Origin of the sequence: Zoogloea sp. (assembly GCF_044344315.1) — a bacterium.
Taxonomy (GTDB): domain Bacteria; phylum Pseudomonadota; class Gammaproteobacteria; order Burkholderiales; family Rhodocyclaceae; genus Zoogloea.
In genome coordinates this window covers 1-52,384 of record NZ_JBIJDC010000022.1, presented here as the reverse complement: position 1 = coordinate 52,384, position 52,384 = coordinate 1, and the positions used below count along the sequence as shown (strand labels likewise).

The window sequence follows — 52,384 nt, the reverse complement described above, 5'->3', positions numbered from 1 at the left end:
ACGCACTGTCATGGCATGTTCGCTGCCGTCCATGTGGGTGGGCAGACCCACTACCAGGGCGGTCGGCTTCCATTCGGCGAGAAGTGCCTCGATGGCGGCGAAGCGCGCTGCGTTGGCTTCTACGGCAATGACCGCGAGGGGGTGGGCGTGGCCCGTTTCCATTTCACCCACTGCCACGCCGATGCGGGCCAGGCCAAAGTCGAAGCCGAGGACGGTTCCCACTCAGGCGTGTCCGGCGACGTCCGAGAGCTTGGCGAAATCGATGCCAAGGAGCTGCATGGCGGCGGCCAGGCGTTCTTCGGACGGCAGGTCGAAGACGATGGACAGATCGGCCGGCACGGTAAGCCAGGCGTTCTGGGCCAGTTCGTGTTCGAGCTGACCGGCAGACCAACCGGCGTAGCCGAGGGCCACCAGCACCTCTCCGGGCTCCCCTTCGCTGGCCAGGGACTGGAGCACATCGCGGGAGCTGGTCAAGCCGATGGTGTCACTGACCTTGAGGGTCGAGTGCCAGGCGCCCGCCGGGCGATGCAGCACGAAGCCCCGGTCAGACTGGACGGGACCACCGAAGTACACTGGCAGGTCAGCGAACTCGTGATGCTCGAGGGGGATGTCGATGCGCTCGAACAAGGTAGCCAGGCGCATGTCGGTGGGGCGATTGACGATCACCCCCATGGCGCCGTTCTCGTTGTGCTCGGCAATGTAGGTGAGGGTGCGCGAAAAGTTCTGATCGGCCATGGCAGGCATGGCAATCAGAAAATGATCGGTGAGGTTGATGGTCGTCGTAATCACGGGCGCTATTTTAAGCCGAGGTGACCGATTGTAGTGGCAACTTTTGGGGCATGCTTGCGTCCATTGCTTCCCTGCCACCTGTCCTGTCGTCCATGACCTCTGCCCTAGTCTGGTTTCGTCGCGACTTGCGCGACTTCGATCATGCTGCGCTTTATCACGCCCTCAAAAATTACCATCGCGTATTTTGCGCCTTCGTTTTCGATGAGGAGATTCTTGATGCCCTCCCGAGTCGTTGCGACCGGCGGGTGGAGTTCATCCTCGGCTGCGTGGCCGAGCTGGACTCGGCCCTGCGCGCCCGGGGCGGCGGCCTGATTGTGCGTCACGCCCGGGTGCGGGATGCGATTCCGGCCCTGGCCGAGCGCCTGGGCGTGGACGCGGCGCTGGCCAATCGAGACTACGAGCCCGCAGCCATTGCCCGGGACAGGGATGTGGCCGAGCGTCTCCGCCTACTCGGGATCGGCTTTGCCGACTTCAAGGACCAGGTGATCTTCGAGAAGAGCGAAGTGCTGACCCAGGGCGGCTCGCCGTTCTCGGTGTTCACCCCTTACAAGCGGACCTGGCTGAAGACGCTCACCGACTTTCATCTCAAGCCTTATCCGGTGGACAAGTACGCCGCCCGTCTGGCGCCACCCCCCGAGGGCGAGCAGGTGCCGGATCTGGCCGCGCTGGGTTTTGACGCCACCAATCTGGCTGAGCTGGGCATCACGCCGGGCATGGTGGCCGGGCGCCGGCTCTTTGACGATTTTCTCAAGCGCATCGGGCGATACAAGGCCCGGCGGGACTTCCCCGCGGTGAAGGGGGTGTCCTACCTGTCGGTGCACCTGCGTTTCGGTACCGTGTCTATCCGCGAACTGGCCCGGGCGGCCCGGGATGCGGGCGGGGAGGGGGCAGACACCTGGTTGTCGGAGCTGGTGTGGCGGGACTTCTACTTTCAGATCCTGTGGCATCACCCGCGGGTGGTGGGGGCGAGCTTCCGCCCCGAGTACGACCGGGTGGCCTGGGATCGGGATCCGGCCCTGTTTGCCGCGTGGTGTGAGGGACGCACGGGCTATCCCATCGTTGACGCGGCCATGCGCCAGATCAACCACAGTGGCTACATGCACAACCGCCTGCGCATGATCGTGGCGTCCTTCCTGACCAAGGACCTGGGTATCGACTGGCGTGAGGGCGAGGCCTATTTCGCCGAGCATCTGAACGACTTTGACCTGGCGGCCAACAATGGCGGCTGGCAGTGGGCCGCATCCACCGGCTGCGACGCCCAGCCTTACTTTCGCATCTTCAACCCGGTGACCCAGTCGGAGCGCTTCGATCCGGACGGCACCTTCATCCGGCGTTATCTGCCGGAACTGGCGCGGGTGCCCGACAAGTACATCCACGCCCCATGGACCCTGCCGCCCATCGACCAGAAACTGGCCGGCTGTGTCATCGGCTCCGACTACCCGGCACCGGTTGTAGACCATGCCAAGGCCCGGGAGCGTACCCTGGCCCGGTTTGCGGTGGTCAAGGGGGCGGCGGTGGAGTCGGCCGAGGAGGCCTGATTCAGGCGCGCTGCGCGATGGCGATCAGCACGCTTCCAGCCACCGCATAGCCATCTCCGTCCCGGTGGGGCGCGAGTTCCGTGGTCACCTCCTCGCGCAGTCGGGCCTGGGTGGCCTCGGGGAGGCGCGACAGGGCTTCCGCTGCCCCCCCGGCCAAGTCCAGGAAGGCCTGCCAGTAGTCGTCGGCACAAGCAAACCGGCAGGTGAAGGCGTGGGGTTCCAGCTGGATCCGGCTAAAGCCCGCCGCCTGCAGCAGTGGGCCCAGCGCCTCTGCCGTGCCCAGGCGGAATACCGAAGGGCGGGGCACCTTGGGGGCCGGCAGCAGCCGGGCGATGCAGTCCTGGGCGCGAGCGATCAGGGGCACTTCCTCCCGCGGGCTCCATACTGACAGGGCAATGCGTCCGCCTGGGCGGAGCACCCGGTGCAGCTCGGCCAGGGCCTTGCCCGGGTCGGGAAAGATGAACAGGCCCAGCCCGAGCAGGCCGGCATCGAAGCTGCCGTCGGCAAAGGCCAGGTGTTCCGCGTCGCAGGCGGCGGCGAGGAGATCGGGCAAGCCCTCCTGCTCGGCGCGGCGCTGCCCCTCGGCGAGCATTCCCTCGGCGATGTCGCTGGCCAGCACCCAGCCATCGGGCAGCACCCGGCGGGCGGCATCGCGGGCCAGCAGGCCGGGGCCGGCGGCCAGATCAAGGATGTGTTCGCCGGGTGCCGGTGCCGCCGCATCCAGGAGGGCAGCCTGCAGGCTGGTCCGCAGCGGTGCGCCATCGGCATAACGGGCCGCGATGCGGTTGAAGCCCGTGCGTTCCAGGGCCTTGAAACGGCGGGCATCGAAGCCCATGGAGGTCTTGTCTGTCATCGCGGAAGGAGTCCGGCAAACTGGAGAATCGGGTCCAGGTAGTCATCCCAGCGGGTGAAGCTGTGGTCGCCACCTTCCAGCACGCTCTGCCGACAGCCGGCATAGCGTGCCACTGCGTGGCGGTAGTCGAGCACCTCGTCACCGGTTTCGACCAGTAGCCAGTAGCGTTCGGGCCGGGTGATGGCCGCGGCCTCGATGGCTTGCAGTTCGGCGATGTGGGTTGGGGTGAAATCGAAGGCCTCGCCCGTGTACATATGGGTCTGGGTGCCCAGGTAGGCCGACAGGGACAGGGGGGCGATGACCGCCGGATTGATCAGCACCGCCCGGAGCCCGTGTTTTTCGGCCAGGTGGGTGGCGTAGTAGCCGCCCAGGGAGCTGCCGACCACGGTGGGCGGGGTGGTGCAGCGGGCAATCTGCGCTTCGGCGAGGGCCACGGCGTCGCGGGCGGAGACGGGGAGTTGCTCACACCAGAAGGCATCGGCGAGGCCGTGGGCGGCCATGCGGGCGCGCAGGCTGCGGGCCTTCCAGGATTCGGGGCCGGAGCGGAAGCCGTGAAGGTAGATGATCATTTGGTCTCGAAGCGGTCTTCGGGCCGCAGGCGGCCGGGCAGGGTGGTGGTCAGCCAGCGGCGGGCATCCGCGTCGTCGGCCAGGTGGGCCCGCCAGAAGGCGCTGCTGGCGGCAAGCAGATTGTCTTGGAAAACCGCGGGTTCGCGGCGGATGTGGAATACCTTTCCTTCAGCCTGGCTGGCCTGTCCGGCAAAGTCCAGGTGGGTGCCGCCGGCAAATACCAGCAAATATTTGTCGCCCGCCGGCATGTGGCGGTAGGGCAGTTCGCGATTCGCTGCGGTGATGTCGGACAGGCCCATCCCGTCGTCGCGGCTGCCGGTGATGCTCATGAAGGGGAGGCGGACCAGTCCGAAGCGATGGGCCAGTCCCGGGCCCTTGTCCGCATGGCGGGCGGAGGGGCTCAAGCCCAGGACGGCAGCCACGCGGGGGTCAGCCGGCTCCGATTGCTGGTCAGGGCGACGTTCTCCGGCCAGCAACTGCACGGTGACGGCGCCAAAGGAGTGCCCGCACAGACCGATTTTCTGCACCGCATTGATGGCTTCCGGGAAGCACCCGTCCTGGCCGATGCGACTGAGCACGAAGCGCAGGTCGTCGGCCCGGCGGGTGAGTTCTTCTGGATTCATGGCCATGCGGAAGGCTTGCCGCAGGGCGAGGGGGGAGTTGTTGTGGAGCAGGCTGGTGTCGCTGCCCGGGTGCTGTACCGCGATGGCTGCGAAGCCGAATCCTGCCCAATGGGACAACCACTCGGTTCCGCCTTCGCGGGATCCACCGAGCCCATGGGAGAAGAGGATCAGGCCGGCCGGCGAGGCGCAGTCGGGCAGGTAGAGCTTGAGGGGCAGGCTGCGCGCCCGCCGGCTGTCATGGATGTCGGTGAGGTGGACGGCGTGGGGTGCAACTGCCGACGGCCCGGAGGGTGTCCGGGCCGGGTCAGTTCCGGCACTCAGTGGGCCGTCCATTCCACCAGGCCGAAGTGCCAAGTGGCGAGCACCACGATGCCGAAGGCAATGCGGTACCAGGCGAAAGGCACGAAGTCATGGTTGGAAATGTAGCGTAGCAGCCAGCGCACGCACAGGAATGCCGAGGCGAAGGCGGAGATGAAGCCGACTACCCACATGCCCAGGTCGTCCATGCTGAGCAGGGCACGCTCCTTGTAAAGCTGATAGATGGTGGCCACGCCGAGGGTGGGGATGGCCAGGAAGAAGGAGAACTCGGTGGCAGCGTGACGCGAGAAGCCGAACAGCATGCCACCAATGATGGTCGAGCCCGAGCGCGAGGTGCCGGGGATCAGGGCCACGGCCTGGGCGAAACCCATCTTGAGTGCGTCCAGCGGGGTCATTTCGTCCACGCTGTGGATGCGGACGCTGTGCTGCCGGCGCTCGGCCCACAGGATAACGAAGGCGCCCAGAATGAAGGCAGTGGCCACTGGGATGGGGGCAAACAGGGAAGCCTTGATGGCCTTGCCGAAGATCAGCCCGAGGATGGCCAGGGGCAGGAAGGCGATGAAGAGGTTGAGCACCAGGCGGTTGGCCTCGGGCTGCCGGCCCAGGCCGGAGAAGGTGCGGATTACCCGTTCCCGGTATTCCCAGACCACGGCAAGAATGGCTCCGGACTGGATGACGATCTCGAACAGCTTGCCCCGGTCATCGTTGAAGTTGAGCAGGTCGCCGGCCAGGATCAGGTGTCCAGTGCTGGAGATCGGCAGAAATTCGGTCAAACCCTCGACCACGCCGAGGATCAGCGCCTTCAGAAGCAGGATGATGTCCATGAACTATTGAATGTGCAGTGCGGAAAGAGTTCGCATTATAGCGGCTGCGTATCGTGTACCTTTGCGTGGCTATGACACACTGTGACACCGAAATCTGCTCAAGCCTGCGGTCTGAGAGTCGTTACCGCTTCGTTACGGAAAATAAATGTCATTGATCCGTCCCGCTTTCCAACGACTTCCCGTTTCATGCTGAAGAAAATCCCAGTGACCCGGCTCAGGCCGGGCATGTTCATCCAGGAACTCTGTGGTGACTGGATGTCCCATCCATTCTGGCGTGCCCAGTTTGTGCTGAAGGGCGACGGCGATCTACGCCGCATCGTCGAGGCGGGCATCCAGCATGTCTATATCGACACGGCCCGCGGTCTCGATGACGTGGACGCGGTGGCGGCAGACCAGGTCCAGGCGGCAGTCGAGCAGGAAATCGTCAACGCCATGTCGGCACCCCAGGAGCAGATCGTCCGTGTCTCGGTGCGGGAGGAGCTGGCCCGGGCGAAGCGCGTCCATGACCAGGCCCACAAAGTGGTGCGCACCATGATGAGTGACGTGCGCCTGGGCAAAGCCGTGTCCCTTGATGACGCAGAGCCGGTGGTCGAAGCCATCACGGGTTCGGTGCTGCGCAATGGCGGGGCGCTGATGGGGCTGATCGGCATCAAGAACAAGGACGACTACACCTTCCTGCACTCCGTCAGCGTGTGCACCCTGATGATTGCTTTCGGACGTTCTCTCGGGCTCGACGGGGACGAGTTGCGCCAGGGCGGTATTGGCGGCCTGCTCCACGACATCGGCAAGATGAAGGTGCCGGACGAGGTGCTCAACAAGCCAGGGCGACTCACCGACGCCGAGTTCGACCTGATCAAGCATCATCCGGGTGATGGCCACGCGGTGCTGCTTGAAACGCCGGGCATCGGTCCGATCCCGCTGGACATCACCCGCCATCATCACGAAAGGCTTGATGGCAAAGGCTATCCCGACCGCTTGGCCGGTGACGCCATTTCCACCATGGCGCGCATGGCGGCCATCGTGGATGTCTACGATGCGATCACTGCGGATCGTTGCTATCACAAGGGTATGCCGGCCGCCGAGGCCCTGCGCAAGATGTGGGAGTGGAGTACCGATCACTTCGACCAGAAGCTGCTCCAAGCCTTCATGCGCTGCGTGGGCATCTATCCGGTAGGCAGCCTGGTACGCCTGGAGTCAGGTCGGCTGGGCGTGGTGATCGAACAGAACGAGGGCAGCCTGCTGACCCCGAAGCTGCGGGTGTTCTTCAGCACCAAGTCCAATGGCTATATCAAGCCCGAGGTGCTCGACCTGGGGCGCAAGCTCGGCAGTGGCGGGGGCGATCGCATCGTCTCGGCCGAAGCGCCGGGCAAGTGGGGTATCGACCCCCGGCGCTTCCTGCTCGCCGACTGAAACCCCGACCGTAGCGCACGTCGGCGCCCGGATTCAGAGCCGATGGCGCAGGCGGGCGTCCAGCGTGTCGATGACGGCACTCCAGTCAGCATCCTCGTCGAGTTCCGTTTTAAGAAACAGCGCCTGGGCAGGCGTCCAGAACGGGGCTGCGGTCAGCGGGATGTCATGAGGGAGCGGCGCGTGAGTGTCGATGAAGCTGTCGATGGCTGCCGTATCGCTGGGCAGACCGAGTTGGGCGAACAGGTTGGCGATGCTGTGGGTCTGGGATTCCATGGTGCGCTCCTCGGGGTGGGTACTCTGGTTGGTCCGCCCGTGGTGTATTTGGTTGCACGCCCGCCGGAAAACGGGCTGGCCGCGGATAGGGCGTATCCTGTATATTAGATAAATCTAATTAAAGGATGACTCCCATGCTGCGCACTGCCCTTGTTTTTGCTGCTCTTGTTGCCGGTGTAACCGGTTCGGCCCAGGCCCAGGACGTCGAGGCCCTGAAGCTGGACACCCGCAAGAATGCCCTGCCGGTATTGCCCAAGGTGGTTGCCATGATGCAGGAGACCGTGGCGACCAAGGGCGTGGTCGAAGCCATTCCGGTGTGCAAGGAGAAAGCGCCCCAGTTGCTCAAGGAGCAGTCCGAGAAGACCGGCTGGAAGATGTCCCGGGTCAGTCTGAAGACCCGCAACCCGGAACGGGGCACGCCGGATACCTGGGAGGCGCGCCAGCTCGCCGATTTCAACATCCGTGCCGCCGCCGGCGAGAAGGTCGAGAGCCTGGAGACGGGTGAGATCGTCACCGAGAATGGCAAGCCGGTTTTCCGCTACATGCGCGCCATCCCCGTCGGTGACGTGTGCCTGAAGTGTCACGGGCAGGCAGACAAGATCGAGGCCGGCTTGAAGAGCGAGCTGGCCCGTAACTATCCTCTCGACCGGGCCTTTGGTTACGAGAAGGGCCAGATCCGCGGCGCCCTGACCGTCCGGCGCCCGCTCTGATCTTCGCCGTTTGTCAGAAGGTCCAGCCGTAACCCACGTAGGCGAGCGGCTGGATGCGTGTTTCGACAATCGGGCTGTCCGCCTGGGCGCTGCCCAGGCGAGTGGCCATCAGACCGAACAGCACCGAACCGCGCTCGCCTGCCGGCCACGCACCATTGATCCCGGCCTGCAGCTGGGTGCCGGCACCTGCGGTGTAGGCCGGGCGCCCCGGAGCGGTCTCGGATGCCGCCACGCCATAGTAGTAATTGTTCATCTTGCGGTCATTCCAGGTAATGCCGACCAGGCCGTTGAGGCGTAGCCCCGGACCACGGATCAGGGCCCGCACGAACTGGATCTGTGCGCTCTGGCCCTTGCTGCCGGAGCCCGCGTCGAAACCCCACTGGGCGTTGAGGGTGCCGTAGTCGGTTTGCCAGCGCAGCGCCGGGCCCACATCCACCGCGAAATCCCGGTCGTGCATGCCTTTGGTACGCCTTCCGTCTTCAGCCTCCCAGCCGAAACGGGCATCGGCGGCAAGGCCTACGCGCAGCCGGCGGTCATCTGAATCCACCAGCCACACCCCGGCGCGCAGGGCGTTGATGTAGAAGCGGTCGGCATAGCTGGCCTGAATCACCGGCAGGACCATGGTGCGTAACTCATCAGAGCCGGATGTGGCGGGCAGTACGCCTATCCCCAGGCCGTAAAGGTTGCCGGTGCGGGGAATGGCGGTTTCGGTCTGACGGTCGATCCGGTCGCTGGCGATGGCAGGCAGGGTGGCCAGGGCAGGAGCAAGAAGCAGGGCGAGGCTTATCGGGGTGGGGCGCATGGGCGGCTCCGGTTGGCTTGGGGATGCGGTCAGAGCTTGCCTCGCGCCGGTTTGTTCCCCTGGGCGTGCAGGCCAAATCCATCAGCATGCCGGTGGAAGGGTTTTTCCCAGTGTTGTGGAATAATCCGCCAGACGGTTGCGCCCCAATTTGCCGCATGGTCGATCCGGCCGTTCTCCGATCTCAATCACACAGGGAGTCTGTTCATGAAAATCAAACAAGCACTTTTTGCCGCCTTGGTCCTCGGCATTGCCACGGGAGCCAGTGCTCAGGTGAAGCCCGAGGATCAGATCAAGTTCCGCAAGGCCGGCTACGCCTTCATGTCCTGGAACATGGGCAAGATCAAGGCACAGACCATCGACAACCCCTCGAGCTTCAACAAGGACCAGGTGCTGGCCGCGGCCAACCTGATCGCCGCCACGGCCAATTCCGGCATGGGCGCCCTTTACGGTGCAGGTACCGACAAGGACGTCGGCAGTCAGAAGACCCGTGTGAAGCCCGAGTTCTTCCAGCAGCAGGATGAAGTCCGCAAGCTGGCGGTGGCCTTCGTCAAGGAAGCCAACGAGCTGCAGAAGGTCGCTGCCACCGGCGATGCGGCAGCGATCAAGGTACAGTTCGGCAAGACCGGCGAATCCTGCAAGGCCTGTCACGACAAGTTCCGCAAGGACGAATAAGACACGTCGGGCGGGGGTGACCGCCTCCGCGACAAGAATCGCGCAAGACACACCGCAGCCTGCTCGCAGGCCTGCGGTGGCTTGGGTTTTACCAGGCCGGTGCGGCCGCCGGCTCGGGCGGAGGGGGAGGCTGCCACGCACCGCTAGCCCCATAGGCGGTGGCAACCCCAACGCTGATGGCAAGGATCAATGCCAGGCCGCCTCCGCCTTGAGCCGGCTGCATTGCATCAGGATCGGTGACCGGTTTGCGGCCGGTGATCATGGGGCGCACGAGATTGTCCTGGTGCACCCGCAGATAGAACGCGATGGCGGCCAGATGGGCGGCCACCAGTAGCAGGATCAGCCAGAAGCCCTTGCGGTGCAGGCCGGTCAGCCAGTCGCTGGTGTCCTTGGAGACGAGGGCATACAGGGGCCCCTGGAAGGCGATGTCGTCATTGCCGAAGAGCCCGCCCGCGGTCTGCAGCCCCAGCGCGATCAGCATGCCGAGCACCGACAGGGCGCCCAGCGGGTTGTGTCCCAAGCCGTGCCACTGTCCGCGCAGGTAGGCCATGATGGTCGCAGGCCCACGCACGAAGCTGGCGAAGCGGGCATAGGTGGAGCCCACCAGACCCCACGCCAGCCGAAAACCGAGCAGGCCAGCAATCACTATGCCCAGCCGGCCGTGCCAGATCATCAGATTGCCGCCGATCTGCCCGGTGACCATGGCGCCGATCACGGCGAGGGCGAGCATCCAGTGGAACAGTCGCAGGGGCAGGTCCCATATCCGAATCTCATGCATGAACACGCTCCTTGATCAATATTGAGCCGGATTCTGACATGCGTGACGGGCAAACGCATTCGCGATGCTGCGCTCTTCCGTATGATGCGGGCGACACACTTTTTGATAACGAGGTGATTTCTTGAGAACCCTGGCAACCCTGATTTCGACCGTTGCGCTGCTGGCGACCCTGAGCGGCTCCGCTGTGGCCTGCGGGCCCTACAACGACGATTGGGCCGGCAGCGACAAGGCCGCCCATTTTGGCGTCTCCCTGGCCCTTGGTGTCGGGACATCGCGCCTGTCCGATGACACCTGGACCGCTTTCGGGCTGGCTCTGGTGCCCGGCGTGGCCAAGGAGCTCTACGATGGCACGCGGGACTGCAACCGGTTCTCGTGGAAGGACATGGTCTGGAACGCGGCGGGGGCCTACGTGGGCGTACGCACGGGCAACTGGCTCCTCGGCCCGTCCGGGGTGAGTTACCGCATGGCCTTCTGAGCCTTGCCGGAGTTCGGGGGCTGGCTGCCCCAGGCGGCCTGCACCCGACCCAGGGTGGCCTGCAGAATGCGTGCGTCGTTGCTGGCCCGGTGCCGGGGCAGACAAAGGTCTGCCTGTACCTGCAGGCGGGTGGTGTACCAGTGTTCGGCCTGGGCCTCGTTGAGCAGGGTGCGGATATCTTCCAGGCGGAAAGCCTGAGCACATTCGGCTGCATCGAAGAGGCGACTCAGCCACGTGAAGTCGTGGTACCAGGAGTCGCAGTAGACGGTCATGCCCAGCAGACGCGCATTGACTTCACGGGCGGCCTCTGCGGCCGTCCGGCCGTTCTTCAGCAGGGTTTCCCGGCTTACCTGATGCACCTGCTCGGCGCTTTCGTCCCAGTGGGTCCAGCGGGCCTCGGGGCGGATCAGCGTGCAGTAGCTCGACCCGTCCGGAAGCACAAGACCAACCTCGATCGGATAGCTGGCGGCACCAAAGCCCGAGGCCTCGACGTCGATGATGGGGGGCAGGGAAGCGGGCACGGGGCGTTCTGTGACTATGACGAACGTCATTCTACCGTGTCCATGTTGCGCTGCCGCATTCCCTTTCCGCTTCAGGGTTCGCGATGCCCAGGGTGCTCGTCTTCGTCCAGTGCCCACAGCTGGTGGGCATCGAGCAGGAGCCGGTAGCGGGCTTCGCTTGCCTCGAGTCGCGCCAACTGGGCGGCCAGGCGGGCTTCGTGGGCCAGACGGCGGGCGGCCAGGGTGTCCGCCAGGCTGCCTTCACCCAGTTGCCAGGCCCGTTCCATCAGGTCTGCGCTGCCGGCCAGGGCTTCGGCAGCGGACTGCTGGCTGTGCCAGCCGGCCCGGGCCGACACGGCGCGCTGATACTGGGCGGCGGCTTCGGCTTCCACACGGCGGCGCACGCCGGCTTCCCGGTGGGCGCTGGCGCGGGCGTCGGCCAGGGCCGCGTCACTGTCGGCGCGGCGCCCTTCGCCGGGCAGGGGAATGCTGAGACTCACACCCAACAGGCGCTCTTCGCCGCTCCGCTCGCGGGCCACGCGCACCCCGATGCTGGGGTCGGGGCGGCGTTCGGCGTCGCTGCGGCTGGCGCTGATGCGGGCCCGGGCACTTTCCGCCCGGGCCAGGCCAAGTTCATGGTTGTGCTGGAGAACGGCCTCGATCCAGCCGTCCGCGCTTCCTTCCAGCGCGTCCGGAGCGATCTCGGGCACCGAGCCCGGCAGGGCCAGGGCGGGATAGTGGCGGCGCAGGCGCTCTGCAGCCACCCGGGCCCGGCCCTCTGCCTGGGCCAGCTGGGCTGAAGCCTGGGCAAGGGCGGCGTCGGCCTGAAGGCGCTCCAGCCGGGGGGCATCGCCGAGTTCGACCCGCCGTCCGACCACCCGGGCCTGGCGCGCCAGGCTGTCCCGTTGCTGTTGCCACTGGGCGGCCGCGGCCTGCTCACGCAGCCATTCGAACCAGCCGGCCAGCAGGCCGCGCCCGGCTTCATGGAGCGCGTCGCCGCGACCGATCTGCGCCGCGGTGATCCCTGCGGTGCCGAGCTGGATGTCCAGATCACGCTTGCCGGGCAGGCGCAGGGCCCGTTCCAGCCCCACATCCCATTCCGTGTAAGTTCCTCCAGGGGTACTCCGGACGCGACGGGTCTGTTCGCCGACGCTCAGCGTCCATTCGTGGAAACCCGCTGCCAGGCGTCGGGCGCGGGCCTCCTGGGCTTCGATGTGCTCCCCGGCCGCATCCACCAGTGGGCTGCTGCGCAGGGCAGCCAGGGCCTGGGTTTCGGGGGGCAGATCGGGGGCCGATGCTGCGCCGGCCTGCGTGAGGGCCGGCAGGCTGAGGACAAGCAGGGCAAGGAGGCGAAGCATCACGAGAGTCTCCCACTGGCGAGGGCTGGCACCATCCAGAAAAATACCCGGCTGGAGGCAAATTCGCGGCGCAGGATGTCCAGTAACTGTTCGGCACTGGCATGGGGGATGACCAGCTGTACCCGGCAGCAGGCGGCACGGCCGCGGACATGCTCGGCCGTGCCGATGAACGTGACCCGTTGGCCCTGGCCTTCGACCCGCTGGGAGGTGAAGCCGGGGGCCAGCTCCGGATGTTCGAGCAAGGTTTCGAGCAGGGCGTCTTCCACTTCAATGGGGAGCACCAGGGTCAGCACGACGCCGGCATCGGTAGCGGGGCTCATGACGCATGCACCTCGGGGGCGGTGGGTGTGACGCCGAAGCGCCGGTAGAGAAGGGGCAGCAACAACAGGGTCAGGGCCGTTGCGCTGACTAGGCCACCGATGACCACGATGGCCAGGGGGCGCTGGACTTCGGAGCCGGGGCCGGTGGCGAAGAGCAGCGGCACCAGGCCGAGGGCGGCGATGCTGGCGGTCATCATTACTGGGCGCAGGCGCCGTCGGGCACCCTCCACCACCACCTCGCCGATGGGCATGCCGCGGGCCAGGAGCTGGTTGAAATAGGTCACCATCACCACGCCATTCAGCACGGCGATGCCCAGCAGGGCGATGAAGCCCACCGAGGCCGGCACCGACAGGTATTCGCCGGACAGGGCCAGGGCAAAGATGCCGCCGACCATGGCAAAGGGCACCATGGCCAGGACCAGCAGGGCCTGGCGCACCGAGCCGAAGGTGGAGAAGAGCAGCACGAAGATCAGGCCCAGGGCAATCGGCACCACCACGCCGAGGCGGGCAGCCGCGCGCTGCTGGTTCTCGAACTGGCCGCCCCAGGCCAGCCGATAGCCGGGCGGAAGAGGCACCTGAGCAGCCACGGCAGCCCGGGCTTCATCGACAAAGCCGACCAGATCGCGTCCGCGCACGTTGGACTGGATCACCGAATAGCGCTGGGCGTTTTCCCGGTCCACCTTTACCGGGCCATCCACCCGTTCGATTGTGGCCACGCTGGCCAGGGGCAGGCTCTGACCGTCGGGCGCGGTGATGCGCAGTGCGGCAAAGGCTTCCGGGTCCCGGTGCAGGCTGGCGGGGCCGCGGATCAGCAGGGGCACCCGGCGGGTGGTTTCGATCACCGTGCCGGCCACCCGGCCCTCGAGCAGGCTGCGCAGGGTGTTCTGGATGTCTTCCACGTTGAGTCCGAATCGGCCTGCGGCCAGACGATCCACACGGATCTTGAGGTACTGCACCCCTTCGTTGCGGATGGTGAGGGTGTCTTCGGCCCCGGGGACGCCTTTAACCACGCTCTCGATCTCGCTGGCCAGGCGATTCAGGGTGGGCAGGTCCGGCCCGTAGAGCTTTATCGCGAGGTCACCGCGCACCCCGGTGAGCATCTCCGAGACGCGCATGTCGATGGGCTGGGTGAAGGTCAGGGCGATGCCGGGGAAGTCCTCCATCACGGCGCGGAGCTGGTCGGTCAGCCAGGCCTTGTCGGGTTGGCGCCATTCGTCCCGGGGTTTGAGGACCATGAACGTGTCGGTCTGGTTGAGGCCCATGGGGTCGAGGCCGAGCTCGTCGGAGCCTGAGCGGGCCACGATGGCCTTCACTTCCGGCACGGCCTTCAGGATCGCCTGCTGCACCCGCAAGTCAGTGGCGATGGTCTGGGCCAGGCTGATGGAGGGCAGCTTTTCCAGCTGCATGATGATGTCGCCTTCGTCCATGGTGGGCATGAAGGTCTTGCCGAGGGCCAGGTAGGCGATGGCGGCGGCGACCAGCGAGGCGAAGGCGAGGGCGCTGACCAGGCGTCCGCGGGCCAGGGCCATGCCGAGCAGGGGCATGTAGCCGGCCTGCAGCTTGCGCACCAGCCAGGGCTCGTGGGCTTCACCGCGCTTCAGCAGGAAGGAGGCCAGCACCGGTACCACGGTAAGGGACAGGATCAGTGACGCGGACAGGGCAAACACGATGGTCAGGGCCACCGGGCTGAAAAGTTTGCCCTCCAGCCCTTCGAGGGTCAGAAGGGGCAGGAAGACGATGATGATGATGAGGATGCCCGAGGCCACCGGCGCGGCTACCTCGCGGGTGGCCCGGAAGATCAGGTGGAGCAGGGGCTGGCGGGCTGCCGCGCCGTCAGCAGAGAGCTGGGTCTCGACGTTCTCGACCACCACCACGGCGGCATCCACCAACATGCCGATGGCGATGGCGAGACCACCCAGGCTCATCAGGTTGGCCGACAGCCCGACGCCGCGCATTGCAATGAAGGTGGCCAGGGCCGCCAGGGGCAGCATCAGGGCCACCACCACGGCAGCCCGCAGGTTGCCGAGGAAGGCCAGGAGCAGCACCAGCACCAGAACGATGGCCTCGATCAGCGCTTTCGATACTGTGTGGATGGCCCGTCCGACCAGCTCACTACGATCGTAGAAGACCTGGACCTCGACGCCGGGGGGCAAGGACGGGCCCAGCTCGGCGAGGCGCGCCTTCACGCCTTCCACCACCTCGCCGGCATTGGCGCCCCGCAGGCCGAGGACCAGGCCCTGCACCGCCTCACCGCTGCCGTTGCGGGTGACCGCGCCGTAGCGAGTGAGACCGCCGGTCTTGACCTCGGCCACGTCGCCGATGCGGACCACCCCGCCCGGGCTGCGGCCGAGCACGATGGTGCGCACGTCGTTGAGGGTCAGGATGGCGCCTTCGGCGCGGACCAGGAGGGTCTCCTCGCCTTCACTGAGGCGCCCTGCGCCGTCGTTGCGGTTGTTGCTCTCCAGGGCGGTTTGCAGCTGGGCCAGGCTCAGACCGCGGGCCGCCAGGGCAGCCGGGTCGGGGACGATCTCGAAGCTGCGGACCTCTCCTCCCAGGCTATTCACGTCAGCCACGCCGGCCACGGTCCGCAGGGCAGGCCGGATCGTCCAGTCGAGAAGGCTGCGTTTTTCCTCGAGGGACAGAGGCCCTTCGATGGTGAACATGAACATCTCGCCCAGCGGTGTGGTGATGGGGGCGAGCCCGCCAGTGGCGCCGGGTGGCAGGTTGCCCATGACCCCGGCGAGGCGCTCGCCCACTTGCTGGCGGGCCCAGTAGATGTCGGTGCCGTCCTCGAAGTCGAGGGTCACGTCGGCCAGGGCATACTTGGAGGTGGAGCGCAGCAGCCGCTGGTGCGGAATCCCCAGCATCTCCTGCTCGATGGGCACGGTGATGCGCGCTTCCACCTCCTCCGGTGTCATGCCGGGGGCCTTGATGATGAGCTTGACCTGGGTGGTGGAGACGTCCGGGAAGGCGTCTACCGGCAGGCCCTTCCAGGCCACGGCGCCGGCACCGATCAGCAGCAGTGTGGCGACGAGGACCAGCAGGCGCTGGGTGAGGGAGAACTCGATGAGGCGGGACAGCATGGGTTTACTCTTTTCCGATGCCCAGCCAGTTGGCCTTTAGCGCAGCCACTCCACCGGTCACGATGACGGCACTGCCGGGGAGACCGGTGACGATGGCGGCATCGCCAACCCGTCCACTGACGAGGACCGGCATGGCCCGATAGCCGGTGGTATTGCCGTCCCTGCTGACGATAAAGACCCACTGCCGGTCCAGATGGCGCAGTACCGAAGCGGCGGGGACCCGGGCACTGCTGGCGGTGGGGCCCGAGCTTGGTAACTCCAGGTCCACTGCAGCAGCCTGCCCAGGGCGCAGGTTCTGGGCACCCCGGGTAATCAGACCACGCAACAGCACGCTCTGGTTGCCTGGGTCTACAGCCCGGCCGATGGCGACCAGCTCGCCGCTGGCACCGGCAGCGGGGATGCGCAGGTTTGTGCCAACTCGCGCCTGGCTGGCTACTGCCAGAGGGGCCTGGATATCCACGGAGAGCGGGTCGAGCCGGGCGATGCGGTAGAGCGGCGCTGCTTGCTCTACCCGCTGGCCGACACTGACGTGCTGCTCGAGCACGTTGCCGGCGATGGGGGCCACCAGGCTCAGGGTGTGCCCTCCGCTGTGCTGGGCGAGAGCCAGCTCCTGACGGCGCTCGGCGGCCTGGGCAGCGGCGTGGGTGGCATTGGCCCGGCTGGCCTGGAGGCGTGATTCGGCAATCAGGCCCTCCCGATGGAGTTGTTCGTCCCGTTGCAGACTCTGGCGGGCGAGGGTCGCCTGGGCGTCGGCCTGGACCCGGTCGCGCTGCAGCTCAAGGGCTTGAGGGCTGGTCATGCGCACCAGCACCTGGCCCTTGGCCACATTGAGCCCGGGGGCGGTCTCCAGGCTCTCGATGACACCGGCCAGGGGCGCAGCAATGACCCGCTGTTGCGCGTTGGGAATGCCGATGATGGCGGGAAGCCCGATAGCAGCGGCGTTGCCTGGCGCATCCAGGGGACGGGTGACGACGCCCAGTGCGGCGCTTTGTGCCGGGGTAAGGGGAATGAAGTCTGCTCCGGGTGCAGCAACTGCGGGAAGGAAACCAGGGGCAATCAGGACTGAGAGGAGGGCGGTGCTACGTAGGCCGGCGAACATAGGGTGAGCACGACGGTTATGAGTGAGGTCATTCTGGTGGAGCCGGCTTAAGGCAGTCTTAAGCCCTTAGGGGCGGATTCCAGGAAGTCTTAAGCTTGGATTAAGCCGCCGGGAGGATCATGCTTTGCCTCGCCTGTCGGGGGAACAGGCTGGAGGAAGGATAAAAATGCGGATATTGCTGGTCGAGGATGACCGAATGTTGGGAGACGGCGTGCAGGCGGGGCTTGGCGCCGCCGGTTTCACTGTTGACTGGGTGCGGGATGGCGAGGCGGCGCTGGCGGCGCTGGCGGGCGAGGGCTTCGCCGCCGTCCTCCTTGACCTGGGGCTGCCCCGGCGGGATGGCCTTTCGGTGCTGGCCAGCCTGCGCAGTGCAGGCAATGCGGTGCCGGTGATGATCCTCACGGCCCGGGACCAGATCTCTGACAAGGTCCGCGGCCTCGATCTGGGGGCGGACGACTACATGGTCAAGCCCTTCGATCTGGACGAGCTGGCTGCGCGCTTGCGGGCCCTGGTTCGGCGTTCCAGCGGGCGAGCCGACGCCTGTCTGCGCCACGGCGAACTGGTCATCGATCCGGCGGCCCGTACCGTGACCCTGCGTGGTGAGGCGGTAAGCCTGACCGGGCGGGAGTTTGATCTGTTGAGCGTACTGCTCGATGCGGCAGGTCGGGTATTGACCCGGCGGGTGCTGGAGGAGCAGCTCTACACCTGGGGCGAAGCCGTGGAGAGCAATGCGCTGGAGGTACACATCCACCACCTGCGCCGCAAGCTGGGAAGCGAGCTGATCCGTACCGTGCGAGGGGTCGGTTACCTGATTGACGAGGCGCCGCGGTGATTGAGGCGCGGCAGGTCTACTCCCTGCGCCGAAGGCTGGTGGCATTGCTGATTGCGGTGGTGGCGGTGCTGTGGAGCCTGTCGGCCGTGGTGGCTTTTCGCACGGCCCACGGGGAGGCCGACGAGCTCTTCGATGCTCAGCTTGTTCAGGTGGCCGAGACCCTGCTGGCCATCGTGGCGGCGGGGGAGCCCGGACACGTGGCCCACGAGATGGCCGAGCATCAGCATGATTACCAGTTGCCGGTGGCTTTTCAGGCCTGGCAGCGCGAGGAGACGGGTGAGGGCTGGCGCCTGCTGGTGCGCTCGGCCGAGATGATGGACGTTCCGGCCACCCGGGCGCCGGGCTTCGATGAGCACGAATACCAGGGGGAGCTGTGGCGTTTTTACACCGTGGATCATGATCACAGCCGTTACCGCGTGATCGTCGGTCAGAACCACGGGGCCCGCTACCGCCTGGCGGGCGAGATCGCCCTGCACTTGCTTGCACCCATCCTGATCGGCCTGCCCCTCATCGCTATTGGGATCTGGATCGTGGTGGGGCGGGCCTTGCGCCCGGTGGATGCAGTGGCGGCCGCCGTGGGCGGTCTGAGTGCCAGTCACCTGACGCCCGTCCAGATCAATGGCCCCGTGCCGGCCGAGGTTGCGCCGTTGGTGCGTTCCCTGGATGCGTTGGTGCTGCGCCTGGGTGAGGCCCTGGACAACGAACGACGCTTTACCGCCGATGCCGCCCACGAACTGCGCACTCCCCTGGCCGCACTCAAGATCCAGGCCCAGGTCGCGCGTCGGGCTGTTGAGGGTGATGTGCGTGAGCATGCCCTGGAGCAGGTGCTTTCAGGGGTCGACCGGATGACGCATCTGGTCGAACAGCTCCTCACCCTTGCGCGGCTTGATCCCGATGCATCCCTGCCGGAGGGCGCGACGGTGGATTTGGTCGATCTCTCACGGAGTGTCTGTTCCACCCTCGTGCCTCATGCGCTGCGTCGGGAGCAGAGTCTGTCCCTGGATGCCCAGGGGGCCTTGCTGGTGCTTGGTAACCGGTGGTGGCTTGAGGTTCTGTTGCGAAACCTGGTGGATAACGCCCTGCGCTACACCCCTGAAGGGGGGGCGGTACATGTCACGGTGGACGTTGAGGGGCGCCGCCTGAAGGTGTCGGATGATGGACCGGGCATCGAGCCCGCTCTGCGGGACAAGATGCTGACGCGCTTTGCCCGGGGGAGCGACGAGGACGCGGAGGGCTGCGGCCTGGGTCTGTCGATTGTCGCCCGCATTGTGCGCATTCTCGGCGCGCGCCTGCATTTCGAGCCGGGGTTGGTGCGTCAGGACGGTAGGGAAGGGCTGGCAATGGTGGTGGACTTCCCCGCGACAGGTGAAGTGTCCGGCAAGCACGGTGGCTGAGCCGGGAACTTGCGAGATCCGGCGGGCCGGAATGCGCCTATCTGCGACCATCCGCTGAAATGCGGCAGCGAATGTGGAGGCGCGGCGCGAGGATGCGCTGCGCCATCCGGCGTTGTCAGGTGCTCATGCCACCGGCGATATAGCCGGATAGCTGGTCGATGGTGGCTTGCTGTTGTTCCATGACTGATTTTACCGCGTCGCCAATGCTGACGATGCCGGCCAGCTTGCCCTGAGCAACAACCGGCAGGTGGCGAATGTGGTTATTTGTCATGATGGCCATACAGTCATCAATGGTGTGGCTGGGGGACACGGTGAGGACATTCTGGGTCATCAAGTCACCGACGAGGGTGTCCTTGGAAGCCAGCCCCTTGAGGACGACCTTGCGGGCGTAATCCCGCTCGGTGAAGATGCCGACGAGGCGCTCGCCCTCCGTGACCAGCACGGCGCTCACGTTACGCTCGGCCATCAGCTTGAGTGCTTCGAGAACCGTCGTGGCGGGGTTGACCGAATGGGTGGAGCCGCCCTTGCTCTGAAGAATCTGCTGAACCGTTGCTGCCATTGTCTACCCTCCTTATTGTTGGTGTCGATGGGCCGGAGGGCCTGCTGGCTCCGGCTGCTCAGGGCATATAGCTTGGAGGCAAGTCGGCAGGAGCGCAAGGGGCGACAGGCCTTTTTTGGCCTGCAGACGGGCCTTTCAAGCCTGTCTTCACTGCGTCTCCCGCCGCCTCCTCGTCTGCCTTTGTCATTGCAGCTGGAATTCCCGCTGCAGCACCTCGTGCCGCCTAAGATCGGGGCTGCCTTTCCCTAGTCAATTGCAATCATTTGTCAGTGCCCGTTTTAGGCACTGCGCTTCCCCTACCATCTCATTTCGCGTTGGTGCCTTTCGTTCGTCGGTATTCCCGGCAGGGCCTGGTTGAAGCATTTTTTTGGAGAGGGCATCCATCCGTACGGCCATGGCATGAACGGGGGCCTCAGGTGGGAGGCGGAGCGATGGATCTTTCCGTAATTCTGGTGAAGCACGATCCGGCAGTCTGCGAGGGGCTGGCCGGACGTCTGGGGCAGTCCGGCTTTCGGGTGTATTGGGCCACATCCATTGCTCGGGCCGAGATGTTGGTGCTCGACGTGGCGGATCTGGTGGTGGTGGATGCACACCTGCCGGATGGGGACGGACTGGCTTTCGGGCGGCGCCTGCGCAGCTACCTCGGGTGTGGCGTGATCCTGTGTCTCGCCGAGGCCGACAAGGCTCTGCGCATCGCCTGCCTGAGGGAGGGGGCCGACGCCTGTCTGGTTCATCCCGTTGATCCCGAGGAGTTGGAGGCGACCTTGATCAGCGTGCATCGCTGCCTTCATTCGCCGGTGCCAAAGCTCCTTCCCGCGCTGGTACCCAGCCCCTGGGTGCTTGAGCGGGCGTCACATCTGCTGCGGGCGCCCAACAGTAGGAGCATGACCATCAATCCCATGGAGCATTGCCTGCTGCTGACCCTCTTTGGCGATACGGAGCGCCTGGCGAGCCGGGCAGCCCTGTTGGCCGTACTGGCATCCTTGACCCCCGGTTATACCGAGGCACGCCTCGAGGCTTTGGTCAGCCGTCTGCGGGCCAAGGCGGTGATGAAGTGCGGCATGAAGTTGCCGCTCGTGTCGAGCTATGGTCACGGCTACCGCTTCAACGGCTACGTCCGCGTCCTCTAGCCGGTCAGGATTGGTCAGCATTATCCTTTATGGCGGCGGGTGATTAGCATACGCGTTCGACATTTTCCAGAACTGCTCCACTTGGAGGTAAGACTGAATGCGCCTGGCGTTGTTGTATGCGGAGTCCGCGCGGATTGAAACTCTCGCGAGTGCGCTTGAAGTCGCGGGACACCATGTTCACCGTTACATCGATCCCCGGGTCCTGTTTCGCGAGGCCCAGCGTGAGAGCTTCGATCTCTTCCTGCTCGAGTGGGACGCCCGCGATGCACGAAGTACATTGCGGGTGTTACACAGTGGTCCGGGGATGGACTGTTCCGTGGTCTTCTTCAATTGTCGCAATGATGAAGGAGCACTTGCCGAGGTGCTGGGCAGCGGTGCCGATGATTTCATCGTTGGCCCGGTCGGTGTCCGGGAAGTGGTGGCACGGGTGGGGGCCATCCTGCGCCGGCGCAATCCCCGGCTTTTCGGCAGCACGAATTTTCTCGACATGCCGCCTTACCGTTTCGACATGACTAGCAAGGCCATCCTCGTCGGAGGCACTCCGGTGGCTTTGACCGACAAGGAGTTCGAACTGGCTCTGTTCCTGTTCCGCAACCTGGGGCGCACGCTGTCCCGCGGGCACCTTCTTGAAGCAGTTTGGGGGAGCGCCCTGTTGGCTGTCTCCCGGACGGTGGACACCCACGTCAGCCGTATCCGCAGGAAGCTGGGTTTGCGTCCAGAGACCGGATTTCGTCTGAGTGCGGCATATGGCAACGGCTATCGTCTTGAGCGCATCGTCGACGACTGGAGTATCGAGACGCCGGGCATCCGTCGCCAGGACTGCGGCATAGCGGGCGCCGCAGGACGTGTAAGCCCCGGTGCGTGACTGATTTCTCATTGCAGTCCGTTCTTGTAGCCTACCGCTCCGGGATCTGCGTGTCAGCGTGAATTAGTCGCCGTGTGAGGTCGGTCGGGAGATCTACCCTACGGGCATCAGTACTCGTTGCACGGAGCCCAATCATGGATGCCCACCTATTTGCTGCCCTTGGCCTCCTGGCCGTCGGGATGATTGTCTGGCAGGCCTGGCGGGAGCGTGCCGTGGAGCGGCGGAGGATTCCTCCTGACTGGCAGACTTCCATCGGCCGCATCGCTCGGGAGCAGGTGCAGGGGCACCATCGGCAGGTTCGCGAAAATGTGCTGCAGGCCTGCTTGCGACTGCAGCGTTATCCGAAGAAATCCCGCATGGTGCCGCATGTGCGCGTACGCCTGGCGGCACTGCTACAGTCTGATCCGGTCTATCCCGAGGTGGTGCGGGCGATCCGCGCGGCCTGCGCGTCCGGGGCCGAGATCAGCGAGGCGAAGTTGTGCGTGGGCAGTGAGCTCCTGCTTGAGGATGTCCGCCAGTGCATGGCGCTGGCCGAGCATTTCGGCCAAATCGAACGCCACGAGCACGGTGGCGATCTCATGGTTGCTGCGAGTCTTCACCCGACTGCCTGATCTGCCCGGCAGATCAGGGACAGCGTTCAGATTTCCAGATTGTCGATGAGACGGGTGTTGCCCAGCTTGGCGGCGCCGAGTACGACCAGCGGGGCGTCGCCCTGCGGTGCCTGCAGGTCACTGCGCTGGCGGATGGCAATGTAGTCCGGCAGCCAGCCATGGGCGGCCAGTTCGGCCACGGCCTCGGTCTCGAGACGCAGGAAGTCACGTTCGCCGGCGGCGATCCTTTCTCGAATCCTTACCAGTTGCCGGCTCAGGCGCGGCGCCTCGGCGCGCTCGGCTACACTCAGATAGCCGTTGCGTGAGGACAGAGCGAGCCCGTCGTCGGCGCGGATCGTTTCGCCCGGCACGACATCGATGGGCAGGGCCAGCTCCCGCACCATGTTCTTCAACACCATCAGCTGCTGGTAGTCCTTCTTGCCGAACAGGGCCACGTCCGGCTGAACAATATTGAAGAGCTTAAGCACGACGGTGGCCACGCCGCCGAAGTGGCCGGGGCGGACCGCGCCTTCGAGGATGTTCACGTGGGCCTGATCGGGTTCCACGTGGTAGCGCTGGGGGCTGGGGTACATCTCCTTCTCATCCGGGGCAAACAGGATGTCGACCCCGGCGTCCCTCAGCTGCGCACAGTCGTTTTCGAAGGTGCGTGGATATTTGTCGAAATCTTCTTTCGGGCCGAACTGCAACCGATTGACGAAGATGCTTGCCACCACCACATCGGCATGCGCGCGTGCTTGGCGCATCAGGGCGATATGACCGTCATGGAGATTGCCCATGGTGGGTACGAAGGCGATGCGGCCGGCTCCGGAGAGGGCGGCGCGCAGCTCGGCAATGCGGGGATGGATCTGCATGGTCCGGATCTCAGTAGCTATGTTCGGGGCCAGGGAAATGGCCTTCCCTGACGTCGGTGACGTAGCGCGTGACAGCGTCGTCGATGCTGGTGGCGCCTTCCATGAAGTTCTTGGCGAAGCGCGGGCGTTTGCCGGGGAAAACGCCGATCAGGTCATGCAGCACCAGCACCTGGCCATGGCAGTCCACTCCGGCACCGATGCCGATGGTGGCCATGGACGAAAGGCTGGCGGTGACGTCGGCGGCCAGGCTGGCCGGCACCATTTCCATGACGATCAGTGCTGCACCCGCCTGTTCAAGGGCCAGCGCATCGGTCTTGAGGATGGCGGCCCCTGCATCGCTGCGGCCCTGGACGCGGTAGCCGCCCAACTGGTGCACCGATTGGGGGGTCAGCCCGATGTGGGCGCATACGGGCACGCCACGCTCGACCAGAAAGCGAACGGTTTCAGCCATGAAAGCGCCCCCCTCGAGCTTGACCATCTGGGCGCCGGCGGCCATCAGGCGGGCGGCGTTGCGCATGGCCTGGGTCGGGCTCTCGGCATAGCTGCCAAAGGGCATGTCGGTGACGATCAGCGGGCGACTGCAGCCCCGGGCGACGCACTCGGTGTGATACACCATGTGCTCCATGCTGACCGGCAGGGTGGTTTTCTGGCCCTGCAGCACGTTGCCCAGGGAGTCACCCACCAGGATCACGTCTACACCGCAGCGCTCCAGCAGCGCGGCAAAGCTGGCGTCGTAGCCGGTGAGCATGACGATCTTGCGGCCCTCGGCGCGCATCTTGCCCAGTTCGAACAGGGTGACGGGTTTGCTGTTTTCTTGCAGGTAGCTCATTGCTGTTCCTCCTCGCGGCGGCAGTTAACCCCATTCTTGTGCGCGGCACAAGGGGACTTCAAAGGCGGAAGTAGAAAGAGAGGGGCTTGTGCAGGTCAGGTCGGCGTATTGGGTGGGGCAAGGCCCGGGCTGGCATCACGCGTGCGGAGCGTTTGAAAAAATCGTAGCGAGCGCTTCGAATTCGCGGCGCGCAGTAGATTTATTCACTTGCTCTCAGCCGGCGTAGCCGAAAAACTCGCGGTAGCTGCGCATGGCCAGCAGCCGGGAGAAGAGCAGTTCGAAGTCTTCTTCCTTGTCCACCGGGTTGAGGGACTCGGCATTGACGATGAAGAGCGGCGCGGCATCGTAATGATGGAAGAAGGTGGCGTAGCTCTCGGCCACCCGCTGCAGGTAAGGCTCGCTGATCTTGCGTTCCGATTCGACGCCGCGCTTGCGCACGCGGTCGATCAGGATGTCGGGCTGGGCCTGCAGGTAGATCACCAGATCGGGCTTGCGCACACTGGGCTTTAGGCGCTCGTAGAGCTGACGGTAGAGCTTGAGCTCGTCTTCGGCCAGGTTGAGCTCGGCAAACAGTGGATCCTTGTCGATCAGAAAGTCGGATACCAGGCGCCGGTGCGGATCGTGGGGGCTGGCGGCCAGTTGCTCGCTGCGCTGGAACAGGAAGGCGATCTGGGTGGGTAGTCCCCAGCGCTCCATGTTCTGGTAGAAGCGCCCAAGGAAGGGGTTGGCTGCCGGGTTCTCGAGCTGAGTATCCGCATTGAGCCGTTCGGCGAGGCGCCGGGCGAGGGTGGTCTTGCCGGCGCCGATGGGGCCTTCCACGACGATGTAGCGCGCTTTCTCGAGCATGGGGTGACTTCGCCTTTCAGGCGCGGAAGATGAAGTAAACGGCGCCTAGGATACACAGGGCCGCCCACAGATAGTCAAGCTTGAGGGGCTGCTGCATGTAGAAAATGGCAAAGGGCACGAACACCACCAGGGTGATGGCCTCCTGCATGATCTTGAGCTGGGCGAGATTGAGCTCCTGCGCGCCGATGCGGTTGGCCGGCACCTGCAGCAGGTATTCAAAAAGGGCGATGCCCCAGCTGATGAAGGCCGCGATGTACCAGGGCGAGGTGGACAGGTTTTTGAGATGCCCGTACCAGGCGAAGGTCATGAACACGTTGGATGCCGCGAGCAACAGGGCGGTCTGGACCCAGATCGGCATTACAGGGGCTCGAAGAGGCTGATGTCCTGGTTGGCGACGGCGGGTAGGTAGTCCCGGGCCGGGCCCAGCCCAGGCAGGGTCAGGTCGGCGGCGATCTCCAGCAGGGGGCGCAGCACGAAGGCACGCTGGTGCATGCGCGGGTGCGGCAGGGTCAGCTCGCTCCCCTGCAGTAAGGCTTCACCGTGGAGCAGCAGGTCGAGGTCGAGGGTGCGCGGTGCGTTGGGGATACTGCGCACGCGGCCATGGCGCGCCTCGATGGCGAGCAGCTGGCGCAGCAGGTCGATGGGCGGCAGATCGGTATCCACGGACACCACGGCATTGATGAAATCAGGCTGGTTGAGAAGCCCGACCGGCGCGCTGCGATAGAGGGATGAGCGCGCCACCACCCGGGTACCGGGTAGTGCCGCGAGGTCGTCGACAGCCGCCCGCAGGTGCTTTACGGGCTCGCCGATGTTAGCGCCCAGCGCCACGAAGGCGCGAACGCCGGAGGACGCGGGGGTCATTCGCCTGCAGGGGCCGTGGCAGCTCCGGCGGGCTTGCGGCGACGACGGCGCTTCTTGGCGGTACCGCTCTTGTCAGGCACCAGCATGCCTTCACGGGCCTCCGGGTGGGCGTCGGCGAAGGCTTCCCACCAGTCGGGCAACTCCATCGGAAGCTCGCCGGACTGGGCGCGCAGGCGCAGGAAATCCCAGCCGGCGCGGTAGCGCGGCTGTTCCAGCAAACGGTAGGGGGTCTTGCCCGCACGCTTCTCGAAGCGCGGTTGCAGAGCCCAGATTTCCTTGATGTCGCCAGCGATGCGGCGAGTGATGGCGAGCTTGCCGGATTGCCGGTCGAGCACCGAGTCCATGGCCTCGAACAGGGCGGGTTGGGAGTGCTCACCGTTGGCCTTGCGTGCCTCCCAGTCGGCCAGCACCTCGTGCCACAGCAGGGTGGCAAACAGGAAGCCGGGGGATATGGGCTTGCCCTGGCGCACGCGTTCGTCGGTGTTCTCGAGGGACAGCCACACGAAGCGTTCGCCCATCGGTTGTTCGAGGATCACGTCGAGCAGGGGTAGCAGGCCATGGTGCAGGCCTTCCTCGCGCAGCTGGCGCAGGCACTTCACGGCGTGGCCTGACATCAGCAGCTTGAGCATCTCGTCGAAGAGCCGGGCCGGCGGCACGTTCTCGAGCAGGTCGGCCATCTCGCGGATCGGGCCACGGGCGGCCGGGTCGATGGCCAGGCCGAGCTTGGCGCCGAGGCGGGCAGCACGCAGCATGCGCACCGGATCTTCGCGGTAGCGCACCCGCGGGTCGCCGATCATGCGCAGGGTCTTCTGCTGCAGGTCGGCCACGCCGTGGTGGTAGTCGATGATGGTTTCGTCGGTGGGGTTGTAGTACAGGGCATTGACCGTGAAGTCGCGGCGGGTGGCGTCCTCGGCCATGGAGCCAAAAACGTTGTCGCGCAGCACACGGCCGTGCTCGTCCGTCTCGGTCCCCTCGGCGTCCTGCATGGCGCGGAAGGTAGAGACCTCAATGGTCTCGGGGCCGCTCATCACATGCACGATTTTGAAGCGCCGGCCGATGATGCGCGAGCGGCGAAAGAGGGCGCGAACTTCTTCGGGCGTGGCGCTGGTGGCCACGTCGAAATCCTTCGGGGTCTGTCCGACGATGATGTCGCGAACCGCGCCGCCGACCACGTAGGCCTTGTGACCGGCTTCCTGGAGCGTGGTGCAGACCTTGTTGGCAGCCGGAGAGATCTGGTCCCGGCGTACGCCGTGGCGGGCCACCGGAATCACTGCGGGTTCGGGAGGGGTGTTGGCGGGTGCGGCGCGGCGGAACACACGGCGCAGCAGTTTGCGGATCATTGGTGGGGTGTTCTTTGTTTTTTGGTCAAGTCGCGCATGATAACCCATCGAACGGCAGGGTTTGGGCCCTGACGCTGCCCTTCAGGGGGGGCGGACGGTAAGATTGGGCGCAATACTCACCTGTTTTAAGGATTCCATCGATGCCTCGCTTTTCCGCAAACCTGTCTTTCCTGTTTCTTGACCGGCCGTTCCTTGATCGATTTGCCGCAGCGGCTGCCTGCGGCTTCAAGGGTGTGGAGTTCCATTTTCCGTACGCTTTCCCTATGGACGAGGTTGCTGATGCGGCTCGCCGTGCCGGCGTTGAGGTGGTGCTATTCAACTTTCCTGCGGGTGACTGGGCGGCCGGCGAGCGGGGCATCGCCTGTCTGCCCACCCGGGTGGAGGAGTTCCGTCGTGGGGTGGATCAGGCCATGGTGTGGGCCGAGGCGCTGGGCTGTGTGCGGGTGAACTGTCTGGCCGGGCTGCGTCCGGACGGCATTTCCGAAGCGGTCCTGCGTGACACCCTGATCGGCAATCTGCGCTTTGCGGCCGACAGCTTCGGGCTGGCGGGGCGGCAGGTGCTGCTCGAACCCCTCAACAGCCGCGACACCCCTCGCTTCCTGGTGGATCGAAGCGCCCAGGCCCTTTCCGTCCTGGCGGATGCCGCGCGCCCCAATCTCTTCCTGCAGTACGACGTCTTTCACGCCCAGGTGATGGAGGGCGAACTGGCCCTGACCCTGATGACGCACCTGCCACAGATCGGTCATGTGCAATTTGCCGACAACCCGGGGCGTCATGAGCCAGGTACAGGGGAAATCAACTTTTCCTTCCTGTTCCGGCATCTAGATGCCATTGGCTATCAGGGCTGGGTGGGGGCGGAATATGTGCCGTCGGGTGTGACGGAGGCGTCTTTGGGCTGGATGCAGGGCTGACGCCGCTGGGGAAGGGCCCGGCGCAGGTCGTGTTGTACATACCTACCAGTTGGTTGGTATTCTCCAGAACCAATCCTGGTTCGATGACCCGCTTCAGACGGGAACACGGAGACCTGTAATGACACGACCGTTCCGCCACATTCTCTTGACCCTGGGCCTCGCCGCAGGTGTTTTTGCCTTTCTGCCAACCGCATATGCCACCACTCCTGAACCGGATGATGCGATGGCATTGCGGGGGGTGACGGAAGGCAAGGGCATCTTTCTGCTCGATTTCAGCAACCCACGCAAGACGGCTTTCTACCTGAGCATCATCAAGCAGACGCACCAAGGTCTCCGCAGACAGGGGGTTAAGCCCGATCTGATACTGGTGTACATCGGTGAGACGGTGCGCTACCTGTCCTCTCGACCCGATCCAAAACTGCTGGTCGAGCACGAGGATGCCCTTGAGGCGGTGGCTATCCTGGTCAAGGAGTTAGCCGGCATGGGGGTTCGCCAGGAGGTGTGTGCGATCGCGACGCAGGTGATGGGCGTGGATAACGCCTCCCTGCATGAGGGTCTGACCGTCGTGGCCGACGGCTTCATCTCCCTGATCGGCTATCAGACGCAGGGCTACAGGCTCGTGCCCATCTTCTGACCGGGGGCTTCCGCCAGCGCAAGTACCTGCTCGAAACCTTGCAGGACCTCTTCCCGGGCGCCCAGCGCCCTGCCGATCAGGCTGCCACCTTCAAGTGTGGACAGGAGCAGTCTGGCCAGCGCCGCGCTGCCGTTCGTCCAGTGGAGCTCGCCGGCGGTGATGCCCTTTTCCAGCACGCGTGTAAGCCAGTCCAGGTGTAGCCGGAAGTAGGCGGCAGTCCGTTCATGCAGACTGGGCGGCAGGGCCGCGAGCTCGGCAGAGAGCGCGCCGCACAGGGGGCGCAGGCTGGCCTCGAAACCATCCAGGAAGAGCATCGCGTACTGCCGCAGCTGATCGGTCACGAGCGTGTGTTCGGCCTCGATGCCCTTCAGAGCCTCGGCAAACCGGGCCTGGGCCAGATCCACGACCGCTTCGGCGAGGCGCTGCTTGGTGGGAAAGTGGTAGTGGATGCTCGCCTTGGTGATCCCGATCTTCTCGGTCAGATGGGCGTACGAGAACGCCGAGTAGCCGCCCCGGCGGATCAGGTTTTCGGCTTCAACCAGCAATTGGTCGCGGGTAGGGGTAGTCATGAGGGCAAGGCTATCACCTCTGCCCGCGCCGGAGAACCTGTGGAGCCGCTCGCCGGGCGGGGCTGGCTCAGTGGCTGTGCTGGAGTGAGCTGGCTTCTGCGGCCGGAAACAGATGCCCGACAGAACGTCTGTACTCGGAACCGGACACAGGGATGTCCCGATAGGCATCCGGCAGCGGCCGGGTCAGGGTTTCGTTCATGTCGAGGCCTTCGGCTGCGGACTCACGCAGGCTCTTGTCGAGCCAGGTCAACCAGTCCCGGGTCCATGCGATGGGTAGGGCATCCCGGGCGATCGGTCCGTGACCGGGGACAAGCACCCGGACCCGGTGGTCTTTCATGAACCTGTCGAGGTCTCGGAGGGCGTCCTTCCATTGAGCAATGTTGGCGTGGGGGGTAGTGGGCGCACGCAGGTTGAAGACCAGGTCACCAGCGAAGAGGGTCGCGCTGTCCTCGTCGAAAACGGCCAGATCGGCGTCCGTATGCCCTTTCAGGGCGAGGAGGATCAGCGACCGACCGCCTGCCTTCAAGGGGCCGGCCAGAAGCACTTGGTCCGGCGCCTTGACCTCTGTGCCGGACATCCAGTCACCGGTCATGCGAAACAGGTTCTCGGCAAATGCATCTCCCTCGCTGGCGATGCCCTTGCCGGTTTCTGCCAGAGCGCCGATGGGCGCATCGGCGAAGGCCTGATTGCCCAGGAAGTGATCCGGATGATGGTGGGTATTGATGACCAGCGCGATCGGCTTGGGCGTGATTCGGGCGATGGCTGTGCGCATCTGCTCGCCGTATCGTCGGGATGGCCCGGTGTCGATGACGACGACCCCCTCTGTTCCGACAATGAAGCCCGTGTTGACGATGTTTCCGCCATTGGAGGGATTGAAGTCGGCGAGCTCTCCGATGAAGGAATACACGCCTTCGGCGATGGCCACGGGGGTGAGCTGGTAGTCGGAACCGGCGGCCCAGGCCTGGCAGGACAGGCAGGCGATGAGTGTGGCGAGGAGGCGTCTCATTGGGGAATCCTCACGTTGAAAGTGTTGCCGTTGTTGTCACGTCCGCGTGCGTGCAGGGCACCTGCGTTGCTGCCCCGGCTGAGGGTGAACACCGGATTCTCGCTGACAGGCTGCGAGACCTCCAGCCGGGCCAGGGGCCGTCCGGCCTCGTCGCTGAGGACGACAGATTCAAGGTGAAAGGGGGGAATGCCGGCGATCAGCCCTGTGTCCATGGGGTGGATGATGCGCATGCGCAGTCGCCCCGACATGGGCCCTTCATTCCAGGTTCGGGTGGTGACTTCGTTGAGACGCTTCTGCCATTCGGACGACGTGGAGCCCATGGAGGGCGCCGTGCAGCCGCCACCTACCGTATTCACCAGGGTGCCGCCCACGTGCCAGACCCCATCACCGGTGCGTACTGCGGCCCTGACGGGGGTCGATTGCTGCAACTTGACGCGGAAACCGATGTAGGCCGGGGCCGCATCGGGGTAGAAGCGCAGGATCTCCAGGATGGGGTTGAAGTCGGCAAAGACCAGGATCTCCTTTACGTCGGCAAGGGCTGTGGCATCGATGGTGATGGGGACGTTGAGCGGGTTTTCAGCCGTCGCCGGGGCCTCCACCCGGACACGGGCATCAAAGACATATGGAGCGCCGGAGAGGATGCCCTTCTCCATGTCGCTCCAGCGGGGTGAGTCCAGGGGGTCGGTGGCCCGCTCAGCGGCGAGGACGGGTGTCGTCGCTGCCGTTATCAGCAGGATGGCGCAGGCCAGCGTGCTTGCCAGTTTGATCACGTGATTCCTCCTTTGGGTACGGGTGTCTCTATGTATATATATGGAAGTGCCTTTGAATGTTATCTACTAGTTGGTAGATTAACAAGCCAGGCTCCGGGTGGCCTGTTGGTTGCCTCAGGGATCCCTCCGCCTCATAACCAGGGAGGTGGGTAGTCGAATGCCATTTTGAGCAGGTTGCTTTTGCCTATTGCCGGCTTGTCTTCTAGACTGCGAAGAAAGTTGTCTGACAAGTAGACAAATGACGCCAGATCGCCTGCCCCGCATCGTCCGTCCCCATCGCCTCTCCGAGGAGGTGGGTGCCGTACTGGACAGGCGCATCCGCAGTGGAGCCTTTGCGCCGGGCGAGCGTCTGCCGACGGAGGCCCGGTTGTCCGAGGAGTTTGAAGTCAGCCGCGCCGTCGTGCGGGAGGCGATTGCCCGCCTCAAGGCCGAGGGGCTGGTGGAGAGCCGCCAGGGGGCGGGGGCCTTCGTGGCCCGGCGCCTGGGCGCTGGGGTGTTCCGCATGGGCCCCGGGCTGGCCGAGGCTGACGGTGCGCTCGAGATATTCGAGTTGCGCCTGATCGTCGAGGTGGCGGCGGCCGAGCGGGCGGCGCTGCGCCGGACACCCCAGCAGTTGGAGGCCATTGGAGCGGCCCTGGCGCGCATGGATGTGGCCTTGACCTGCGGTGAGGACGGGGCCATGGCCGATGATGATTTTCACTGTGCCATCGCTGCGGCAAGCGGCAACCCCCTGATTGGTCGTTTCGTAGCTTTTGTGAGCCAGGAGTATTCTGCCTCCCGGGTGCCAACCTGGAGCGCCGAGGGGGTTTCCCGGGGCCTTGCAGGGGCCGCGCAGGACGAGCATCGGGCCGTATTTGATGCGATTGCCGCTGGAGACGTCGAAGCCGCAGGGCAGGCGGCGCAGCGCCATCTGCTCAGCGCCGCCGGGCGGCTCGGGATTGTGGTGCCTACCCTGCAGGTCGGGGACTTGCAGCATGTGGACGAGGAGGGGCGTGATGGGTGAGAAGTTGGAGATCCCCGGTTTTGGCCGGGTCGAGCGGGATTTCTCCCGGGTGGATGTGCGCCGCCTGGTGCAGGCCCTGTTGGGCGTTCTGCCCGCGGCCAGTGTGCTCCATGATCCGGAGGATCTGCGCCCCTATGAGTGCGACGGCATGGCGGCCCTGCGCCAGTTGCCGCTGGTGGTGGTGTTGCCCGAGACCGAGGCCCAGGTGGTGGACATCCTGCGCATCTGTGCTGCCCAGGAGGTTCCGGTGGTGGCGCGGGGGGCGGGTACCGGTCTGTCTGGCGGTGCCCAGCCGCACCGCTTCGGGGTGGTGCTGTCCGTCGCGCGCTTGCGCCGGATCATTGCTATTGACGCCCACGCACGGAGAGCGGTGGTGCAGCCCGGGGTGCGCAACCTGGCTATCTCGGAGGCTGCTGCGCCCCACGGGCTGTATTACGCCCCCGATCCTTCATCCCAGATCGCCTGCACCATCGGCGGCAATGTGGCCGAGAACTCCGGCGGCGTGCATTGCCTCAAGTACGGCCTGACCATCCACAACCTGCTCAAGGTCCGGGGTGTGACCATCAACGGTGACATCGTCGAGTTTGGCAGCCTGGGGCTGGATGCACCGGGTTACGACCTGTTGCCTTTGGTCACGGGGTCCGAAGGCATGCTGGCGGTGGTGACCGAGGTCACGGTCAAGCTTACCCCCAAGCCCCAGCTTGCCCAGTGCGTGCTGGCGGCCTTCGACGATGTGGTCAAGGCCGGTGATGCCGTGGCCCGGATCATCGCCGCCGGCATCATTCCCGCGGGGCTGGAGATGATGGATCAGCCTGCCACGGTAGCGGTCGAGGAGTTCGTGCATGCGGGCTATCCCCTCGACGCCCAGGCCATCCTGCTGTGCGAATCCGACGGCACCCCCGAGGAGGTCGCCGAGGAGATCGGGCGGGTGCGCGCGCTGCTGGAGCACAGCGGTGCCACCGAAGTCCGAGTCTCCCGGGATGAGGCCGAGCGCCTGCGCTTCTGGGCCGGACGCAAGGCGGCTTTTCCGGCGGCTGGGCGGATCTCGCCGGATTACTACTGTATGGACGGGACCATCCCGAGAAAGCGCCTCGGTGAAATGCTGCAGGCCATTCAGGCGATGGAGAAGAAGTACGCCATGCGCTGCATCAACGTTTTTCATGCCGGCGACGGCAACCTCCATCCGCTGATTCTCTTCGATGCCAACAAGGCCGGCGACCAGCATACGGCCGAGGCTTTCGGTGCCGAGATCCTGGAGCTGTCGGTGGCCCTGGGCGGCACCATCACCGGCGAGCATGGGGTGGGCATCGAGAAGATCAACCAGATGTGCAGCCAGTTTGCTACGCCGGAGATCGCCGCCTTTCATCGGGTCAAGGCGGCGTTTGATCCGGCCGGCCTGCTCAACCCGGGCAAGGCCATCCCGACCCTCAATCGCTGTGCGGAATATGGCCGTGAGCGGATGGGCGCCAGCCAGCCGGTGGCGCACCCGGATCTGCCGCGTTTCTGATGGGCATGATTTCCGAGGGATGGCTTCAGTTCCTCTTCGTCGCCGTGCCGGTGGTGTCGCTGGTCGGAACCTGGATGGGGCTACGCACGGCGGGCAGGCTGGCGCAGCGCCGGGATGGTGATAGACCTGCCACGGAACAAGAGGTGGATGAGCGTGGATGATCTGATTCAGCAATGGCGTGAGCGCGTCCGGGACGCCGCGGCCCATGGTCGGGCCCTGTGCATCCGGGGTGGAGGCACGAAGCGCTTTTATGGACGGCCGGAACTGGGCGAGCCCCTCGACACCCGTGCCTGCACCGGCATCATCAACTACGAACCGAGCGAGCTGGTGGTGACGGTGCGCGCCGGCACACCTCTGGCCGAGCTGGAGGCAGAGCTGGCGGCCCGGGGGCAGATGCTGGCCTTCGAACCGCCGCACTTCGGGCCAGGTGCCACCGTGGGCGGCTGCGTCGCCGCTGGTCTGGCCGGGCCCCGGCGGGCTGCGGTGGGTGGTGTGCGCGACTTCATCCTCGGCGCCCGTCTGATCGACGGGCGGGGTGAGGTGCTGCGCTTTGGCGGCGAGGTGATGAAGAACGTCGCCGGTTACGATGTGTCCCGTGTGCTGGCCGGTAGCCTTGGCACCCTCGGGCTGATGCTTGACGTGTCCCTCAAGGTGCTTCCGAAGCCGATGGCCGAGGCCAGCCTGCGCTTCGAGATGGACGAAGCAGCGGCCCTGCACCAGCTCAACGCATGGGGCGGCCAGCCTTTGCCGATCTCTGCCAGCGCCTGGCAGAACGGCATCCTGGAGCTGCGGCTCTCTGGTGCTGCCGCTGCGGTGGATGCCGCCGTTGCGCGGCTGGGGGGCGAGCGCATCCCCGATACCGTCGCCGATGCGCGCTGGCGTGGTCTGCGGGAACAGACGGAAGCCTTCTTTGCCGGCGCCCAGCCTCCCCGTCCCCTCTGGCGCCTGTCCCTTCCGAGTGATGCCCTGGCCATTGAACTGGGCGATTCTCAGTTGGTGGAATGGGGTGGTGCCCAGCGCTGGCTGCACACCGATTTGCCGCCCGAAACGATACGGGCGCGGGTGGCGGCCCTGGGGGGGCATGCAACCCTGTTCCGTAACGGCGCGCGAGAGGGGGCAGTGTTCCATCCGCTGACGGCGCCCATGCTGACCTTGCAGCGCAATCTCAAGAACGCATTTGATCCGGTCGGGGTCTTCAACCCTGGTCGCCTGTACGAGGGCCTCTAGGCATGCAGACCCATCTCGCCGATTTCATACGCGACACGCCCGAGGGCCGCGAGGCCGAGGAAATCCTGCGCAAGTGCGTGCATTGCGGTTTCTGCACCGCCACCTGTCCGACCTACCAATTGCTCGGCGATGAGCTGGACGGCCCGCGCGGGCGGATCTACCTTATCAAGCAGGTGCTCGAGGGGCAGCCTGCGACCGAGAAGACCCGCCTGCATCTGGACCGTTGCCTGACCTGCCGCTCCTGTGAATCCACGTGTCCGTCGGGCGTGGAGTATGGCCGCCTGGCCGATATCGGCCGTCATGAGGTGGAAAAACAGGTGCCACGCCAGGGCGCGGACCGCCTGATGCGCGAGGCCCTGAAGGGCGTCGTGCCGCGCAGCGGATTGTTTGGCACGGCGATGGGCCTGGGGCGTCTGTTCAAGCCGCTGTTGCCGCGCGTGCTTGCCGACAAGGTGCCGCATGCGTCACCGCCCGGGTACTGGCCGACCCCGCGCCATGCCCGCCGCATGATCGCCCTGGCCGGCTGCGTGCAGCCTTCCATGCGTCCGTCGATCAACGCCGCCACGGCCCGGGTGCTGGATCTGCTGGGCATCTCGCTGGTGGAGCAGGCTTCGGCTGGCTGCTGCGGGGCTGTGCGCTTCCACCTGCATGACCAGGAGGGAGGGCGGGACGATGCTCGCCGCAACATCGACGCCTGGTGGCCGGAGATTGCGGCCGGGCGCGTTGAGGCCATCCTCGTCACCGCCTCGGGCTGCGGCGTGCAGGTGAAGGACTATGGTCACTTGCTCAAGGCCGATCCGGCCTATGCGCAGAAGGCTGCCCGTGTGGCGGCGCTCACCCGCGACCCGGCGGAGGTGGTGGTGGCTGAGGCGGCAGCCTTGCGCGCCATCCTGGCGCGCCGCAGCGTTTCTGCATCGGCGCAGAAAATCGCCTTTCATGCGCCTTGCAGCCTGCAGCATGGCCAGAAGATTCGCGGTGTGGTGGAAGGCTTGCTGAGTGCAGCCGGCTATGACCTGACGCCCGTGGCCGACGCCCATCTGTGCTGTGGATCAGCCGGAACCTACTCTCTGCTGCAGCCGGGACTGTCCCGTCAGTTGCGTGACAACAAGCTGGCCGCCCTGGAGGTTGGTAACGCCGAGCGGATAGCGTCGGCCAACATCGGTTGCATTGAGCATCTGTGCGGTGGGGCAAACCTACCCGTTCTACATTGGATTGAACTTATAGATGAAAAAATCACGAAAGCGGCCTGAAAGGTACTTGTTGCCTTAGGTGTGAAGGAAATTAACAGTTAAACTCTAGATTGATTCTTGCCGTGATACACGGCCGGAGTGTTTGCTTTGAATCGCTTGAGCGCGCTATTGCCCGAATGTCTGAAACTGTTTGTCATGCTGGCAGGCCCTTACCTGAATCCCGGAGCGCTTCTGTGAGGCAGGTGTTCGTCGTGTTGTTTGGCCGGGTCAGGGGCAGTTTGCGGTAAATCATGCTGAATCCCACTTTCTCATCCCTGGCCGATCCCGAAACCACGAGTGCCAAGAAGCGCTATCAGGCAGAAGCCTGCGTGGCCAAGCACACTGGTGATCGTACCGAGCAGCAAGACCGCGCTGCGGTATTTGCCCACCCGAGTCGCAAGGGCACCCTGATGGCCGTGCTGGCGGATGGCATGGGTGGGCATTCAGGGGGGGCAATGGCTGCCGAACAGGTTATTTTGAAGGCACGCCAGAATTTCGAATCCTTTGCACCGGCCTCGGAGAGTGCGCCGGATCTGCTGCGTAGCATCATTGACGAAGCCCATATCGTCATCAAGCTGACACGCTTCACCAGCGAGCAGGATCCCCACAGCACTGCCGTCGTTTTCATGATGCAGCCTGATCGTGCCGACTGGGCCCATTGTGGCGATTCCCGCTTCTACCATTTTCGTTCCGGCGCGCTAGTGTCGCGGAGCTCGGATCACTCTCTGGTCGAAGAGCTGGTGCGCAAGGGGCGTCTTGATTCAGAAGGGGCCCTGCGCCATCCAAACCGCAACGTGCTTTTGTCCTGCCTGGGTTCCGAACGGGAGCCGCGGGTCGATGTGGGGCATGTGTCGCCTCTGGTCGGGGGCGATGCCTTTCTGCTGTGTTCGGACGGCTTGTGGGCCTATATCGGTGAAGAGGAGACGGGCGCCATCCTGGCCAGCCAGTCGCCGAGGGATGCTGCTTCGACTCTGATTGAGCTGGCCCGCCAGCGCGCCCGGGGAGGGGGTGACAACATCTCTCTTGCCGTTGTCAAGCTGGTGGAAGTGCCTAATCGTCCCCGCTCCGATTACCCGAGCATGGGTTAGCGCGAGCGCAGCCAGTTTCGCCGCCAGAACGCGGCGGCCATCAGGGTCGCGGCGCCGACCATCATTCCCAGCGCAAACCTGAAGCCATCCTGGTCGTCGAGCAGGGGCATTTGACGGAAATTCATCCCGAAGATGCCCGCAATCAGCGTGGCCGGCATGAACAGGGTGGTGAGCACGGTGAGGATGCGGACTTCGGTGTTGAGGCGGTTGCTGACACTGGAGAGATAGATGTCGAGGAGGTCGGCGAGCAGGTCGCGTACCGACTCCAGGGATTCGAGAACGTGCACGGTATGGTCGTAGATGTCCCGCAGATAGAGCCGGGTATCGGGTGTGAAAAAGCCGTTGTCTGCCCTTGACAGGCTGTTGAGTACCTCGCGCAGAGGCCACAGGGCGCGGCGCAGGGTCAGGGCTTCATGCTTTACATGGTTGATCTCGGCGAGCAGGGACGGGTTGGGATTGGTCAAGGCCCGCTGCTCAAGATCTTCGGCCTGGTCTGCCATGTGGTCGAGCATTACGAAGTAGCGATCCACCAGGGTGTCGAGGAGCGCGTAGGCCAGATAGTCGCAGCCGTGGCTGCGCATGGCGCCGTTTTCTGCCCGCAGGCGTTCGCGCACGGCCTCGAAATTGCCGGTGGCGCGCTCCTGGAAGGTCAGTACGAAATTGCGGCCCAGCACGACACTGACCTGGTCGGAGTTCAGGCAGTTGTTCGCGGTATCGAAGTCGAAGCTACGGGCGACGATATAAACGTAGTCCGAGAACTCGTCACTCTTCGGGCGCTGCTGGGTGTTGAGGATATCCTCCTGGATCAGGGGGTGGAGCTTGAAGCGCCGCCCGATCTCGGCCATCACCGCAGGGTCATGGAGCCCGTGCACATTGAGCCACAGCTTCTCCCGGGTCGGCTGGTGATGGCGGGAGGCCTCGACGGAGTCGAAATGCGTTTCGGCCATGCCCTGGGAATCGAATTCGATCAGGGTGATGCTGGGTTTGTCGGTCTTGATCTCGCCTACGTGGACCAGTGAGCCGGGCGGCAGGCCTAATTTCCGGGTGAGGCGGGTTTGTTTCTTGCTAGACTTTCGCATCTTTTTCGTGATGTTCGGAAGAGATGTCCGAATTTTCATTCATGAACCGGGTGGTTTTTCCGGGGAGTTTGCCGGAGATTGACCAACCAGAGTGTCTCGTCGTCGAAACCCTCTCGCGACGATAACAGAATTCCAACTACCCACTTAGGAGCTTCCATGCCTCTGGTCATCGGTGTGACCAAAGAGCTTACGCCGGGTGAGCGCCGTGTTGCGCTTGTTCCGGACGTTGCCAAGAAATATCAAGGACTTGGGGCTGCATTGCAGCTTCAGGTCGGTGCCGGCGAAACCGCCTACTACCGGGACGAAGATTTCGGAGTGGCGGAGCTTTCGACCGAGCCCCTGTCGGTGCTGCAGAAGGCCGACGTGATCCTGCAGGTGCAGCCCCTCGGGCTCGAAGCCCTGGCCCAGCTCAAGCCGGGTTCGGTGCTGGTCGGCTTGCAGCAGCCGTGGTCCAGCCGCGAGCGAGTAGACGTTTTGATGCAAAAACGGATCACTTGTTTCGCTTTGGAACTGTTGCCCCGGATCAGTCGTGCGCAAAGCATGGACGTTCTGTCCAGTCAGGCCGCCGTATCGGGCTACGAATGTGCGCTGATTGCTGCCGATCACAGTCCGAAATTCTTCCCCATGCTCACCTACGCTGCCGGCACCATCCGCCCGGCCAAGGTGCTGGTGATCGGCGCAGGTGTAGCCGGCCTGCAGGCCATCGCCACCGCCAAGCGCTTGGGGGCCATGGTCTCCGGCTATGACGTGCGCCCTGAAACCCGGGAGCAGATCGAGTCCCTGGGGGCCAAGTTTGTGGATACCGGTGTGTCGGCAGCCGGTACGGGAGGCTATGCCCGCGAGCTCACCGACGACGAGAAGCGCCAGCAGGCCGACAAGCTCGGCAAGGCCATCGCCGAGTGCGACGCCCTCATCACCACGGCAGCGATCCCGGGGCGCAAGGCGCCGGTCATCGTCAGCGCTGACATGGTGGCGCGCATGAAGCCGGGCTCGGTGGTGGTGGACATGGCCGCCGAAACCGGCGGCAACGTGGCCGGCACGGTAGCCGGGGAGAAGACCTGGGTGGGTGAGGTGTTGATCATCGGCCCGACCCACATCCCCAGTCGCATGCCCGTGCATGCCTCCGAGATGTACGCCAAGAACTTGTTCAATTTCATCTCGCCCTTCATCAAGGACGGGGCCCTGGCCCTGGACTGGGAGGACGAGGTGCTGTCCGGCGCATGCCTGACCCACGCGGGCGAACTTCGCCACGCGGGCGTCAAGGCCGCGCTCGGGCTCTAAGGAGGGCTTCCCATGGATGGAATGCTTGCACTCTATATCTTCATGCTGGCGGCGTTCACCGGCTATGAAGTCATTTCCCGTGTGCCGGTGATCCTGCACACGCCCCTGATGTCCGGCTCCAACTTTGTGCACGGCGTGGTGCTGGTGGGCGGCATGATCGCCCTCGGCCAGGCAGAAACCCCGCTTGAACAGGCCATCGGCTTTGTCGCCGTGCTGCTCGGGGCCGCCAATGCGGCGGGCGGTTACGTTGTAACCGAGCGCATGCTGGCCATGTTCAAGGCAAAGGAGAAGAAGTAATGGCGATCAAGTGGTTGATTGACGCGAGCTATTTCGTCGCCGCGATCCTGTTCATTCTCGGCCTTAAGGGCATGAGCTCGCCGGTGTCGGCCCGCAAGGGCATTGTTTGGGCGGGCGTCGGCATGGTTTTGGCCACCGTCGTCACCTTCCTCACCCCGGGCATGAACAACTTTGCCCTGATGGTCATTGCCATTGCCCTGGGTGGTGCGGTGGCGTGGATCTCCGGCAAGAAGGTCGCCATGACCGACATGCCGCAGATGGTGGCGATCTACAACGGCATGGGTGGCGGTGCCGCGGCGGCGATTGCCGCGGTCGAGTTCGCCCGTGGTGAAATGCATGGCACCGTGGTGACCCTGCTGGCCACCCTGGGGGCGCTGATCGGCGCCGTGTCCTTTTCGGGTTCGGTGGTGGCCTGGGCGAAGCTCCAGGGGGTCATGAAGAAGGCCTTCCGGCTGCCGGCACAGAACGCGGTGAATATCGTGCTGGCCCTGGTGACCGTGGCGGTTGGTGGCGCCATTGTCATTGCGCCGACGATTGACCCGGTGCTGGTGGGTGCTTTCTTCGTGCTCGCTCTGGTGCTGGGCATCATCATCACTCTGCCCATCGGTGGGGCCGACATGCCGGTGGTGATCTCCCTGTTCAACGCCTTCACCGGACTGGCTGTGGGTTTTGAAGGCTTCGTGATGGGCATTCCGGCCCTGATCATCGCCGGCATTGTGGTCGGCGCCGCCGGCACCCTGCTGACCCAGCTGATGGCCAAGGCCATGAACCGGCCGATCAGCAACATCCTGTTCACGCCCATGACCGGCGCGGCCAGCGGTGGTGAGGCGGTGGAAGGCGAGCAGAAGGAGATCGGCGCCATGGATGCGGCGGCGCTGATGCGTTACGCCAGCAAGGTCATCATCGTGCCGGGCTATGGCATGGCGGTGGCGGGCGCCCAGCACAAGGTGTGGGAAATGACCGAGCTGCTGGAAGAGGCGGGCGTCGAGGTGGTGTTTGCGATCCACCCGGTGGCGGGGCGCATGCCCGGCCACATGAACGTGCTGCTGGCCGAGGCCGGGGTGCCCTACGACAAGATCTTCGACCTGGAAGAGATCAACGGCGACTTCGCCCAGGCCGATGTAGCCCTGGTGATCGGCGCCAACGACGTGGTCAACCCCTCGGCCCGCACCGACAAGTCCAGCCCGATCTTCGGCATGCCCATCCTCAATGCCGACATGGCGCAGAACGTTATCGTCGTGAAGCGCGGCAAGGGCACGGGCTACTCGGGCATCGAGAACGCCCTGTTCTACAAGGAGAACACCCGCCTGCTCTATGGCTCTGCCCAGCAGGCCATCGGTGAGGTGATCCAGCACGTCAAGGCGCTGTCGGTCTGATTCGTCAGACTCAGCCCTGAAACGGAAAACGGCCTGCAGGCGGTGCTTGCAGGCCGTTTTTTATGGAGGAGGTGGGAATGCCCTGGAGAAGGGAAGGGGCACCCTTCGGGGTGACTGTGGAAGGTCGGCTGCCGATCAGACCAGATCGGCCGGCATCACTGCGCGCAGCACGGTCTGGGTTTCGTCGTCGCGGACGCGGTTGGAAAACCACCACAGGGCGCCTTTCTTGATGGTCCAGTCGGCTTCTTCGCCAGAGAGGAGCAGGGAGGCGAGGCGGCCGAGTTCGGGTTGATGGCCGACGATAAGGACGGAGCCGCCGCCGTCGGGCCAGCCGCAGGCGCCGAGGATGCCGGCGATGTCATTTCCCGGGGCAAGGGCGGGGACGATCTCGAAGTCCTTGGTGAAGGCGCTGGCGGTCTGGCGGGTGCGGGTGGTAGGGCTGACCAGCACCCGCAGCTTTTTGGGGCGCCGGCTTTCCAGCCATTCGGCCACCTTGTGGGCCTGGCGCAGGCCCCGCTCGGTGAGTTCCCGGGTGTTGTCGGGGATGCCATCCACGGCTTCGGCGTGGCGCCACAGCAGCAGGTCCATTGTCTTTGTCTCCTCGTTCTTGTTCTCAGGAGGCCGGGAGTCTGGGGCCGGCATGTTACCGGCCGATGAATCCGTCAGCGCCGCCAAGGCGTCTTGCCCCAAAGGATGGGCTCGAGGGCGGTCAGCACGTTCTTGCGCAGGCGGGCTACCCGGGGGGCATGCCAGCCAGCGACAAAGGCGGCGCCGCTGCGTAGCTCCGGGTCCTTACCGGCCCAGGCTTTGAGGCGGCTACGGGCGACGGCTTCGTCATTGAGGTAACCGAGGGTTTCCTGGATTTCGGCAATCTCGTTGGCGAAGCGCACGGTGGCCTTCTCGGGGAGCAGGGGCAGCAGGAACTCGATGCCGTAGCGCAGGCGCTTGAGGGACACGCGCAGCTCGTGCAGCTTGTCGGGGTGCAGGTCGGCCGCGGCGCTGTAGCGTTTGCGGGCGCGCTTGCGCAGCTGGGTGAGCTGCAGGCGGGCGAAGGTGGTGAGGTTGGCGGACTTGACCAGCGCGTCGCTTTGCAGGGCGTAGAGGTCGGACGCCAGGGCCAGCATCTGGCGGCCATGGCTGGCGGCGAGGAGCTGCTCGCGGGCGGCGGTCTTTTCCCGGTCACGGCGGTCCACGGCCATGGCGATGAGGCGCTGGGTGGCTTCGTCGGCGAGGCCGGATTCGGCCACCGGGCTGAGCACTTCGGCCAGCATCACATCCAGATCGCGGGCGGCGCCGAGACCGTCGGCGGCGTCCTTGAGCCCGTCGGACCAGCGCTCAACGAAGTCGGTGGGCAGGGCCGGGCCGAACAGGCGCAGGGCGGAGCGCAGGCGGCGCAGGGCAACCCGCAGCTGGTGGATGAACTCGGGGTCGTCGCTCTCGCGGGCGCCGGTCTCGTTGGCCTGCCACAGGGCCAGGCAGTCGAAGCCGATGATGCGGAAGGCGTCCACCGGCGACTGCTCGGCGCTCAGGCGCGACGGCCGGGCCTTGGCCGGGCGCAGGGCGTGGTTGGAGAACAGGCGGTAGCCGCGCTCGGCCTTGCTGACGTTCTCGGGCGTAAGGGGCAGGCTCTCGGCCAGCTGCAGGGCCAGAGCATAGAGCTCCCGCGGGTCGCCTTCGACCAGCTCCAGTTCCAACTCGCATAGGGGCCGAGACTGGCCGTTGGCCTCGATGCTGCCGTTGTCGATCATGGCCAGCACGCGCACGCCTTCCCGGGGGGTGAGGATGCAGGTTTCGCGCTTGAAGTGGGTGGTGAACACAGGGACCAGCCGCGGGTGCAGGCTTTCCAGGCGGTTGCGCACGTCGTCCCGCTCGATGGCGGAGAAGTCGAAGCTGCCGTTGGCGTAGGGCTGTTCCCATTCGGGGCGGGAGGACAGGCCACCTGAGGTTTCGGCAGCGCATTTCACCGTCTGCAGCCAGCGGCTGCCGGCCTTGCGGGTGCGCACAGCCATGCGACGCTCGCGCAGTTCGAGCTCGGGGGTGTCGAAGTAGGTGTTCTCGAGGGTGCAGCTGCGGCCTTCGCGGGGGGCGTCGGCAATCAGCGGGTGGCGGCGCAGGGCGGCGAGGGATTTTTGCGGGAGCGTGAGCTTGAGTTCGATTTCTTGGCTCATGGGAGGCGGCCGTGGACGGTAGTGGAATCGGATCGGCAGGACTGCCAAAGGTTGCGCCCGATTCTAGCCTTGTGGCACGCCCCTGTCTTGCGCGCTCCCGTTACAGCGTTTGCCGTGGGCTCAGGCGGCGGAAAAGCTCGTCTCCGCATCGCCTTTCTGCCCCTTGCTGTCCAGCCACGCAACGCTGACTTTGTCTCCGGCCTTGACGCCCAGCAGCTGGAAGGCAAACAGGGGGTTGCTGGATACGGCGGTGCCCAGGGCGCCTTCGACGACGGGCCGGCCATTGAGGCTGAGGATGACCGAGGTGATGTACTGGGCGGGCAGGACCTGGCCGGAGGGGTCGCGCCGGAGGCCACTCTCCATGGGGTGGGGCATCAGCACGCGGACTTCGCCTTCGGAGCCCTTGATGGTGGCGCGGATCTTGATGGGTTCGGACATGGATTGTGCTTCCTTCAGTCGCCGCAGCCGCCGACGGTGACCTTCACCTCGCGGAATACGGTGTAGTGCTTGCCGCCCGCCGTGGCCACCACGCGCAGGCGGGAGCTCTCGGCCATGCGCAGCTTGGCCTGGAAGCGGGCTGCGGCTTCCGGGGCGAAGTTGAATTGCAGGGCCAGGGGCAGGGGGTTTTTGTCGATGAGGACGGAGAGCCGCGTGGTGCCGGGGATGCTGCTGATCACCTCGATGGGCACGGCGGCACCGTTCTCGGCGACTTCCGGTGCCTTGAGCAGGATGTCGCGGCTGGCTTCGGCGCCAGCCGCTCCGATCAGGCGCAGGGCGTCGGCGGCAGTCTTTGCGTCGAAAGCGGCCCGGTTGAAGCTCACCGCCAGGGCCGGGCCCGGGCTGAGCAGGCCGGTGACGACGAGGGGAGCGAGCACCGTGGCGCTGCCAAAGGCTTGCAGGAAATCACGTCTTTGCATGGCTCAGGCCTCCGCCTTCCAGTGCCCCGACTTGCCGCCTTCCTTCTCCAGCAGACGGATGCCGGTCATGGTCATGCCGCGATCGACGGCCTTGCACATATCGTAGATGGTGAGCAGGCCAACCTGAACGGCGGTGAGGGCTTCCATCTCCACGCCGGTCCGGCCGACGGTTTCGGCGGTGACGGTGCAGTGGATGGTGTTGTCTCCCTCCGCCGTGAAGTCGGCGGTGACCCGGGTCAGGGGAATCGGGTGGCACAGGGGGATCAGGTCGGCGGTGCGCTTGGCGCCCTGGATGGCGGCAATGCGGGCAATGCCGATGACGTCACCCTTCTTGTTGTTGCCCGCCAGGATGCGGGTGAGGGTGTCGGGCTGCATCACGATGCGCCCTTCGGCGCGGGCGACCCGGCGGGTCTCGGATTTGGCGGAAACATCCACCATATGGGCCTGGCCGTGGGCGTCGAAATGGGTAAAGGCGTCAGTCATGATGCTGCGGGGAACCGGTCGCGGGGGCCGAGTATCATAGCACCGTGAAAAATCGTCTGATTGCCGCCTTGCTGTGCCTGGCCCTGGTGCCGCGCAGCTATTCCCAGAGCCTGCCCGATCTTGGAGACAGTGCTTCCGCCGATCTGTCGCCGGTGGCCGAACAGAAGATCGGGATGCAGATCATGCGCGACATCCGTTGGCATGATCCGGCCTTCCTGCGGGACGCGGAGGTCGAGGATTACCTCAATACCCTGGGTCATCGCCTGGTCTCGGCGGGGGCGGGCGCCGGGCTGTCCTTCGAGTTTTTCGGGGTGAGCGACCCTTCTCTCAACGCCTTCGCTATGCCGGGGGGCAAGATCGGGGTGCACACCGGCCTGATCCTGGCAGCCCAGGCCGAGTCCGAGCTGGCCGGCGTGTTGTCCCACGAGATCGCCCACGTCACCCAGCGCCACATTGCCCGCATGGTCGGGCAGCAGGGACGTTCAGGCATGTTGATGCTGGCGTCGCTGTTGGTGGCGGTGCTGGCGGCCAAGTCCAGCGCCCAGGTCAGCCAGGCGGCCATCATGGCCGGGCAGGCGGCGGGCATCAGCTCGCAGCTGGCCTACTCGCGGGATTTCGAGAACGAGGCGGATCGGTTGGGCGTGCAGAACCTGTCCGCGGCGGGTTTTGATGTGCGCGGCATGGCCAGCTTTTTCGAGCGTCTGCAGAAGAACAGCCGGCTCTACGAGAACAGTGCGCCGGCCTACCTGCGTACCCACCCTTTGACCTCGGACCGGATCACCGAGATGGAAGGGCGGGTGATGCAGATGCCCTATCGTCAGGTGCCGGACTCCCTCGATTTCCAGCTGGTGCGGGCCAAGTTGCGGGTTGGGGCGCAGGCCTCCCGGGAGATGCTCGACGAGCTTGAGGCGGCGGCGCGGCGAGGGACGGCGCCGGCTGCCACGCACTATGGGCTGGTGCGCGCCTACCTGGGCGCACGTCGGATTGCCGATGCGGAGCGCGAAATGGTTGCGCTCCGCAAGCTCGATCTTTCGTCGGCCATGATTGAGGGGCTGGAGGCAGATCTGCGGCTGGCGAGGGGGGAACCGGCGCTGGCGGCCCAGCTGTTTCGCGAGGGGCGTGGGCGTTATCCCCAGTCCCGGCGCCTGCTGTACGGCGAGGCCAGTGCGCTGATCGATGCGGGGCGCGCCACCGAGTCGCTGAATCTGGTGAAGGCGGAGATCCTGACCACGCCGAACAATGGCGTGCTGTGGGAGCTGCGCGCCCGGGCCGAGTCGGTGCTTGGCATGCGTCTGGCCCAGCATCGCTCTCTCGGGGAGCTGTACGCGATTCAGGGCAACTATGCGGCCTCGGCCGAGCAGCTCACCCTCGCCCAGGCCGCCAAGGACGGGGATTTCTTTGAGCACTCGGCGGTGGACTCGCGCCTCCGGGAAGTGCGCGCCCTGCTCGCCGAGCAGATGCGTGAGCGTCGCGAACAGCGCTGATTCGTCGTTGGCCTTGCTTCAGACCTTGCCATAGCGCACACACAAGGCCCACACCAACTCGGCAAAGGCACGCTGGTTGAAGCGTGGCCGACCGCTGACGGCGAGGGCGAGGCGGGTTCGACCCACATGCATGGGCCAGAAACTCAGGCCGCTGATGCCGGCTGCATCCACATTGCCCCAGCCATCCAGCAAGTGTTCGCCCAGGTGGGAGAGGGCGGCGGCCTGCCGTTCAGCCACGGACAGGATGTCTGCGCCGACGGCGGCGAGGGCTTCGCCGGTGTCACCGGGGTAGCCGGCGATGGCCAGGCAGAAGCCCATGCGATCGGCCAGAACCGCCTGACCGCTGTCGCTGAGGGCGCCGAGGAGGCCCGGCAAGGTGGATTCGAGGGTGCCGATCGGGGCAACGCGGGGGCTGGTCCAGGCCTCGAGGCAGGCTTCTTCCTGGAGCTCGAGGAGCACCTCGAGAGCGTCTTCCGGGGTGCCGCCTGAGGCCCAGGACTGGAGGGCCTCCAGGCTCAGGAGTGGGCTCATGGCTTCCTGGAGGATGCCCAGCAGGATGTTTCTCTCGGTCGTCGGCTCGGCTCGGGCCACGGCACGCCAGGCGCCATAGGGGGTGACGGTGAGGTAGGAGCCGGGAACAATCTCAAGCATCGTTCAATCCCGGGTTGAGGGTGTACAGGAGGGCCTTGACCAATGTGGCCACGTCGTCGCGGCTGCGGGCGTCGGCCCGGAAGATGGCGGGCATGGGGCTGAGGCCGAGCTCGATCAGGCGTGATCGGTAGGCGTCCAGGCCGGGCTCGGGCGCGCGGTCCATGTGGGTGACGCCAATGGTCACGGCCGTGCCGGCGATGAACTGCCGGAAGGCCCCGAGGTAGCCTTCGAGATCCTGGAGGGGGTTGGGGTTGGCGTTGTTGATCAGCAGTACCAGGCCGATGCCGCCCTCGGAGAGGATGTCCCACATGAAACTGAAGCGTTCCTGGCCGGGGGTGCCGTAGAGCATCACCTTCTCGCCACCGGGCAGATTGAGCACGCCGTAGTCCATGGCCACGGTGGTGGTGGGCTTGAGCCGGGCCGTGGCGTCGCTGGCAACGGCCTCGGTGCTGACCGTGGGGATGTCGCTGAGGGCGTTGATCGCCGTGCTCTTTCCGGCGCCGACAGTGCCGGAGAAGATGATCTTGTTGTGGCGGGCGCGTTCAGACCGCATCGCGGAGCTTTCTGAGGATTCGGGACAGGATGGAGGGGCGCGTCGGTTTGTCGGACTGTGTCGGGGTGGGCGGAGGCGGGCTGGCCTCATCGCCTTGCCCTGCCGTGGTGTCGAGCAGGCCGGCAAAGCTGGCGGCCGAATACACCGAAAACACGTAGCGGTGGGGAATGCCCAGGCGGGTGGCGATCTCCACCGGGCTGGCCCGGGTCCGGGTCCACAGGGCCGCAATCCGCATGGCGTGGGGGGAGACAAAGGCGCAGGTGAAGTTGGGCCAGGCGCGCAGGCGTACCGGGCGGTAGGGGTCGCTGCCGGCCGGCAGGCGCCCGCGGGCAGCCCAGGCAGCGGCACTCCAGAGAAAATCTTCTGCGGCAACGTGAACCGGGTTGCTGCCGGCCTCGCCGATGATGGGTGTGCTGACGATGCGTCCGGTGGCTTCGGGCAGCTGGGTCATGGCAAGGGGGCGGAGCTGGTTTTCCCGGAAGGCGGTGATGCACATGGGGGCCGGCCGGGGTTCGATACCGATGAGGCGCGGCAGGCCGGCAATCAGCTGGGGGCGGCCGCTTGCACGGGCCTGGGTCAGGGCTTGCTGCAGGCGGCCAATCAGGTAATCGTCCGGGTTGAAGAACAGCTTGTCGGGCAAGGGGCTGCCCGGGGTGGTGGGAATGTCCTCCATGGCGCCGCACAGATCCCGTTCATCGTCCGACATCAGGCTGTGTCCGAGTGGGGCGGCGGCGCTTTCCTCGGCGGGCTGAGTGCTGGCCAACATGGGCGGGGTGACGGGGCGTGGCGGGGCCACTGCAATGGCATGGGAGGCGTCGGCCCTGGCCTGGGCCAGGGTGGCAGGCAGTGACTCGAGGTTGAGGGGCTTGCCGAGCACGGGGCGGGGTTGGAAGCGCGGGCTGTGGTCCTTGGGGTGAAAGGCGTAGTAGACGATGCCGATGCGCGGATGGCCGGCCAACTGCTCAAGGGCGTTCTCAATGCCCGGACGGTCGCAGTCGATCAGTACGACTTGGGCTTCATCGAGCGTTTCCGCAAGGCGCACCGAGCGCGTCCAGTGCCGTTCGATGGAGAGCCCGATGAGTCGTGCATCCATGCTGCCCACGTGAAGCAGGTGGAGTGCGCTGGGACTGATGGCTGGTGGGGTCGGCTGTGCCCGCTTCATGATGTTGCACCCCGCTTGGCCGGGGCACGCAGGAAGCACCGGCTGCCTTCGACGGGCCTGGCCAGGACGACACCGGGAAGGGCATTGCGCGGATCATGCCGGTCGAGGCCGTGCTCGAGATGCTCGCTCAGGTAGTCGATCAGACCGCATTCAGCCAGGGCTGTGGCGTGTTTGTGTAGCAGGCGCCGCCGCAAGTCCCGCCCGAAGGGGCCGAGGATGATCCAGAAGTCGATGACGGCCGCGCCGAGCGCGGGCGCGTCGCCCAGGCTGGCCCACAGGGCGATGCGTTGCAGGTGGGTGTGCAGGTTGCGTGCTTGGCGTCCGACTTCTGCCGCCAGCAGGGCGCCGGTGGCCGGGCTATGCCAGTGGGCGGCGAGGCCCAGGGTGCGCACCGGCAAGCCGAAGACCGCCGGCGGGGCGGGCGGGCGAATGCGCCCGGGGTCGTCCGGATCGGTCAGGAAGAGGGTCACGAGGTGAGGGTGGAGAGGATGTCGATCATGAATTCCACGTCTTCCTGCGCCAGGGCCTGCCAGCGTTTGGCGCCGAGGGCTGTGAGCATGGCCTGTTCCTTCCCGGTGTGGTGCATGGACAGGAGCAGATGGGTGATGGCCTCGGCGTGGGGCAGCAGAGCCGGTCCGATCAGGAAAACGTGGTGGATGACCTGGATCTGGCTGGTGACGAGCACCCGCAGATCCCGGCGAACGAGGGACGAGAGGCCGTCAAAGGCCTCGACGGGCATGAAGCCGGCGTCTGCATCCCCCCGGAGCAGGGCCTTGGCAACCTGGATGTAGGTCTCGCGGCGGAGCTCCCGAGTGTTACCCGCGTCCAGGTTGGCGGGTTCGAGGAGGATGCGCCCGATGGTATTGACGCAGGGGTCGTCGGTGCAGGCGATGCGGATGCCGGCGGGAAGGTCGGGAATGCACAGGGCCGGGTTGTCGGCGGCCACCACGATGACCATTTCGTCAGGGCTGCCCTCGGGGCGGGCGATGGCCCGGAAACCCTGCTCCCGGACCAGCAGGGATGCATCAAAGGGGTTGGCGTGGATCATGTCCACCTGGCCGGCCGCGATGGCCTGACGCTGGGCGCCGAAGTCGTCGTGGAGCGTCAGGTGGATGGGCAGGCCGAGCTTGCGCTGCATCCAGGTGTTGAAGATGTACCAGTCGGAGATGCGCTCGTTGGGAAAGCTGGGGCTGACCGTGAAATTGAAGCTCATGGTCAGCGCATGTTCCGGTAACGGGCTTCGGCGGCCGCCACTTTGTCGCGGGAGGGCTCGCGGCGGACCGAGGTGTAGCCGACGATACGCCCCTCGCGAATGTTGGGAACCACTGTGGCATAGACCCAGTAATGCCCGCCGTCCTTGCGCAGGTTCTTGACGTGGCCGTCCCACTGGCGCCCGGCCTGCACGGTATCCCACAGTTCGCGGAAGGCCGCTGCGGGCATGTCCGGGTGGCGCAGGATGCAATGGGGCTGGCCGATGAGCTCAGCGGCGGTGTAGCCGGACATGTCCACGAAGGAGGGGTTGCACTGGGTGATGATGCCCTGGGTGTCCGTTCGCGAGACGATCAGCTTGCCGTGGGGGTAGGGGGTTTCGATGCCGGTGACGTAGACCTGGCGCTGGGTCCCGTCGGTGTAGGTGAGGACATGGGGGGTGCAGGTGGGGGCACCGGGGAAAGGATGCATGTCCTCCATCACGATGCTCAGCCGAGGATGCGGCCAATGGCGTCGGCGGCCCGGCGAACGTCAAGAAACACCAGGCCGAGCTTGGCATTGGGTTTGGCCATTACGGTCAGTACCGCGTCGGCGCCAGCCTGGACCATCAGCACGTAGCCCTTTTCACCCTTGATCAGAACCTGGTCCAGGCCGCCACGGGAAAGCTCGCGGGCGGTGCGGTCACCGAGGGAAAGCATGGCCGCGCTCATTGCGCCGACCCGGTCCTCGTCCACCGTGTTGGGTAGCAGGGCGGCCATCATCAGCCCGTCGGACGAGATGATGGCTGAGGCCTCGATGTCCGCCGACGTGCCGTTGAGGTCGTTGAGAACGGTTTGAAGCATGTTTGCGCGCATCGTGCTGTACCTGCTGGAAAGGGAGGCGGGGCCGGATTACCTGCATTGCAGGGTGTCGATCCGGGTATGACAAGGATGTCGGGCCATCATTATTTCACATAAGGCCCGGGGTTTTGCAGGGCGCGCGTGCTGCTCCGAAGGTATCGGGGCGGGGTGGCTGCAGGTAGAATTTAGCGTTGATTGCCTTAGTGGATGGAGTTGGAAGATGGATTTTGACAAGGAAGTGGATGCCCGCGGCCTGAACTGCCCGCTGCCCATCCTGCGCGCCAAGAAGGCGCTGGCAGAAATGCAGCCGGGCCAGGTGCTGCACGTGCTGGCGACGGATCCGGGTTCGTCCAAGGACTTTGCCGCCTTCGCCAGGCAGACTGGCAATGAACTGGTGTCCCAGGCCGACCTGCCCGACAACGCCTTCGAGTTCTTTTTGCGACGGAAGTAAGTAATTGAATAAGAATGAAAAGGGGAGCCTGTCGGCTCCCCTTTTTCATGCTGTGTTGCGCTGGATTCAGCGTTCGGCGAGCTTGGCCAGCTGGGGCTTGAGCTTGTCGACGGTGGCGCTGAAGTTGGCCAGGCGTTCCTTCTCCTGGGCCACCACGGCGGCGGGGGCGCGGGCCACGAAGCTCTCGTTGGAGAGCTTGGCGTTGGCCTTGACGATCTCACCCTCGAGGCGGGCGATCTCCTTGCCGATGCGCTCGCGCTCGGCGGCGATGTCGATCTCCACCTTGAGCATCAGGCGCTGCTCGCCGACGATGGCGACCGGGGCCAGTTCCTCGGTGCTGATCTCGTCCACCACCTGCACTTCCGACAGCTTGGCGAGGCCGGCGATGTAGGGAGCAAACTTGCTCAGGCGCTCAGCGTTGCCGCTGGCCACCAGGGGCATGCGCTGGGCGGGGGAGATGTTCATCTCGCCACGCAGGTTGCGACAGGCGTAGATCAGGCCCTTGAGTTCGGCCACATCGGCTTCGCTCTTCTCGTCGATGCGGCCCAGGTCGGCCTGCGGGTAGCCGGCCAGGCACAGGCTGTCCACGTCCTTGCGGCCGGCCAGCGGGGCGACGGTCTGCCACAGCTCTTCGGTGACGAAGGGGATCAGCGGGTGGGCCAGGCGCAGGATGGTTTCCAGCACGCGGATCAGGGTGCGGCGGGTGCCCTTCTGCTGGGCTTCGTTGCCGGTGTTGATCTGAACCTTGGCAAGCTCCAGATACCAGTCGCAGTACTCGTCCCAGATGAACTCATAGACGGTCTTGGCGACGAGGTCGAACCGGTACTCCTCGAAGTGCTGGGCGATCTCGGCCTCCACGCGCTGCAGGCGGCTGACGATCCAGCGGTCTGCAAAGGAGAAGTCGAGGGGGCCGTTGCCGCCGCAGCTGGGGCCGTCCTGCTTGTGCTCGAGGCCCAGGTCGTGGCCCTGGACGTTCATCAGCACGAAGCGGGTAGCGTTCCACAGCTTGTTGCAGAAGTTGCGGTAGCCCTCGCAGCGGCTCATGTCGAACTTGATGTCGCGACCGGGGCTGGCCAGGCTGGCGAAGGTGAAGCGCAGGGCGTCGGTGCCGAAGGCCGGGATGCCGTCGGGGAATTCCTTGCGGGTCTTCTTCTCGATGCTGGCGGCCTGCTTGGGGTTCATCAGGCCGGTGGTGCGCTTGGCCACCAGGGCGTCGATGCCGATGCCGTCGATCAGGTCGATCGGGTCGAGCACGTTGCCCTTCGACTTGGACATCTTATGGCCTTCCGCGTCGCGGATCAGGCCATGGACATAGACGTGCTTGAACGGAATCCTGCCGGTGATGTGCTTGGTCATCATGACCATGCGCGCCACCCAG

Annotated in this window: 60 protein-coding genes (1 of these 60 cut by a window edge); 22 read left to right on the top strand and 38 right to left on the bottom strand. The window is 65.3% G+C overall.

Annotated elements, in window-relative coordinates; all coding sequences use genetic code 11:
• Both ruvX and ACIQ09_RS07180 read right to left on the bottom strand, forming a co-directional pair.
• On the bottom strand, positions 1-162 hold the start of the coding sequence (gene ruvX, locus ACIQ09_RS07185) for a Holliday junction resolvase RuvX (RefSeq protein WP_398307673.1). The gene continues 207 nt to the left of window position 1, outside the view; only the first 162 of its 369 coding nucleotides appear in the window; its start codon is at positions 160-162; the stop codon falls past the left edge of the window.
• A 60-nt stretch (positions 163-222) separates the two neighbouring features.
• A complete protein-coding gene (locus ACIQ09_RS07180; RefSeq protein WP_398307671.1) occupies positions 223-744 on the bottom strand; it encodes a YqgE/AlgH family protein in 522 nt (173 codons plus the stop codon).
• A gap of 137 nt (positions 745-881) precedes the next feature.
• Between ACIQ09_RS07180 and ACIQ09_RS07175 the strand changes: the two genes are divergently transcribed.
• A complete protein-coding gene (locus ACIQ09_RS07175) occupies positions 882-2,327 on the top strand; it encodes a cryptochrome/photolyase family protein (RefSeq protein WP_398307667.1) in 1,446 nt (481 codons plus the stop codon).
• Position 2,328: 1 nt separating this feature from the next.
• On the opposite strand, the gene ACIQ09_RS07170 is transcribed toward ACIQ09_RS07175, so the two are convergent.
• From ACIQ09_RS07170 to ACIQ09_RS07155, 4 genes are read right to left on the bottom strand one after another with little or no spacing between them, the layout of a single operon-like run.
• The gene (locus ACIQ09_RS07170) at positions 2,329-3,180 is read right to left on the bottom strand and encodes a class I SAM-dependent methyltransferase (protein ID WP_398307665.1); all 852 of its coding nucleotides are present in this window, start codon (positions 3,178-3,180) and stop codon (positions 2,329-2,331) included.
• Complete coding sequence (locus ACIQ09_RS07165) at positions 3,177-3,749, bottom strand: YqiA/YcfP family alpha/beta fold hydrolase (RefSeq protein ID WP_398307663.1); 573 nt, start codon at positions 3,747-3,749, stop codon at positions 3,177-3,179. The genes ACIQ09_RS07170 and ACIQ09_RS07165 overlap by 4 nt, the downstream gene beginning before the upstream one ends.
• Entirely contained in the window at positions 3,746-4,705 is a 960-nt protein-coding gene (locus ACIQ09_RS07160; RefSeq protein WP_398307661.1) for an alpha/beta hydrolase family protein, read from the bottom strand. The genes ACIQ09_RS07165 and ACIQ09_RS07160 overlap by 4 nt, the downstream gene beginning before the upstream one ends.
• Entirely contained in the window at positions 4,690-5,514 is an 825-nt protein-coding gene (locus tag ACIQ09_RS07155) for an undecaprenyl-diphosphate phosphatase (RefSeq protein WP_398307659.1), read from the bottom strand. The genes ACIQ09_RS07160 and ACIQ09_RS07155 overlap by 16 nt, the downstream gene beginning before the upstream one ends.
• Before the next feature lie 186 nt (positions 5,515-5,700).
• Between ACIQ09_RS07155 and ACIQ09_RS07150 the strand changes: the two genes are divergently transcribed.
• The gene (locus ACIQ09_RS07150) at positions 5,701-6,924 is read left to right on the top strand and encodes an HD-GYP domain-containing protein (RefSeq protein WP_398307657.1); all 1,224 of its coding nucleotides are present in this window, start codon (positions 5,701-5,703) and stop codon (positions 6,922-6,924) included.
• Between the two features lie 33 nt (positions 6,925-6,957).
• On the opposite strand, the gene ACIQ09_RS07145 is transcribed toward ACIQ09_RS07150, so the two are convergent.
• Entirely contained in the window at positions 6,958-7,197 is a 240-nt protein-coding gene (locus ACIQ09_RS07145) for a DUF2789 domain-containing protein (RefSeq protein ID WP_398307655.1), read from the bottom strand.
• Between the two features lie 134 nt (positions 7,198-7,331).
• Between ACIQ09_RS07145 and ACIQ09_RS07140 the strand changes: the two genes are divergently transcribed.
• Positions 7,332-7,907 carry a DUF3365 domain-containing protein gene (locus tag ACIQ09_RS07140; protein ID WP_398307653.1) on the top strand — a complete coding sequence of 192 codons (576 nt, stop codon included), beginning with the start codon at positions 7,332-7,334 and terminating at the stop codon, positions 7,905-7,907.
• Positions 7,908-7,920: 13 nt separating this feature from the next.
• Here ACIQ09_RS07140 and ACIQ09_RS07135 read toward each other — a convergent pair whose 3' ends face one another.
• A complete protein-coding gene (locus ACIQ09_RS07135) occupies positions 7,921-8,709 on the bottom strand; it encodes a MipA/OmpV family protein (RefSeq protein WP_398307651.1) in 789 nt (262 codons plus the stop codon).
• Between the two features lie 204 nt (positions 8,710-8,913).
• Here ACIQ09_RS07135 and ACIQ09_RS07130 point away from each other — a divergent pair, with 204 nt between their 5' ends.
• Positions 8,914-9,381: a c-type cytochrome gene (locus ACIQ09_RS07130; protein WP_398307649.1), complete on the top strand. Its 468-nt coding sequence runs from the start codon at positions 8,914-8,916 to the stop codon at positions 9,379-9,381.
• Positions 9,382-9,469: 88 nt separating this feature from the next.
• On the opposite strand, the gene ACIQ09_RS07125 is transcribed toward ACIQ09_RS07130, so the two are convergent.
• Positions 9,470-10,159, bottom strand: a complete 690-nt coding sequence (locus ACIQ09_RS07125; RefSeq protein WP_398307647.1) for a cytochrome b/b6 domain-containing protein — start codon at positions 10,157-10,159, stop codon at positions 9,470-9,472.
• Positions 10,160-10,280: 121 nt separating this feature from the next.
• On the opposite strand from ACIQ09_RS07125, the gene ACIQ09_RS07120 reads away from it, so the two are divergent.
• Positions 10,281-10,634, top strand: a complete 354-nt coding sequence (locus ACIQ09_RS07120) for a hypothetical protein (protein ID WP_398307645.1) — start codon at positions 10,281-10,283, stop codon at positions 10,632-10,634.
• Here ACIQ09_RS07120 and ACIQ09_RS07115 read toward each other — a convergent pair.
• The 5 genes from ACIQ09_RS07115 to ACIQ09_RS07095 are packed head-to-tail and all read right to left on the bottom strand — an operon-like array spanning position 10,616 to position 16,994.
• Entirely contained in the window at positions 10,616-11,185 is a 570-nt protein-coding gene (locus ACIQ09_RS07115) for a hypothetical protein (protein WP_398307643.1), read from the bottom strand. The two genes, ACIQ09_RS07120 and ACIQ09_RS07115, sit on opposite strands and share 19 nt — an antisense overlap.
• Positions 11,186-11,226: 41 nt before the next feature.
• A complete protein-coding gene (locus ACIQ09_RS07110) occupies positions 11,227-12,492 on the bottom strand; it encodes a TolC family protein (RefSeq protein ID WP_398307641.1) in 1,266 nt (421 codons plus the stop codon).
• On the bottom strand, positions 12,492-12,812 hold the full coding sequence (locus ACIQ09_RS07105; protein WP_398307639.1) for a DUF3240 family protein: 321 nt from the start codon (positions 12,810-12,812) through the stop codon (positions 12,492-12,494). Before ACIQ09_RS07105 ends, ACIQ09_RS07110 begins: the two co-directional genes overlap by 1 nt.
• On the bottom strand, positions 12,809-15,895 hold the full coding sequence (locus ACIQ09_RS07100) for an efflux RND transporter permease subunit (RefSeq protein ID WP_398307637.1): 3,087 nt from the start codon (positions 15,893-15,895) through the stop codon (positions 12,809-12,811). The genes ACIQ09_RS07105 and ACIQ09_RS07100 overlap by 4 nt, the downstream gene beginning before the upstream one ends.
• A gap of 4 nt (positions 15,896-15,899) precedes the next feature.
• Positions 15,900-16,994: an efflux RND transporter periplasmic adaptor subunit gene (locus tag ACIQ09_RS07095; RefSeq protein WP_398307635.1), complete on the bottom strand. Its 1,095-nt coding sequence runs from the start codon at positions 16,992-16,994 to the stop codon at positions 15,900-15,902.
• A 166-nt stretch (positions 16,995-17,160) separates the two neighbouring features.
• Here ACIQ09_RS07095 and ACIQ09_RS07090 point away from each other — a divergent pair, with 166 nt between their 5' ends.
• Together ACIQ09_RS07090 and ACIQ09_RS07085 are read left to right on the top strand one after the other, a co-directional pair.
• Positions 17,161-17,826, top strand: a complete 666-nt coding sequence (locus ACIQ09_RS07090; RefSeq protein WP_398307633.1) for a response regulator — start codon at positions 17,161-17,163, stop codon at positions 17,824-17,826.
• The gene (locus ACIQ09_RS07085) at positions 17,823-19,220 is read left to right on the top strand and encodes an ATP-binding protein (protein ID WP_398307631.1); all 1,398 of its coding nucleotides are present in this window, start codon (positions 17,823-17,825) and stop codon (positions 19,218-19,220) included. Before ACIQ09_RS07090 ends, ACIQ09_RS07085 begins: the two co-directional genes overlap by 4 nt.
• Before the next feature lie 115 nt (positions 19,221-19,335).
• On the opposite strand, the gene ACIQ09_RS07080 is transcribed toward ACIQ09_RS07085, so the two are convergent.
• The gene (locus tag ACIQ09_RS07080) at positions 19,336-19,779 is read right to left on the bottom strand and encodes a CBS domain-containing protein (protein ID WP_398307629.1); all 444 of its coding nucleotides are present in this window, start codon (positions 19,777-19,779) and stop codon (positions 19,336-19,338) included.
• A gap of 431 nt (positions 19,780-20,210) precedes the next feature.
• On the opposite strand from ACIQ09_RS07080, the gene ACIQ09_RS07075 reads away from it, so the two are divergent.
• The 3 genes from ACIQ09_RS07075 (at position 20,211) to ACIQ09_RS07065 (ending at position 22,385) form a co-directional block, all read left to right on the top strand.
• Complete coding sequence (locus ACIQ09_RS07075) at positions 20,211-20,909, top strand: response regulator transcription factor (RefSeq protein ID WP_398307627.1); 699 nt, start codon at positions 20,211-20,213, stop codon at positions 20,907-20,909.
• Positions 20,910-21,006: 97 nt separating this feature from the next.
• Entirely contained in the window at positions 21,007-21,774 is a 768-nt protein-coding gene (locus ACIQ09_RS07070; protein ID WP_398307625.1) for a response regulator transcription factor, read from the top strand.
• A gap of 134 nt (positions 21,775-21,908) precedes the next feature.
• Positions 21,909-22,385, top strand: coding sequence for a hypothetical protein (locus ACIQ09_RS07065; protein ID WP_398307623.1), 477 nt, complete (start codon positions 21,909-21,911; stop codon positions 22,383-22,385).
• A 26-nt stretch (positions 22,386-22,411) separates the two neighbouring features.
• Here ACIQ09_RS07065 and panC read toward each other — a convergent pair whose 3' ends face one another.
• The 6 genes from panC to pcnB form a co-directional block, all read right to left on the bottom strand.
• Positions 22,412-23,236 (bottom strand): pantoate--beta-alanine ligase, encoded by an 825-nt coding sequence (panC, locus tag ACIQ09_RS07060; protein ID WP_398307621.1) that lies wholly within the window; start codon positions 23,234-23,236, stop codon positions 22,412-22,414.
• Between the two features lie 10 nt (positions 23,237-23,246).
• Entirely contained in the window at positions 23,247-24,065 is an 819-nt protein-coding gene (gene panB / locus ACIQ09_RS07055; RefSeq protein WP_398307619.1) for a 3-methyl-2-oxobutanoate hydroxymethyltransferase, read from the bottom strand.
• 213 nt (positions 24,066-24,278) lie between these two features.
• On the bottom strand, positions 24,279-24,911 hold the full coding sequence (locus ACIQ09_RS07050) for a deoxynucleoside kinase (RefSeq protein WP_398307617.1): 633 nt from the start codon (positions 24,909-24,911) through the stop codon (positions 24,279-24,281).
• 16 nt (positions 24,912-24,927) lie between these two features.
• Positions 24,928-25,269, bottom strand: a complete 342-nt coding sequence (locus ACIQ09_RS07045; RefSeq protein WP_398307615.1) for a DMT family protein — start codon at positions 25,267-25,269, stop codon at positions 24,928-24,930.
• Complete coding sequence (gene folK, locus ACIQ09_RS07040; RefSeq protein ID WP_398307613.1) at positions 25,269-25,772, bottom strand: 2-amino-4-hydroxy-6-hydroxymethyldihydropteridine diphosphokinase; 504 nt, start codon at positions 25,770-25,772, stop codon at positions 25,269-25,271. The genes ACIQ09_RS07045 and folK overlap by 1 nt, the downstream gene beginning before the upstream one ends.
• The gene (pcnB, locus tag ACIQ09_RS07035) at positions 25,769-27,112 is read right to left on the bottom strand and encodes a polynucleotide adenylyltransferase PcnB (RefSeq protein ID WP_398307611.1); all 1,344 of its coding nucleotides are present in this window, start codon (positions 27,110-27,112) and stop codon (positions 25,769-25,771) included. The genes folK and pcnB overlap by 4 nt, the downstream gene beginning before the upstream one ends.
• Positions 27,113-27,252: 140 nt before the next feature.
• On the opposite strand from pcnB, the gene hyi reads away from it, so the two are divergent.
• Both hyi and ACIQ09_RS07025 read left to right on the top strand, forming a co-directional pair.
• Positions 27,253-28,023 (top strand): hydroxypyruvate isomerase, encoded by a 771-nt coding sequence (gene hyi / locus ACIQ09_RS07030; RefSeq protein ID WP_398307609.1) that lies wholly within the window; start codon positions 27,253-27,255, stop codon positions 28,021-28,023.
• A gap of 118 nt (positions 28,024-28,141) precedes the next feature.
• The gene (locus ACIQ09_RS07025; protein ID WP_398307607.1) at positions 28,142-28,657 is read left to right on the top strand and encodes a DsrE family protein; all 516 of its coding nucleotides are present in this window, start codon (positions 28,142-28,144) and stop codon (positions 28,655-28,657) included.
• On the opposite strand, the gene ACIQ09_RS07020 is transcribed toward ACIQ09_RS07025, so the two are convergent.
• From ACIQ09_RS07020 to ACIQ09_RS07010, 3 genes are all read right to left on the bottom strand, one after another.
• Positions 28,633-29,226, bottom strand: coding sequence for a TetR/AcrR family transcriptional regulator (locus ACIQ09_RS07020; protein WP_398307605.1), 594 nt, complete (start codon positions 29,224-29,226; stop codon positions 28,633-28,635). The genes ACIQ09_RS07025 and ACIQ09_RS07020 overlap by 25 nt on opposite strands.
• Positions 29,227-29,293: 67 nt before the next feature.
• The gene (locus ACIQ09_RS07015; protein WP_398307603.1) at positions 29,294-30,232 is read right to left on the bottom strand and encodes a quinoprotein relay system zinc metallohydrolase 1; all 939 of its coding nucleotides are present in this window, start codon (positions 30,230-30,232) and stop codon (positions 29,294-29,296) included.
• Complete coding sequence (locus tag ACIQ09_RS07010; protein WP_398307601.1) at positions 30,229-31,002, bottom strand: quinoprotein dehydrogenase-associated SoxYZ-like carrier; 774 nt, start codon at positions 31,000-31,002, stop codon at positions 30,229-30,231. Before ACIQ09_RS07010 ends, ACIQ09_RS07015 begins: the two co-directional genes overlap by 4 nt.
• A 238-nt stretch (positions 31,003-31,240) precedes the next feature.
• On the opposite strand from ACIQ09_RS07010, the gene ACIQ09_RS07005 reads away from it, so the two are divergent.
• The 5 genes from ACIQ09_RS07005 (at position 31,241) to ACIQ09_RS06985 (ending at position 37,056) form a co-directional block, all read left to right on the top strand.
• Positions 31,241-32,005 (top strand): FadR/GntR family transcriptional regulator, encoded by a 765-nt coding sequence (locus ACIQ09_RS07005; protein WP_398307599.1) that lies wholly within the window; start codon positions 31,241-31,243, stop codon positions 32,003-32,005.
• Positions 31,998-33,512: an FAD-linked oxidase C-terminal domain-containing protein gene (locus ACIQ09_RS07000; RefSeq protein WP_398307597.1), complete on the top strand. Its 1,515-nt coding sequence runs from the start codon at positions 31,998-32,000 to the stop codon at positions 33,510-33,512. The genes ACIQ09_RS07005 and ACIQ09_RS07000 overlap by 8 nt, the downstream gene beginning before the upstream one ends.
• Before the next feature lie 147 nt (positions 33,513-33,659).
• Positions 33,660-34,739, top strand: coding sequence for a glycolate oxidase subunit GlcE (glcE, locus tag ACIQ09_RS06995; RefSeq protein WP_398307595.1), 1,080 nt, complete (start codon positions 33,660-33,662; stop codon positions 34,737-34,739).
• A gap of 2 nt (positions 34,740-34,741) precedes the next feature.
• Complete coding sequence (gene glcF / locus ACIQ09_RS06990) at positions 34,742-35,989, top strand: glycolate oxidase subunit GlcF (protein ID WP_398307593.1); 1,248 nt, start codon at positions 34,742-34,744, stop codon at positions 35,987-35,989.
• A gap of 230 nt (positions 35,990-36,219) precedes the next feature.
• The gene (locus ACIQ09_RS06985; protein ID WP_398307591.1) at positions 36,220-37,056 is read left to right on the top strand and encodes a PP2C family protein-serine/threonine phosphatase; all 837 of its coding nucleotides are present in this window, start codon (positions 36,220-36,222) and stop codon (positions 37,054-37,056) included.
• Here the strand turns inward: ACIQ09_RS06985 and corA are convergent.
• Complete coding sequence (gene corA / locus ACIQ09_RS06980) at positions 37,053-38,135, bottom strand: magnesium/cobalt transporter CorA (RefSeq protein WP_398307589.1); 1,083 nt, start codon at positions 38,133-38,135, stop codon at positions 37,053-37,055. The two genes, ACIQ09_RS06985 and corA, sit on opposite strands and share 4 nt — an antisense overlap.
• Positions 38,136-38,291: 156 nt before the next feature.
• On the opposite strand from corA, the gene ACIQ09_RS06975 reads away from it, so the two are divergent.
• From ACIQ09_RS06975 to ACIQ09_RS06965, 3 genes are read left to right on the top strand one after another with little or no spacing between them, the layout of a single operon-like run.
• Positions 38,292-39,416 carry an NAD(P) transhydrogenase subunit alpha gene (locus ACIQ09_RS06975; protein ID WP_398307587.1) on the top strand — a complete coding sequence of 375 codons (1,125 nt, stop codon included), beginning with the start codon at positions 38,292-38,294 and terminating at the stop codon, positions 39,414-39,416.
• Positions 39,417-39,428: 12 nt separating this feature from the next.
• Complete coding sequence (locus ACIQ09_RS06970) at positions 39,429-39,713, top strand: NAD(P) transhydrogenase subunit alpha (protein ID WP_296403893.1); 285 nt, start codon at positions 39,429-39,431, stop codon at positions 39,711-39,713.
• Entirely contained in the window at positions 39,713-41,089 is a 1,377-nt protein-coding gene (locus ACIQ09_RS06965; RefSeq protein ID WP_398307584.1) for an NAD(P)(+) transhydrogenase (Re/Si-specific) subunit beta, read from the top strand. Before ACIQ09_RS06970 ends, ACIQ09_RS06965 begins: the two co-directional genes overlap by 1 nt.
• Positions 41,090-41,224: 135 nt before the next feature.
• Here the strand turns inward: ACIQ09_RS06965 and ACIQ09_RS06960 are convergent, their stop codons facing one another.
• The 5 genes from ACIQ09_RS06960 to moaC form a co-directional block, all read right to left on the bottom strand.
• Entirely contained in the window at positions 41,225-41,677 is a 453-nt protein-coding gene (locus ACIQ09_RS06960) for a SixA phosphatase family protein (protein WP_398307582.1), read from the bottom strand.
• 74 nt (positions 41,678-41,751) lie between these two features.
• A complete protein-coding gene (locus ACIQ09_RS06955) occupies positions 41,752-43,257 on the bottom strand; it encodes a CHAD domain-containing protein (RefSeq protein ID WP_398307580.1) in 1,506 nt (501 codons plus the stop codon).
• A gap of 120 nt (positions 43,258-43,377) precedes the next feature.
• Positions 43,378-43,695 (bottom strand): thiosulfate oxidation carrier complex protein SoxZ, encoded by a 318-nt coding sequence (gene soxZ / locus ACIQ09_RS06950; RefSeq protein WP_398307578.1) that lies wholly within the window; start codon positions 43,693-43,695, stop codon positions 43,378-43,380.
• 14 nt (positions 43,696-43,709) lie between these two features.
• Positions 43,710-44,174, bottom strand: coding sequence for a thiosulfate oxidation carrier protein SoxY (gene soxY, locus ACIQ09_RS06945; RefSeq protein WP_398307576.1), 465 nt, complete (start codon positions 44,172-44,174; stop codon positions 43,710-43,712).
• A gap of 3 nt (positions 44,175-44,177) precedes the next feature.
• Positions 44,178-44,657 (bottom strand): cyclic pyranopterin monophosphate synthase MoaC, encoded by a 480-nt coding sequence (moaC, locus tag ACIQ09_RS06940; protein ID WP_398307574.1) that lies wholly within the window; start codon positions 44,655-44,657, stop codon positions 44,178-44,180.
• Positions 44,658-44,701: 44 nt separating this feature from the next.
• On the opposite strand from moaC, the gene ACIQ09_RS06935 reads away from it, so the two are divergent.
• Positions 44,702-46,141 carry a M48 family metalloprotease gene (locus tag ACIQ09_RS06935; protein ID WP_398307572.1) on the top strand — a complete coding sequence of 480 codons (1,440 nt, stop codon included), beginning with the start codon at positions 44,702-44,704 and terminating at the stop codon, positions 46,139-46,141.
• Positions 46,142-46,159: 18 nt separating this feature from the next.
• Here the strand turns inward: ACIQ09_RS06935 and ACIQ09_RS06930 are convergent, their stop codons facing one another.
• The 7 genes from ACIQ09_RS06930 to ACIQ09_RS06900 all read right to left on the bottom strand — a co-directional run bounded on the left by ACIQ09_RS06930 (position 46,160) and on the right by ACIQ09_RS06900 (position 50,558).
• Positions 46,160-46,792: a hypothetical protein gene (locus ACIQ09_RS06930; RefSeq protein WP_398307570.1), complete on the bottom strand. Its 633-nt coding sequence runs from the start codon at positions 46,790-46,792 to the stop codon at positions 46,160-46,162.
• Positions 46,785-47,345: a GTP-binding protein gene (locus tag ACIQ09_RS06925; protein WP_398307568.1), complete on the bottom strand. Its 561-nt coding sequence runs from the start codon at positions 47,343-47,345 to the stop codon at positions 46,785-46,787. The genes ACIQ09_RS06930 and ACIQ09_RS06925 overlap by 8 nt, the downstream gene beginning before the upstream one ends.
• On the bottom strand, positions 47,335-48,438 hold the full coding sequence (locus tag ACIQ09_RS06920) for a hypothetical protein (protein ID WP_398307566.1): 1,104 nt from the start codon (positions 48,436-48,438) through the stop codon (positions 47,335-47,337). Before ACIQ09_RS06920 ends, ACIQ09_RS06925 begins: the two co-directional genes overlap by 11 nt.
• A gap of 65 nt (positions 48,439-48,503) precedes the next feature.
• Entirely contained in the window at positions 48,504-48,977 is a 474-nt protein-coding gene (locus ACIQ09_RS06915; RefSeq protein ID WP_398307564.1) for a hypothetical protein, read from the bottom strand.
• The gene (locus tag ACIQ09_RS06910; protein WP_398307562.1) at positions 48,974-49,720 is read right to left on the bottom strand and encodes a phosphate/phosphite/phosphonate ABC transporter substrate-binding protein; all 747 of its coding nucleotides are present in this window, start codon (positions 49,718-49,720) and stop codon (positions 48,974-48,976) included. The genes ACIQ09_RS06915 and ACIQ09_RS06910 overlap by 4 nt, the downstream gene beginning before the upstream one ends.
• A 2-nt stretch (positions 49,721-49,722) precedes the next feature.
• Complete coding sequence (locus ACIQ09_RS06905; RefSeq protein WP_398307560.1) at positions 49,723-50,187, bottom strand: PAS domain-containing protein; 465 nt, start codon at positions 50,185-50,187, stop codon at positions 49,723-49,725.
• Between the two features lie 17 nt (positions 50,188-50,204).
• Complete coding sequence (locus ACIQ09_RS06900) at positions 50,205-50,558, bottom strand: roadblock/LC7 domain-containing protein (RefSeq protein ID WP_300442713.1); 354 nt, start codon at positions 50,556-50,558, stop codon at positions 50,205-50,207.
• A 217-nt stretch (positions 50,559-50,775) separates the two neighbouring features.
• Here ACIQ09_RS06900 and ACIQ09_RS06895 point away from each other — a divergent pair, with 217 nt between their 5' ends.
• Positions 50,776-51,006, top strand: a complete 231-nt coding sequence (locus ACIQ09_RS06895) for a sulfurtransferase TusA family protein (protein WP_296403850.1) — start codon at positions 50,776-50,778, stop codon at positions 51,004-51,006.
• A 66-nt stretch (positions 51,007-51,072) separates the two neighbouring features.
• Here ACIQ09_RS06895 and ACIQ09_RS06890 read toward each other — a convergent pair.
• The coding region (locus ACIQ09_RS06890) for a class I tRNA ligase family protein (RefSeq protein ID WP_398307557.1) at positions 51,073-52,384 on the bottom strand (1,312 nt) is incomplete at its 5' end.

Excerpts from the sequence above, each read along its gene's own strand:
- ACIQ09_RS07180 (WP_398307671.1), bottom strand. The coding sequence starts at position 744 with ATGCCTGCCATGGCCGATCAGAACTTTTCGCGCACCCTCACCTACATT.
- ACIQ09_RS07175 (WP_398307667.1), top strand. The coding sequence starts at position 882 with ATGACCTCTGCCCTAGTCTGGTTTCGTCGCGACTTGCGCGACTTCGAT.
- ACIQ09_RS07170 (WP_398307665.1), bottom strand. The coding sequence starts at position 3,180 with ATGACAGACAAGACCTCCATGGGCTTCGATGCCCGCCGTTTCAAGGCC.
- ACIQ09_RS07165 (WP_398307663.1), bottom strand. The coding sequence starts at position 3,749 with ATGATCATCTACCTTCACGGCTTCCGCTCCGGCCCCGAATCCTGGAAG.
- ACIQ09_RS07160 (WP_398307661.1), bottom strand. The coding sequence starts at position 4,705 with ATGGACGGCCCACTGAGTGCCGGAACTGACCCGGCCCGGACACCCTCC.
- ACIQ09_RS07155 (WP_398307659.1), bottom strand. The coding sequence starts at position 5,514 with ATGGACATCATCCTGCTTCTGAAGGCGCTGATCCTCGGCGTGGTCGAG.
- ACIQ09_RS07150 (WP_398307657.1), top strand. The coding sequence starts at position 5,701 with ATGCTGAAGAAAATCCCAGTGACCCGGCTCAGGCCGGGCATGTTCATC.
- ACIQ09_RS07145 (WP_398307655.1), bottom strand. The coding sequence starts at position 7,197 with ATGGAATCCCAGACCCACAGCATCGCCAACCTGTTCGCCCAACTCGGT.
- ACIQ09_RS07140 (WP_398307653.1), top strand. The coding sequence starts at position 7,332 with ATGCTGCGCACTGCCCTTGTTTTTGCTGCTCTTGTTGCCGGTGTAACC.
- ACIQ09_RS07135 (WP_398307651.1), bottom strand. The coding sequence starts at position 8,709 with ATGCGCCCCACCCCGATAAGCCTCGCCCTGCTTCTTGCTCCTGCCCTG.
- ACIQ09_RS07130 (WP_398307649.1), top strand. The coding sequence starts at position 8,914 with ATGAAAATCAAACAAGCACTTTTTGCCGCCTTGGTCCTCGGCATTGCC.
- ACIQ09_RS07125 (WP_398307647.1), bottom strand. The coding sequence starts at position 10,159 with ATGCATGAGATTCGGATATGGGACCTGCCCCTGCGACTGTTCCACTGG.
- ACIQ09_RS07115 (WP_398307643.1), bottom strand. The coding sequence starts at position 11,185 with ATGACGTTCGTCATAGTCACAGAACGCCCCGTGCCCGCTTCCCTGCCC.
- ACIQ09_RS07110 (WP_398307641.1), bottom strand. The coding sequence starts at position 12,492 with ATGCTTCGCCTCCTTGCCCTGCTTGTCCTCAGCCTGCCGGCCCTCACG.
- ACIQ09_RS07105 (WP_398307639.1), bottom strand. The coding sequence starts at position 12,812 with ATGAGCCCCGCTACCGATGCCGGCGTCGTGCTGACCCTGGTGCTCCCC.
- ACIQ09_RS07100 (WP_398307637.1), bottom strand. The coding sequence starts at position 15,895 with ATGCTGTCCCGCCTCATCGAGTTCTCCCTCACCCAGCGCCTGCTGGTC.
- ACIQ09_RS07095 (WP_398307635.1), bottom strand. The coding sequence starts at position 16,994 with ATGTTCGCCGGCCTACGTAGCACCGCCCTCCTCTCAGTCCTGATTGCC.
- ACIQ09_RS07090 (WP_398307633.1), top strand. The coding sequence starts at position 17,161 with ATGCGGATATTGCTGGTCGAGGATGACCGAATGTTGGGAGACGGCGTG.
- ACIQ09_RS07080 (WP_398307629.1), bottom strand. The coding sequence starts at position 19,779 with ATGGCAGCAACGGTTCAGCAGATTCTTCAGAGCAAGGGCGGCTCCACC.
- ACIQ09_RS07075 (WP_398307627.1), top strand. The coding sequence starts at position 20,211 with ATGGATCTTTCCGTAATTCTGGTGAAGCACGATCCGGCAGTCTGCGAG.
- ACIQ09_RS07070 (WP_398307625.1), top strand. The coding sequence starts at position 21,007 with ATGCGCCTGGCGTTGTTGTATGCGGAGTCCGCGCGGATTGAAACTCTC.
- ACIQ09_RS07065 (WP_398307623.1), top strand. The coding sequence starts at position 21,909 with ATGGATGCCCACCTATTTGCTGCCCTTGGCCTCCTGGCCGTCGGGATG.
- panC (WP_398307621.1), bottom strand. The coding sequence starts at position 23,236 with ATGCAGATCCATCCCCGCATTGCCGAGCTGCGCGCCGCCCTCTCCGGA.
- panB (WP_398307619.1), bottom strand. The coding sequence starts at position 24,065 with ATGAGCTACCTGCAAGAAAACAGCAAACCCGTCACCCTGTTCGAACTG.
- ACIQ09_RS07050 (WP_398307617.1), bottom strand. The coding sequence starts at position 24,911 with ATGCTCGAGAAAGCGCGCTACATCGTCGTGGAAGGCCCCATCGGCGCC.
- ACIQ09_RS07045 (WP_398307615.1), bottom strand. The coding sequence starts at position 25,269 with ATGCCGATCTGGGTCCAGACCGCCCTGTTGCTCGCGGCATCCAACGTG.
- folK (WP_398307613.1), bottom strand. The coding sequence starts at position 25,772 with ATGACCCCCGCGTCCTCCGGCGTTCGCGCCTTCGTGGCGCTGGGCGCT.
- pcnB (WP_398307611.1), bottom strand. The coding sequence starts at position 27,112 with ATGATCCGCAAACTGCTGCGCCGTGTGTTCCGCCGCGCCGCACCCGCC.
- hyi (WP_398307609.1), top strand. The coding sequence starts at position 27,253 with ATGCCTCGCTTTTCCGCAAACCTGTCTTTCCTGTTTCTTGACCGGCCG.
- ACIQ09_RS07025 (WP_398307607.1), top strand. The coding sequence starts at position 28,142 with ATGACACGACCGTTCCGCCACATTCTCTTGACCCTGGGCCTCGCCGCA.
- ACIQ09_RS07020 (WP_398307605.1), bottom strand. The coding sequence starts at position 29,226 with ATGACTACCCCTACCCGCGACCAATTGCTGGTTGAAGCCGAAAACCTG.
- ACIQ09_RS07015 (WP_398307603.1), bottom strand. The coding sequence starts at position 30,232 with ATGAGACGCCTCCTCGCCACACTCATCGCCTGCCTGTCCTGCCAGGCC.
- ACIQ09_RS07005 (WP_398307599.1), top strand. The coding sequence starts at position 31,241 with ATGACGCCAGATCGCCTGCCCCGCATCGTCCGTCCCCATCGCCTCTCC.
- ACIQ09_RS07000 (WP_398307597.1), top strand. The coding sequence starts at position 31,998 with ATGGGTGAGAAGTTGGAGATCCCCGGTTTTGGCCGGGTCGAGCGGGAT.
- glcE (WP_398307595.1), top strand. The coding sequence starts at position 33,660 with ATGAGCGTGGATGATCTGATTCAGCAATGGCGTGAGCGCGTCCGGGAC.
- glcF (WP_398307593.1), top strand. The coding sequence starts at position 34,742 with ATGCAGACCCATCTCGCCGATTTCATACGCGACACGCCCGAGGGCCGC.
- ACIQ09_RS06985 (WP_398307591.1), top strand. The coding sequence starts at position 36,220 with ATGCTGAATCCCACTTTCTCATCCCTGGCCGATCCCGAAACCACGAGT.
- corA (WP_398307589.1), bottom strand. The coding sequence starts at position 38,135 with ATGCGAAAGTCTAGCAAGAAACAAACCCGCCTCACCCGGAAATTAGGC.
- ACIQ09_RS06975 (WP_398307587.1), top strand. The coding sequence starts at position 38,292 with ATGCCTCTGGTCATCGGTGTGACCAAAGAGCTTACGCCGGGTGAGCGC.
- ACIQ09_RS06970 (WP_296403893.1), top strand. The coding sequence starts at position 39,429 with ATGGATGGAATGCTTGCACTCTATATCTTCATGCTGGCGGCGTTCACC.
- ACIQ09_RS06965 (WP_398307584.1), top strand. The coding sequence starts at position 39,713 with ATGGCGATCAAGTGGTTGATTGACGCGAGCTATTTCGTCGCCGCGATC.
- ACIQ09_RS06960 (WP_398307582.1), bottom strand. The coding sequence starts at position 41,677 with ATGGACCTGCTGCTGTGGCGCCACGCCGAAGCCGTGGATGGCATCCCC.
- ACIQ09_RS06955 (WP_398307580.1), bottom strand. The coding sequence starts at position 43,257 with ATGAGCCAAGAAATCGAACTCAAGCTCACGCTCCCGCAAAAATCCCTC.
- soxZ (WP_398307578.1), bottom strand. The coding sequence starts at position 43,695 with ATGTCCGAACCCATCAAGATCCGCGCCACCATCAAGGGCTCCGAAGGC.
- soxY (WP_398307576.1), bottom strand. The coding sequence starts at position 44,174 with ATGCAAAGACGTGATTTCCTGCAAGCCTTTGGCAGCGCCACGGTGCTC.
- moaC (WP_398307574.1), bottom strand. The coding sequence starts at position 44,657 with ATGACTGACGCCTTTACCCATTTCGACGCCCACGGCCAGGCCCATATG.
- ACIQ09_RS06930 (WP_398307570.1), bottom strand. The coding sequence starts at position 46,792 with ATGCTTGAGATTGTTCCCGGCTCCTACCTCACCGTCACCCCCTATGGC.
- ACIQ09_RS06925 (WP_398307568.1), bottom strand. The coding sequence starts at position 47,345 with ATGCGGTCTGAACGCGCCCGCCACAACAAGATCATCTTCTCCGGCACT.
- ACIQ09_RS06920 (WP_398307566.1), bottom strand. The coding sequence starts at position 48,438 with ATGGATGCACGACTCATCGGGCTCTCCATCGAACGGCACTGGACGCGC.
- ACIQ09_RS06910 (WP_398307562.1), bottom strand. The coding sequence starts at position 49,720 with ATGAGCTTCAATTTCACGGTCAGCCCCAGCTTTCCCAACGAGCGCATC.
- ACIQ09_RS06905 (WP_398307560.1), bottom strand. The coding sequence starts at position 50,187 with ATGCATCCTTTCCCCGGTGCCCCCACCTGCACCCCCCATGTCCTCACC.
- ACIQ09_RS06900 (WP_300442713.1), bottom strand. The coding sequence starts at position 50,558 with ATGCTTCAAACCGTTCTCAACGACCTCAACGGCACGTCGGCGGACATC.
- ACIQ09_RS06895 (WP_296403850.1), top strand. The coding sequence starts at position 50,776 with ATGGATTTTGACAAGGAAGTGGATGCCCGCGGCCTGAACTGCCCGCTG.